General features: G+C 51.1%; 45 protein-coding genes and 3 pseudogenes. 24 read left to right on the forward strand and 24 right to left on the reverse strand.

The window, feature by feature from the left end; genetic code table 11:
- Positions 1–459: methyltransferase domain-containing protein (locus tag RT340_RS03530; protein ID WP_313374121.1), on the reverse strand; the 459-nt coding region annotated here is incomplete at its 3' end.
- A 59-nt stretch (positions 460–518) separates the two neighbouring features.
- The gene (locus tag RT340_RS03535; RefSeq protein ID WP_313374123.1) at positions 519–1,124 is read right to left on the reverse strand and encodes a hypothetical protein; all 606 of its coding nucleotides are present in this window, start codon (positions 1,122–1,124) and stop codon (positions 519–521) included.
- Between the two features lie 246 nt (positions 1,125–1,370).
- On the opposite strand from RT340_RS03535, the gene RT340_RS03540 reads away from it, so the two are divergent.
- The gene (locus RT340_RS03540; RefSeq protein ID WP_283216287.1) at positions 1,371–1,559 is read left to right on the forward strand and encodes a hypothetical protein; all 189 of its coding nucleotides are present in this window, start codon (positions 1,371–1,373) and stop codon (positions 1,557–1,559) included.
- 67 nt (positions 1,560–1,626) lie between these two features.
- Here RT340_RS03540 and RT340_RS03545 read toward each other — a convergent pair whose 3' ends face one another.
- Together RT340_RS03545 and RT340_RS03550 are read right to left on the reverse strand one after the other, a co-directional pair.
- Positions 1,627–2,292, reverse strand: a complete 666-nt coding sequence (locus RT340_RS03545) for a LysR substrate-binding domain-containing protein (RefSeq protein WP_313374126.1) — start codon at positions 2,290–2,292, stop codon at positions 1,627–1,629.
- Positions 2,293–2,325: 33 nt separating this feature from the next.
- Complete coding sequence (locus RT340_RS03550; protein WP_313374128.1) at positions 2,326–2,526, reverse strand: LysR family transcriptional regulator; 201 nt, start codon at positions 2,524–2,526, stop codon at positions 2,326–2,328.
- A gap of 152 nt (positions 2,527–2,678) precedes the next feature.
- Between RT340_RS03550 and RT340_RS03555 the strand changes: the two genes are divergently transcribed.
- The 4 genes and pseudogenes from RT340_RS03555 (at position 2,679) to RT340_RS03570 (ending at position 9,065) form a co-directional block, all read left to right on the forward strand.
- Positions 2,679–3,998, forward strand: coding sequence for an LLM class flavin-dependent oxidoreductase (locus RT340_RS03555; RefSeq protein WP_313374130.1), 1,320 nt, complete (start codon positions 2,679–2,681; stop codon positions 3,996–3,998).
- A gap of 378 nt (positions 3,999–4,376) precedes the next feature.
- Positions 4,377–5,771 (forward strand): SIR2 family protein, encoded by a 1,395-nt coding sequence (locus RT340_RS03560; RefSeq protein WP_313374132.1) that lies wholly within the window; start codon positions 4,377–4,379, stop codon positions 5,769–5,771.
- On the forward strand, positions 5,768–7,843 hold the full coding sequence (locus tag RT340_RS03565) for a helicase HerA domain-containing protein (protein WP_313374134.1): 2,076 nt from the start codon (positions 5,768–5,770) through the stop codon (positions 7,841–7,843). The genes RT340_RS03560 and RT340_RS03565 overlap by 4 nt, the downstream gene beginning before the upstream one ends.
- Positions 7,844–8,059: 216 nt before the next feature.
- Positions 8,060–9,065 (forward strand): annotated as a pseudogene (locus RT340_RS03570) (DUF4917 family protein).
- A gap of 307 nt (positions 9,066–9,372) precedes the next feature.
- Here the strand turns inward: RT340_RS03570 and RT340_RS03575 are convergent.
- The 10 genes and pseudogenes from RT340_RS03575 to RT340_RS03620 form a co-directional block, all read right to left on the reverse strand.
- Positions 9,373–9,920: pseudogene (locus RT340_RS03575) on the reverse strand (GNAT family N-acetyltransferase).
- Between the two features lie 350 nt (positions 9,921–10,270).
- Positions 10,271–11,068, reverse strand: a complete 798-nt coding sequence (locus RT340_RS03580; protein WP_313374136.1) for a hypothetical protein — start codon at positions 11,066–11,068, stop codon at positions 10,271–10,273.
- Entirely contained in the window at positions 11,068–12,345 is a 1,278-nt protein-coding gene (locus RT340_RS03585; RefSeq protein WP_313374138.1) for an AAA family ATPase, read from the reverse strand. Before RT340_RS03585 ends, RT340_RS03580 begins: the two co-directional genes overlap by 1 nt.
- A 793-nt stretch (positions 12,346–13,138) precedes the next feature.
- A complete protein-coding gene (locus tag RT340_RS03590) occupies positions 13,139–14,464 on the reverse strand; it encodes an McrC family protein (RefSeq protein ID WP_313374140.1) in 1,326 nt (441 codons plus the stop codon).
- A complete protein-coding gene (locus tag RT340_RS03595) occupies positions 14,464–17,091 on the reverse strand; it encodes an AAA family ATPase (protein ID WP_313374142.1) in 2,628 nt (875 codons plus the stop codon). The genes RT340_RS03590 and RT340_RS03595 overlap by 1 nt, the downstream gene beginning before the upstream one ends.
- A gap of 482 nt (positions 17,092–17,573) precedes the next feature.
- On the reverse strand, positions 17,574–17,993 hold the full coding sequence (locus RT340_RS03600) for a VOC family protein (protein WP_313374144.1): 420 nt from the start codon (positions 17,991–17,993) through the stop codon (positions 17,574–17,576).
- A 121-nt stretch (positions 17,994–18,114) separates the two neighbouring features.
- Positions 18,115–18,993 (reverse strand): permease, encoded by an 879-nt coding sequence (locus RT340_RS03605; protein WP_313374146.1) that lies wholly within the window; start codon positions 18,991–18,993, stop codon positions 18,115–18,117.
- Between the two features lie 103 nt (positions 18,994–19,096).
- Positions 19,097–19,285, reverse strand: coding sequence for a YjfB family protein (locus RT340_RS03610; protein WP_097118832.1), 189 nt, complete (start codon positions 19,283–19,285; stop codon positions 19,097–19,099).
- Between the two features lie 149 nt (positions 19,286–19,434).
- Positions 19,435–20,385 (reverse strand): aliphatic sulfonate ABC transporter substrate-binding protein, encoded by a 951-nt coding sequence (locus tag RT340_RS03615; RefSeq protein ID WP_313374148.1) that lies wholly within the window; start codon positions 20,383–20,385, stop codon positions 19,435–19,437.
- A 99-nt stretch (positions 20,386–20,484) separates the two neighbouring features.
- Positions 20,485–21,390, reverse strand: coding sequence for a LysR family transcriptional regulator (locus RT340_RS03620; RefSeq protein ID WP_313374189.1), 906 nt, complete (start codon positions 21,388–21,390; stop codon positions 20,485–20,487).
- Positions 21,391–21,533: 143 nt separating this feature from the next.
- Between RT340_RS03620 and RT340_RS03625 the strand changes: the two genes are divergently transcribed.
- Together RT340_RS03625 and RT340_RS03630 are read left to right on the forward strand one after the other, a co-directional pair.
- A complete protein-coding gene (locus RT340_RS03625; protein ID WP_313374150.1) occupies positions 21,534–22,535 on the forward strand; it encodes a zinc-binding alcohol dehydrogenase family protein in 1,002 nt (333 codons plus the stop codon).
- Positions 22,536–22,622: 87 nt separating this feature from the next.
- Complete coding sequence (locus tag RT340_RS03630; RefSeq protein WP_045833255.1) at positions 22,623–23,276, forward strand: oxygen-insensitive NAD(P)H-dependent nitroreductase NfsB; 654 nt, start codon at positions 22,623–22,625, stop codon at positions 23,274–23,276.
- A gap of 64 nt (positions 23,277–23,340) precedes the next feature.
- Here RT340_RS03630 and RT340_RS03635 read toward each other — a convergent pair whose 3' ends face one another.
- The 3 genes from RT340_RS03635 to RT340_RS03645 are packed head-to-tail and all read right to left on the reverse strand — an operon-like array spanning position 23,341 to position 26,176.
- Positions 23,341–24,717, reverse strand: coding sequence for a heavy metal sensor histidine kinase (locus RT340_RS03635; RefSeq protein ID WP_313374153.1), 1,377 nt, complete (start codon positions 24,715–24,717; stop codon positions 23,341–23,343).
- The gene (locus RT340_RS03640) at positions 24,714–25,388 is read right to left on the reverse strand and encodes a heavy metal response regulator transcription factor (protein ID WP_313374155.1); all 675 of its coding nucleotides are present in this window, start codon (positions 25,386–25,388) and stop codon (positions 24,714–24,716) included. The genes RT340_RS03635 and RT340_RS03640 overlap by 4 nt, the downstream gene beginning before the upstream one ends.
- A gap of 26 nt (positions 25,389–25,414) precedes the next feature.
- Positions 25,415–26,176, reverse strand: a complete 762-nt coding sequence (locus tag RT340_RS03645; RefSeq protein ID WP_313374157.1) for an alpha/beta hydrolase — start codon at positions 26,174–26,176, stop codon at positions 25,415–25,417.
- Between the two features lie 251 nt (positions 26,177–26,427).
- On the opposite strand from RT340_RS03645, the gene RT340_RS03650 reads away from it, so the two are divergent.
- Entirely contained in the window at positions 26,428–27,198 is a 771-nt protein-coding gene (locus RT340_RS03650; RefSeq protein ID WP_313374159.1) for a transporter substrate-binding domain-containing protein, read from the forward strand.
- Positions 27,199–27,222: 24 nt separating this feature from the next.
- A complete protein-coding gene (locus tag RT340_RS03655) occupies positions 27,223–28,311 on the forward strand; it encodes a DUF2817 domain-containing protein (protein ID WP_313374161.1) in 1,089 nt (362 codons plus the stop codon).
- On the opposite strand, the gene RT340_RS03660 is transcribed toward RT340_RS03655, so the two are convergent.
- Positions 28,296–29,066 carry a 2OG-Fe(II) oxygenase gene (locus RT340_RS03660; protein ID WP_313374163.1) on the reverse strand — a complete coding sequence of 257 codons (771 nt, stop codon included), beginning with the start codon at positions 29,064–29,066 and terminating at the stop codon, positions 28,296–28,298. The two genes, RT340_RS03655 and RT340_RS03660, sit on opposite strands and share 16 nt — an antisense overlap.
- A gap of 98 nt (positions 29,067–29,164) precedes the next feature.
- Between RT340_RS03660 and RT340_RS03665 the strand changes: the two genes are divergently transcribed.
- The 4 genes from RT340_RS03665 (at position 29,165) to RT340_RS03680 (ending at position 32,781) form a co-directional block, all read left to right on the forward strand.
- Positions 29,165–30,064: a LysR substrate-binding domain-containing protein gene (locus RT340_RS03665; protein ID WP_058960286.1), complete on the forward strand. Its 900-nt coding sequence runs from the start codon at positions 29,165–29,167 to the stop codon at positions 30,062–30,064.
- A 102-nt stretch (positions 30,065–30,166) separates the two neighbouring features.
- Entirely contained in the window at positions 30,167–31,453 is a 1,287-nt protein-coding gene (locus RT340_RS03670; RefSeq protein ID WP_211729733.1) for an SLC13 family permease, read from the forward strand.
- 28 nt (positions 31,454–31,481) lie between these two features.
- Positions 31,482–32,339, forward strand: a complete 858-nt coding sequence (locus tag RT340_RS03675) for an AraC family transcriptional regulator (protein ID WP_160834379.1) — start codon at positions 31,482–31,484, stop codon at positions 32,337–32,339.
- Positions 32,340–32,373: 34 nt separating this feature from the next.
- On the forward strand, positions 32,374–32,781 hold the full coding sequence (locus tag RT340_RS03680; RefSeq protein WP_045833270.1) for a DUF2000 family protein: 408 nt from the start codon (positions 32,374–32,376) through the stop codon (positions 32,779–32,781).
- A 26-nt stretch (positions 32,782–32,807) separates the two neighbouring features.
- Here the strand turns inward: RT340_RS03680 and RT340_RS03685 are convergent, their stop codons facing one another.
- Both RT340_RS03685 and RT340_RS03690 read right to left on the reverse strand, forming a co-directional pair.
- Positions 32,808–34,151, reverse strand: coding sequence for an amidase (locus RT340_RS03685; protein ID WP_211729721.1), 1,344 nt, complete (start codon positions 34,149–34,151; stop codon positions 32,808–32,810).
- Positions 34,152–34,155: 4 nt separating this feature from the next.
- A complete protein-coding gene (locus RT340_RS03690) occupies positions 34,156–34,977 on the reverse strand; it encodes an MBL fold metallo-hydrolase (protein ID WP_211729720.1) in 822 nt (273 codons plus the stop codon).
- Positions 34,978–35,079: 102 nt separating this feature from the next.
- Between RT340_RS03690 and RT340_RS03695 the strand changes: the two genes are divergently transcribed.
- A complete protein-coding gene (locus RT340_RS03695) occupies positions 35,080–36,003 on the forward strand; it encodes a LysR family transcriptional regulator (protein WP_211729719.1) in 924 nt (307 codons plus the stop codon).
- Positions 36,004–36,124: 121 nt separating this feature from the next.
- Here RT340_RS03695 and RT340_RS03700 read toward each other — a convergent pair whose 3' ends face one another.
- Positions 36,125–36,805, reverse strand: coding sequence for an SDR family NAD(P)-dependent oxidoreductase (locus RT340_RS03700; protein WP_313374170.1), 681 nt, complete (start codon positions 36,803–36,805; stop codon positions 36,125–36,127).
- A gap of 132 nt (positions 36,806–36,937) precedes the next feature.
- On the opposite strand from RT340_RS03700, the gene RT340_RS03705 reads away from it, so the two are divergent.
- Positions 36,938–37,849: a LysR family transcriptional regulator gene (locus RT340_RS03705; RefSeq protein WP_313374172.1), complete on the forward strand. Its 912-nt coding sequence runs from the start codon at positions 36,938–36,940 to the stop codon at positions 37,847–37,849.
- Here the strand turns inward: RT340_RS03705 and RT340_RS03710 are convergent.
- Positions 37,833–39,116, reverse strand: a complete 1,284-nt coding sequence (locus RT340_RS03710; protein WP_313374174.1) for a histidine-type phosphatase — start codon at positions 39,114–39,116, stop codon at positions 37,833–37,835. The two genes, RT340_RS03705 and RT340_RS03710, sit on opposite strands and share 17 nt — an antisense overlap.
- 59 nt (positions 39,117–39,175) lie before the next feature.
- Entirely contained in the window at positions 39,176–40,210 is a 1,035-nt protein-coding gene (locus tag RT340_RS03715; protein WP_313374176.1) for a LacI family DNA-binding transcriptional regulator, read from the reverse strand.
- 216 nt (positions 40,211–40,426) lie between these two features.
- Here RT340_RS03715 and RT340_RS03720 point away from each other — a divergent pair, with 216 nt between their 5' ends.
- The 5 genes and pseudogenes from RT340_RS03720 to RT340_RS03740 all read left to right on the forward strand — a co-directional run bounded on the left by RT340_RS03720 (position 40,427) and on the right by RT340_RS03740 (position 46,625).
- Positions 40,427–41,455, forward strand: a complete 1,029-nt coding sequence (locus RT340_RS03720; protein WP_313374178.1) for an ABC transporter substrate-binding protein — start codon at positions 40,427–40,429, stop codon at positions 41,453–41,455.
- 118 nt (positions 41,456–41,573) lie between these two features.
- A pseudogene (locus RT340_RS03725) lies at positions 41,574–43,796 on the forward strand (ABC transporter permease).
- The gene (locus RT340_RS03730) at positions 43,793–44,854 is read left to right on the forward strand and encodes an ABC transporter ATP-binding protein (RefSeq protein ID WP_313374180.1); all 1,062 of its coding nucleotides are present in this window, start codon (positions 43,793–43,795) and stop codon (positions 44,852–44,854) included. The pseudogene RT340_RS03725 and the gene RT340_RS03730 overlap by 4 nt, the downstream one beginning before the upstream one ends.
- Before the next feature lie 14 nt (positions 44,855–44,868).
- Positions 44,869–45,669 (forward strand): inositol monophosphatase family protein, encoded by an 801-nt coding sequence (locus tag RT340_RS03735; protein ID WP_160834387.1) that lies wholly within the window; start codon positions 44,869–44,871, stop codon positions 45,667–45,669.
- Positions 45,670–45,824: 155 nt separating this feature from the next.
- Positions 45,825–46,625 (forward strand): AraC family transcriptional regulator, encoded by an 801-nt coding sequence (locus tag RT340_RS03740; protein WP_211729712.1) that lies wholly within the window; start codon positions 45,825–45,827, stop codon positions 46,623–46,625.
- Here the strand turns inward: RT340_RS03740 and RT340_RS03745 are convergent.
- A complete protein-coding gene (locus RT340_RS03745) occupies positions 46,596–47,234 on the reverse strand; it encodes a LysE family translocator (RefSeq protein WP_211729711.1) in 639 nt (212 codons plus the stop codon). The two genes, RT340_RS03740 and RT340_RS03745, sit on opposite strands and share 30 nt — an antisense overlap.
- A 196-nt stretch (positions 47,235–47,430) precedes the next feature.
- On the opposite strand from RT340_RS03745, the gene RT340_RS03750 reads away from it, so the two are divergent.
- The 4 genes from RT340_RS03750 to RT340_RS03765 form a co-directional block, all read left to right on the forward strand.
- Positions 47,431–48,288: a MurR/RpiR family transcriptional regulator gene (locus tag RT340_RS03750; RefSeq protein WP_313374184.1), complete on the forward strand. Its 858-nt coding sequence runs from the start codon at positions 47,431–47,433 to the stop codon at positions 48,286–48,288.
- A 128-nt stretch (positions 48,289–48,416) separates the two neighbouring features.
- Positions 48,417–49,745, forward strand: coding sequence for an aspartate aminotransferase family protein (locus RT340_RS03755; protein WP_211729710.1), 1,329 nt, complete (start codon positions 48,417–48,419; stop codon positions 49,743–49,745).
- Positions 49,742–50,305 carry a carboxymuconolactone decarboxylase family protein gene (locus RT340_RS03760; RefSeq protein WP_211729709.1) on the forward strand — a complete coding sequence of 188 codons (564 nt, stop codon included), beginning with the start codon at positions 49,742–49,744 and terminating at the stop codon, positions 50,303–50,305. Before RT340_RS03755 ends, RT340_RS03760 begins: the two co-directional genes overlap by 4 nt.
- On the forward strand, positions 50,302–50,947 hold a 646-nt coding region (locus RT340_RS03765; RefSeq protein ID WP_313374187.1), incomplete at its 3' end, for a C45 family peptidase. The genes RT340_RS03760 and RT340_RS03765, both read left to right, overlap by 4 nt.

A 50,947-nucleotide genomic window follows, 5' to 3' on the forward strand; every position in this document is an offset into this window, starting at 1 on the left:
GCCCATTGCTTCGCCGTCGCCGTGCCCGCTGGTGAACATTAATGCCGCGCCAACCTGGGCATGCTGAGCAAAACGTGGAAACATCGTGCGTTGGTTATCGCGCGTCAGGTGGAAGAAGCTGTCCCATGCGATGATGCCGTTAAAAGTCTTCTCAAGTGCCAGCGTGCGCATATCGGCAACATGCCACTGCGCCTGTGGGAACCGTTCACGACAGCGGGTGATCATCGGCTCGGATGCATCTACTCCCGTGACCTTAAATTGCTGCTGTAAAAAGTACTGCGCAATTGGAATACCTGCACCGCAGCCCACATCCAGGATCTCACCGCCAGCAGGAATCAGATCCAGAAAACGCGCCAACCAGTGCTGCTCGATGAAGTGCTTAATGCGGTAGTTATCCCAGACTTCGGCACCTTCCCGATACAGATCAATAATATGTTCAGCTTCTTTCTCGTGATTCATGATTTGGCTTCATGTGAGGTGGAGGGGGGAATCATAATGCTCAGCATTCTCTTGCGAAATCATATCGCTTCCTTATCTGAATTTTTTTCTAGCTCACGCTTAACGGCGCTCAACGTTCTGCGCCGAATCAAACCACTTCCCGCTCTTATCGCCAGCCAATAAGTTGCCATCTTAAAGTGAGAGGCTTTGTCGGGGCAGTGGATGAACGTTTCCGTAATAAGTTCGGACTGGCTGTCATTAATGATATTAACTTGATAGCGCAGCAACAGCTTTGCAGCACCCGGCCGCGCGGGCTGCTGATACTCTTCAGCGTCTGAAATGTTTTCCAGACCAAAGTCGGCGCGCCAAAACTCCCCTCTTAACCCATAGCAAAGTTCAAAATCAGAGGCGTGAAGAAGCGTGAAGGTTTGCAGACCGAATTGATCATCCTGGGATACAGGGGCCTTTCTTTGCAGTTTACGCGGCAACTGTCGTATCGACATCAATGCCCGGATCACCGCATCATGCTCAAGATCGAAGGCCTTGATAAGCGGAATGATCTTTTCCGGGCTGGTGGTTTGGATTAGCGCGCTGTGTTTTTCGTGGAACTGGAAATCAGGCAGGTAGGGCGGAACGTCACTCCAATTAGTCAGCATTTTCTTTGACACAAAACCCAGTGAAATCATCCTTAACCTCGTTTTGGGGTGTTAATGCAGAGCCCGTTGCATGCGGCACATGTTCACTAACATAGACAGGTTGACTGCGAAATTAAAGAATGGAATGCGCACTCGCAAGGGAAGGGGGGCCTGTAGCGGGTCATCCTAAGGATGAAAATGCGCCCGGTGGCGCATTTTTTTTGCGACTAAGGAACCAACCGGAGATATCCTGCACTGAACAAGATTCGCCCACTCAAATTTCGGAGAAGAAAATCGATGAAAAGCGCAACTGCAAAGTCCTATAAAAAAGCGAACGAGATGTTGAAAAGTGGCGAATTCAGGGAGGTTGTTCTGGATTTCAACATCAGTGCCGATGAATTTTTTGAACTTGCGGATCGCTGGGCAGAACGAGGAGCCAAAATCAAAAAAGAAGATGGCTCGTTTGTTATCAGGCTAGCTAAATGATGGTCAGCAAAAGTTAAAAATTGCGATCTACGCAACGTCGGACGAGGCGAAGTCCGCGTGGAGCAGGTCATAAGGCCTCAATAACAACAGACAGGCGCTTCATCACGTGATGAGCTGCCCGGGATAGCTGTCTTGTAGAGTTAATGCACAGCCCCAGAATCAGAGGACGCAGCGGCCTGTTCTTTAGAGGAACAAAATGTAAACGTCCCGCTTTGACATCTTCCATGACGTCGAGCCAGCACAGCACACTCACGCCGGCTCCTCCCGCAATGAGCGCTTTAATCAGGCGGATATCATTGCAGGAGATAGCGGTTTCAGGCAGCTGACGTGCATGGGCATAAATTGATCGGACACGTTCGTGAACGACCAGTGATTTACCTGGAAGAATATGCTTTTCTTCATTCAGGTCAGACAGGGAAAGCGCCACATTATCCTTAAATCTGTGCTGAGGCGGCAGAACAATGCCCATCTCGATCTCTGCGAAGGCGAACACTTCAAGTCCGACAAGGCTTTCCGGGTCGAGAATCAGTCCAAAATCAATTTCGGAATCCCGTACCTGCTGTGTGACTACTGCGCTGCTTTCAACATTTAGCTGGAGATCCAGCCAGCTATGCTCTTGAGCAATTGCAGAAATCTCGTCACAGAGTTGGCCCTCCGTCAAAGCCTGAACCAGCCCGATACTGACCTTACCGCGCCTGAGCCCCTTAATCTCATCAAATCTATGTTTTGTCACGTTAAAGTCACGTTGCCAGCGGAGTAGGTCGGTTTAGAGAAGTTCACCTGCCGTTGTCATACGCATGCCTCCCGGCAGTCGCTCAAACAAAGGTATACCCAGATCTTCTTCCGCCTGGAGGATCTGCCGATTAATGGCTGAAGCGGAAACGTGCAGCCTTTCCGCTGCTTTTCGAAGACTTCCATGGCGCGCAACCTCCATAAAGTAGGCTGCAAAACGGGAAAACGGACTCATGGCGACTCTGTATAGTTTTATGCAACAGGTACGTGCATTTATGCTGATGGATTAGTACACCTTAAATTACCCATACTGTCATGGCAATGCACAGGCTAATCATCCAGGCGATGAGATCGCGCTTTCGCACAGTACTAATAAGAGGTGAGTTTATGACACAAAAGAAGCTTCATTTAGCCTTGTTCCTATTCCCGGGATATCACCTCGGAGCCTGGAGATTGCCGGACGCCATTCCTGAAATAGATCTGGACATCGACCATCTGGTGCACGCAGCACAGCTTGCAGAAGCCGCCAAACTGGATGCCATCTTTTTCGAAGACCAGGCCGCCGTGCGTCGTAGTAATGATATCCTGGCGGGTGACAAATACGGTGCGGCTAACCCCCGTTCAATCCACTTTGACCCTACGATGGTGCTGCCGCTTCTCGCAGCCCATACCTCCAGATTGGGTCTGGCTGCCACAGCCACGACGACGTTTAACGAACCGTTCAACATTGCGCGTCGGTTCTCAACTCTCGATTTTATTAGCAAGGGGAGAGCGGGATGGAATTTAGTCACTTCCTTTAACGAAGATGAAGCGCAAAACTATGGCCTGGATGCCCATGTTGGCCACGCAGACCGTTATGGAAGGGCGGAAGAGTTCGTCGACGTTGTTAACGGCCTCTGGGAATCATGGGATGAGGATGCTATCACGCGGGATAAGCAGAGCGGTGTTTACTTCGATGTTGATAAAATGCATTTTCTTCAGCACCAGGGGACGCATTTTAAGGTTCGTGGTCCACTTCCGATGGGTCGCAGCCCACAAGGCCGACCTGTTATTTTTCAGGCCGGTGCATCAGAGCCCGGCCGTGCGCTGGCGGCACGAACAGCTGATGTGGTATTTACACTGCAATCCACCATTGAAGGCGGGCGCGCATTTCGTGCTGACATTCGTCGGCGCGCTCAGGAATTCGGGCGCTCACCCGATTCAATCAAAATCATGGTGGGGCTTACTCCCATCATTGCCGAAACAGACCAGAAGGCCAAAGAACTGGCCGATCAAATGTTAGCCCTGATTCCAGATGACATTGCCCTAAGTAATCTGAAACCCCTAGCGGGTGGGGTCGATTTTCGCCAGTTTGACCTTAATGATCTTGTACCAGAACTGCCTGAATCAAACGCGGGAAAATCGCACCGGGACGCAATTATGGCCATTTCCCGTGATAAAAATCTCTCCGTCCTTGAAACTGCCCGCTACTTCGCGGAAGGCAGTTATCTAAAAGCCATCGGTTCCCCAGCCACGGTTGCCGATCAGATGCAAGCCTGGCTTGATGCCGATGCCTGTGATGGATTCCTTGCCGTGCCCACTCATTTCCCAACAGGGGTAGAGGCATTAACTGGACTTCTGGTGCCGGAACTGCAACGACGAGGCATCTTTCGTACCGAATATGAAGGAACCCATCTGCGGGACCACCTCGGACTGACTAAATATTGACTGATAACAGAGCGTATAAAGCTAACAGTGCTGACCTGCTCCCCATTTATTCACACTGAATGCTGACAGCAATGTCCACACAGCGAGCACTGGGGACATTGGCTGTTATGGATGTCTGCTCTGTGCCAGAAGCAGACCATTCAACAAAATATTTCTAAGTGAATCAAGCATCCATACCAGCAGTTTAGATTAATCAACAGAGTTACCGGGAAGTCTTAGTAATAGACTATTGTAAAAAGCGTCTGTACGCTGTAGGTTGTTGAAAATAGGTTCGATAAATGGTGATTTCTCAGTTGGTTAGCCGATATCAAATAGATGTCCGCATATTAACTGTTAGCTCCCATTCGTGTGTCACCAAATTATAAGGATGCATATAATTTGTCTCAATATATAAAGTTAGGTGATGACCAATTTCCAATACAGTTGGATCCACATGGTGACAATGGTGCTTTTAAAGTTATAGGTGACTGTGTTTGGGCAAAAGCTGAAGATGAAATTACACCGGATTTTTTACGCTCAAGGATCGAACCTTGGCTAACCGCACTTTTTCAATCAGAGCACCTTAATCTACTTGTCGGCGCAGGTCTTAGCTCTGCTGTACAGGAATCGGCAACAGGGCAAAAGCCACAAGGTATGGGATGGATACAAGATCTAAAAGTTTGTAAATTGGAAATAGATGCTTATGTAGAAAAAACAGCAAAAGCTGCTGGTAGAGATAAAGGTAATATTGAAGACCAAATTCGCTCTATTAATGAATTAATTAAAGGTTTAGAAATCCTCGTTGCGTTAAACCCACTCCCTATAGTGCCACCGCCGCCACCAAATCCGCCATATAGATATTTCCCAACTGAGTTAAACCTGTTAAAAGAAGAGCTTTCAAGGTGTTTGAGGCAGTTTGCAGAATCGGTAAGCAATGGTGAAAAATCAATCCGTGACGCTAGACCTGATAAAAAGATAGAAACATTTAATTATTTAGTTAATTTTTTGATGAGTTTTTCAAGTCGAACTGCGACACGTGATAGGTTGCATATTTTCACAACAAATTATGATCGGATTATTGAAACTGGAGCTGAACTAGCTGGCCTTAGGTTAATTGATCGATTTGTCGGTAGTATCGCGCCAATATTTAGATCATCACGTTTAGAGGTTGATTATCACTACAACCCACCTGGTATACGAGGCGAGCCAAGATATTTAGAAGGGGTTGCTCGTTTTACTAAACTTCACGGTTCATTAGACTGGTTTGCTACCGAAGGAGTAATCAGACGTTTTGGGTTACCATTTGGTGCGACTTCTGTTGAACCATTTTTACAAGCCGAAAGTACTGGTACTGCTAACTACCAGCAGTTGATGATTTATCCAAACTCAGTCAAGGATCGTGAAACTTCAGAATACCCCTATGTAGAGTTGTTCAGAGATTTAGCATCAGCAACATGCCGCCCAAATAGCACCCTTATAACCTATGGTTACAGTTTTGGTGATGAGCATATAAATCGTGTGCTTAAGGATATGCTAACAATACCTTCGACACATATTGTGATTATTGCCTATGGCGATCCACTTGGAAGGATCTTGAGCTTTATAAAAGAAAGCGGACGTCGGGCTCAAATATCTTTATTACTTGGCAATCATTTCGGAGAACTAAAAATATTAGTCGATTACTACCTTCCAAAAGCAGCTATAGATCGCTCGTCAATTCGCATGGCCGAATTGTTAAAGTCTAGAGGTTTATATCCAGCAACGTTCAAAAGTAAATCAGGTGGTGAAGAATGAGCTCACTACCTATCGAACAAGGTGAACAATTAAGGATAGGAACTGTAGACTTTGTTTCACCTAATGAAATTAGAGCCGTACTTGATATCGATTCACCAGATTCCGTTGCCTTAAATGCTGGAACCCCAAGAAACTTCCCAAGAGTAAATAGTTATGTTTTAATCTTTTGTGATAACGGCTATTTGGTTGCACAAATCGAGTGGCTTGCTGTTGAAATTTCGTCCTATCCTAAACAAAGAGATATTCAAGATTTTGGTTTAGTTAACCTACCCTTTCCACAGAAAAAAATTAGCTTAAATCCAGTCGGCACTCTCAAGCGAGTTTCGAAAAAAGGCGTTGATTCATTTAAATTTCAACGGGGTTCAGAATCATTTCCTTCAATTGGTTCTGCCATCTTACTGCCGACGGATTTTCAGCTTAAATCGATAGTAGAATCTGGCAATAATCGTAGAGTTATTATTGGACATAGTCCGCTTGCAAATAATGCTAACGTCGCAGTAGACCCTGATAGATTATTTGGTAGGCATATAGCTGTGCTAGGCAACACTGGCAGTGGTAAATCCTGTTCAGTTGCAGGGCTTATTCAGTGGTCGTTAGAAGCGGCGATGGAGTCAGAAATCAGGCCAAATGCAAGGTTCATTGTGCTTGATCCAAACGGTGAATATACCCGAGCGTTAGGCCCATCTACAAAATTCAAAGGCCGAGTATTTAAAGTTGAAGCGGGGCAAGATGAAAACCAACTACGAGTACCCTCATGGTTTTGGAATAGTGCGGAATGGGCGTCTTTTACGCAAGCAAGCCCTAAAGCACAATTACCTTTGCTGAAGCGTTCATTAAGAGCAATGCGGAACGAAAATTTTAAACTGGAAGTTGATTCAAATATCGAGATAAAACGTTTTTTAGGCAATGTGTTAGTAACACTAAAGCATGATAAAAGCTCAGGTAAACCATTCGGAAACTATGGTCCTGCCATTGGGTTTTGGGAGCTACTTAAAAAGTGGAAGGCAAGCTTAGAGCATTATCGCGACCTTACTAGTGCTACACAATTAAGTGATCCAATAATAAAAATGCAGTTATATATTGATGAGAGAACTAAGAGCGATACCAGAAAAAATGTAACTATGCAAGCCACCGTACCTGAGATTGATGTATTAATTGAATCTGTTGAATTGGTTTTCAAAAGTTTTGGTGGCAATGAAAATGATTTATTTCCCAAAAATGAAGATATTCCAGTTCCTTTTGAAGGATGGAATTTAGTCTCCTATTTGGAAGCCTTGGCTCAGGAAAATGGAAGCGAGCAATATGTTGAATATTTAGTTACCAGAATCCGTACAATGCTTTCAGATACAAGAATGAAACCTATTACCAATGACGCAGAACAAAAAGTTGATTTAGCTAAGTGGTTAGAAAGTTATCTTGGTAAAGATGGCGATGGTAAGCATGATAACTATATTTCAATCATTGATCTGTCTTTAGTTCCAAACGAAATCACCCATCTAGTTACTGCTGTAATTTCAAGAATTATATTTGAATCATTACAACGCTACAGGCGGCTAAATAATAAACCCTTGCCTACAGTCCTTGTGGCTGAAGAAGCGCATACATTCATTAAGCGCTATCGTGATGATTCTGAAAATCAGGATGTCGCTACTGTTTGTTGTCAAGTGTTTGAAAAAATAGCACGCGAAGGAAGAAAGTTCGGCCTTGGTATGATGATTTCGTCCCAGAGGCCTTCGGAGTTATCACCTACTGTTTTATCTCAATGCAATACTTTTCTGCTACATAGGATTAGTAACGATAAAGATCAAGAGCAAGTAAATAAAATGGTACCTGATAATTTACGCGGATTGCTTCGAGAGCTACCATCACTACCTTCTCAGCATGCAATCTTAATGGGCTGGGCGTCCGAGCTTCCTATTCTGGTTAAAATGAAGAATCTAGCAAAAGAACAGCAACCTCATTCAGACGATCCTGATTTCTGGGATGTGTGGACAAGAATAGATGAAAACGGGAACCCAGTTGAGCGAAATACTGATTGGGATGCAGTTGTGAAGGAATGGCAGCAGAGATAACAGCTAACAAGCCTCTCAAATATTGAGCGCTTCTCACTTAGCTCTCTAATTACTGGAGAGTAGAGTGTAATGTCAGGAATTCGTTTAAAGGATACCTGATGACTACTCAGTCTGTCAGCTTTGTGCCACAAAAAGAAGATCTCATCGTGTAAGATTCTTAATTTAATGATAACTAGAATTAAATTTTCAAATCAGACAATTAAATAACATGGAGTGATAGAGCATGTTTTTATAATTTCCAACTGGGCGGAAATATCTCATTATTATCGCGGTGGTTCATTATTATTAGGAAATGGAGCCAGCATGGCAATAGATGATCGCTTCGGTTATTCATCAATTATTGAGCATGAACGTGAGCACGGATTTCTAACTAATGATATTGAACAGTTATTTTATTTTTTTAATACCGCAGACTTCGAACTTGCATTAAGATTGGTGTGGCAAGCACCAAATGTTAACCGCTCGCTAAGAATTCAAGATGAAAGAACACATGCTGCATATGTGCGAGTACGCGAATGTTTGATATAGTCAGTGAGAGATATACATCCTGAGCATCAAAGAATATCAGGGGACTTGCCTTCAATATATCACTTTATCAAGAATTTTAGAACAGTTGTTTCATTAAATTATGATTTAATAATTTATTGGGCAATTATGTATGGCACTGGAATATATGACAATCATTCTCTGAAAGATTGCTTTGTTAGGGGGCAGTTTTATGAAAATTGGAGAAATTTTCGGAATCCACTATATTACGGGGAAGTTACTACGCTTGTCTTTTGTCCTCATGTCAGCTTGATTTTATGCCGCAATAGTGTTTAGACTGAGTTTAAAATAACCAACCATGAGCAGGGTTTACTAGAAACCGTACTGAGAGAGTGGCAATCCGAGCAAGTAGTACCTTTATTCGTCAGTAAAGGAACCTCTCAGCAGAAGATAAATTCAAAATAGCAGCTACTTAAACACTGTGTATAGAGAAGTTCTCACCAGTTTGGATGATTGCCTGGTCATCTATGGTTGGGGATTATGTCCACAAGATGAATATATTTTACAACGTATAGCTTCATCAGGGATCAGAAAGATTGCAGTTTCAGTTTATATGAATGATCAGGCCTACTGTAGCAGGGTTTTTGATATAATCATTAGGATTTTGGGTGTCAATGTTCAAGTGGATTTCTTTAATAGTGAAAGTCCTAATTGTTGGAACAACATTGATCACTAAAAAGATGATGCAGTCTATTCAATATTTAAATGAACCTAATGCTACTGTATATTCATCTTAAAGCTAGTTATCACCTCGGCTCCTAACTCATAGGGAGGCTTAAGTGCCCCTTTGCAAGGCCGATTGTGGCCAGTATTGGGCATAGCTAGGACCCTAGTATATTAATCATCGGATTGTTGGTCATGCTGACACGCTCACCGATGATTAAGACCCCCCAATTTAAGTATTGCCTTCATGAGGGGTGTGAACAACTGCGAACTTCTGTTCCTCGCTCATAGCTGCCGACGATTATCCTTCTACAGGCCGGTTAACAATGGACAAGATTGTTCCACTCCTGCCTCATTATTTCCCATAATTCAGAGTCCAATACACCTTCTATATATCGTTTCTTACCAGTCTGGATAAGCCGCCACCCTGATTTGTAGATATTTTTTTCGAATCGACATTTATGCTTGCCTTGGGAGCACGCTGGATTTCCCGCTGAAAAGTGTTAAACCAGAATTCCGTAACCACCTTGCTGGCTTTTGTCATTATCCTTTACGCTGACATTCAGGCACAAGCCAAAATCCCCGATTGTTGTCCTGTTCGTCTGAAAGACATATAAGACCAATAACGACGGATGGGACCTAGTTTCGCCTGATTGTCCAGAACCAAGCCGTTCCTTTCTCTGATGCAGGCAACGCAATCGTGTTGATATAGCGGCGTGCATCATCGTCTGGGAAAGAACATGGAACCCCTTGTAGCAAGATGACAAACAATTTCCCATTGCGGAAAAATTTGCTGAATTGGATGTGTATCTTTAGCTTGAAATGGTTGAAGATAAAGACGTGCAGTTTCTAGTTGAGGAGCTTTCATAGGTCATCCTTATACGAAAAAATTACCAATTCAGAAATTAATAGCATTTTTCAAAAAACTTAACGAATTTCACAAGTCTTTGTTTATTCCCAGTCTGCACACTAGCTAGCGTTTCAGGGGTACCAAGTTAGATTGGCAGTGAGTAATGTTCGCACTTCGCTCATAGCTAACCATACCACTCTAGTCTGGTCCGTTCCGTGCAAAGAGCGGACGTTAGTCATTTACGCTAAACTAAAGAAAGGATATCAATTTATTTTATAACATTAAAAAACCATTTATTTGGAAATTAATTTCAACATTGGTGTTTGGAGATGAAGATGGAATTGCTCACTGTCATTCATGCAAACCATCTAAATAGTATACAGCTCTGGATAATTGTTAAAAAAATAACCATGAGCTAATTGTTGTCTTGCGAGAACTTTCATTTCATTCCAGACACTTGGATGGTGCTTCTCTGCAATTTCATTTCTTTTATTTTTTAATTGACTAGCGGAACCACCGTTCTTTTTAAGATTATCATAAGCAACCAATGCGTCTTTATAACCAGCATAAGCACTGCGTCTGGCTTTACTTAAGTAATCTCGTTCGTTAAGTCCCAACGTTTTTAGCGTATAAACTGCACGTTTATACTCACTAGTTCCAATCGGAAACCTAGGAACAAATAACCCTGTAGTTAAGTCCAAGGTGATAAAATCAGTTGGATCATCATAGGCTGGATCTATAAACATTGGGTTTCCAGGTGTAGGTGGCACTACTGGTAAATTTCTCAATCTTGTTATATCAAATTGGTTACCTTGTTGATCAAATACAGCAAACTTATCCTTTTTATGAGATCCGTTACAGGGGCCACAGGAGAATAGATAATTTTGCCAGACGAAGGTTTTTTCAGGAAAAAATGCTTTGGGCCAAATATGTTCTACCTCATCAGCCGCGGAATCCTCGCAATAATGACAACGTCTTGCACCACAACAAATTAGATCTAGTGTATCCCGGATTGATTGAAAATGATTCCTATTTTTTGACTCCCAAGAATTTTTTGCTGAATTGACTTTTTCTTCATACGAGGGTTTATTATTAATGACATTTTGTTGATCTTGAAGATACGTTTTTACGGGGCCAAATATACTAATTTGTGTAAGTTTAAGCATTATTTTGTGTCCAAGGTTTCAATCATTGAACCGAAGATAGCCTGAAGCTTAGATCTTTTGTCTCTTTCACTATTATTTAGCTCACCGGAACGAGAGCGGACATTCAGATATGCTAATTCATAAAACATTTCTTGTGCTTTTTCTGAACGCTCTATACCTACGCCAAATGCTCCAGAACTTATGGCTTCTACAATGTCATCATAAAGAAGACGATCAAGTGCTACCCCTGTAATACGTTCGGCGATTCCATTTGTTCCGGGAAGTGAAAGTCTTGTTATCGAGCCAGTAATTGCACCTTGGCAGACAAGGGGGCTATGTGTCGTAACAATAAATTGGATATTAGGGAAATGTTCTGTTAGCCATGGACCTATCAGTCGTTGCCAGCGCGGATGAAGCTGAACATCAATTTCATCTATAATGACAACTCCAGGCACAACTATTTTTTTGTTTTTATCACTAAATATTTTATCTGTACCGGATTTTTGACAAAGCTGACGAATGAGTTCAAGCGTCATACTCAATACTGAGCGAAAACCATCACTGAGGTTATTTATATCAACTAGTGCGCCGTTAATATCTCTAAATATAACACCTTCAGGAGTGACTTCTTGAAGGGTTTCACCGTTAGGAAGGAAGCCTTCTTGGTTAACAAACTCTTTGATTTTACTCAATAAGTCACCTGAAAGAGATTTTTTACCTTTTCTTTGGTCATTTAGTTTATTGTGATCTAAATAAATCAACCAGCTGATGATTTCTGTCAATGCCACATCTTCGCCAAATAGTGATAGGTGACTTGCTAATCTTGGCATTTGGTAAAATGTTTTTTCATGGACCTGATTGCCACCCGTGAAACGTCGATAAGGTCCGAACGAGAATGCACACCATCCACTGCCCCCACCCCATATGTGCCTGTTAGGTGAAGGAGTTATTTCAGTGGAAGTGATACCGTCTTCAGAGATTTTAACTGTTGCTCTTAATTTATCAGAAGTCGTTTTACCTTTCCCAGACCACTGATCAATTTCACTTTGAGTAAAATTAATGCTGATTTTGGCTTCATTGCTGCCCTGCCGAACCCACTGTTTCCAATATAAACGAAGTCCCATCGCTTGCTGTGGGCCCATTATGGCAAGCGCACAGGCTCTGAGAAACGTGGACTTCCCTGAGCCATTGTCTCCCAGTAAGACATGCCAACCTGTAAGCGAATCATTTTCTGTTAATTCCCAAACAAAGTGGTTAAGTGATTTAAGATTCTTAATCTCTACTTTTGTTAACAGCATAACTGTCCTTGAAAGTTTAAGGATGGCATAAAATATTTATGTGCTATTTTGTCATGATTAATGACAATATTCCACTGATATTTTATGTTTGCATTTACTAATGGAAATTCTACTACCTTCCATTTTATATCATTTTAAAAAAAACACATATGTTTATTTTTTGTAGGAATTTAAAAAAATCTCAAAAGATTAATATTTAATTTCCAAAATGTCGGGCATTGTTCAGAATTCGGTTTTGTACAGCACTGTCATGGTCTATTTAAAATAGACCCGCATGAATTCAACTATCTATAACTATAACCTAGGGGATGGGGATGAAATTGCAATATTGATAACTATTTGTGTGCATAATTTATCTAGAGTTAGGCAAGCCATGACAGCAGTCCAACACAACTCTCACAAAATCCCTTCGGTAACAGTCTTTGCTTAGAATCATCTAAATTCCTTTATAAATTTCTAACAGCCATGAAAACTCATTCATTTCTCGAAAAAAATTCAATATCCCACATAGCTATTCTACTATCAATTAATATTAAGTGTTTACGACCCGATTAAATATCCATTACGTATTAACAGATGTTGACTTTAAAGTTTAGATCCACTCCTCGTTCTTAGCAATCCGATGATGCGCTTGGCCACCCGATAGTATTTACCCTATCCGTTAACGAACCATGCAACAGCTATCTGATGTATTCTCTGTAAGCCAAAAAAGATGAGAAAAATGACTGACCAGAAAGAATCTTACTGGAACTGCATGGTTTCCGAACTGACCATGATTGATTCTCCCGTTTCCCTATATTTCTATGCAGCTTCCAGTCATCAATTCTTGCCTAGAGAAGTTAGGAAAATATTCTTGCCAGCTGCCCGGAACCAATTGCTGGCTATCCAGACAAAAGGGGACAGCCCAGACCCTCAATGCATTCGAGTAGTAAAAGGGGGGTAATGATTGATTAAAAGATGAATGTTTGGGATAAATCAACATCATGTGTCCCTGCCCATGTTGATACTTATGCCCATATGCAAACATTTGATAAAGATCGGATTGGGCGATGTTATATTTTTTATCTGTCTGCCAAGCTGACTGATCAATAAGCTTCCATTTCGTATCCAGAATCTGAGCACCATTCGACGTGCTCAGCAAAAGATCTGGTTTAAGCCGGAACATGGCTTGTGGTTTATCACTATTGCCTACCGTGTGCTCAAGCAGATGTTGAGAACTGGCTTGTGATACAAGTTGGCTTCCTTTACGAATATGCGATCTGAGTGAGACCTCAACATATTTTTCGAACAGCTGTTCCATCGGGAACAGGAGCGATACACCGTTATGATTGCCTTGCTGAAAATTCGGGTTCATTTTCTCAAGGATTAACTCACACCAGGGGCGTACGTCATTGTAGACCAGCATCAGCTTGCTATTGTTCCAATGACTTAGTTCGCGATGTGGCTTTGTCTGTAAAGGAATTTCAGCCATACGATGTGAGAGCTCATTCGCCAGTCGCCAGTTTTCACTGTTCTTGCAAGTTGCCAACACATAGTTTAGTGCAGTTTTCAGCAGGCGATTTTCCAGACGGTCCGGAGAATAAACATCATGGCTGATATGGAACAGGTGCTGATGTGCCGGAGATTGCAGTTGCTGGCGCTGGATTTGTAATTGTCCGCGTATAAAGTGACTTTCTTCATCTACACGGCGGTAGTCAAAACGCAACCCTCTGGTAACCAACATCTGCAACTCAGACAGGAACTGGCTAAAAATCCATTCGTGTAAAGGAACATTCATCCGCATAAGTTCAGCTGGACCAGCTACCCGTGGTCGAATATTTAAAATGGCCATGAGCATGCGCTGTAAGACCTTCCGTGTTTGCTGAGGATTATCATACCCAAGGTTTGCCTTGGGTAAAATTTCTATCCCTTCGCCATCCGGACTTTGCAAGTATCCGACATAACTGCCTAATTTCAGTGCGCGATAACCACCAGACAATAACAATGGTTCCTCACCTTTCCAGTTTAAGCTCAGTTCCTGCAACCATTCTAATGTTGCTGATTTTATTACTGCACAGTCCAGAGATGATGTTGCACGTTTATCCGTGGTCAAGCGGGCGTACTCACGTACTTGTATCATCAGCTGGCAACTCCACCTTTGGGCATAATCCCTTGATATGATGCGGCCTTCAAGAAAGCACTTCGATTAATCCGGTATCTGCGATCGTTTAATTGGCTTGTAATGGACTCGGGGAACAAACCTTCAATGGCGCGTTCGATATTACCTGTCTGGATAAATCTGTTTTCAGGTGCTTTCTCGCTATCGTTCAGTACCCAACCTATGCGTTCCCAGTCTGCAAAAAAATACTCTTGCAACAGGGGAATGATGCGTTTCTCAAAAACATCAGCAGTCAGTTTACGTTTTTCATCCTCAGATTTAGCATTCATCAGCGGCCAGAAGTACGCGTGCCCTAAGGTATGATCACGATCGAGTAAGACTTCTATGCGTTGATTCATTACTGTCAGCAATTCGCCGACATCAACGCCAAATACTGAGATGCCAGAAAGTAAATCGGGCTGTGGCATGAGTTCTACAAACTCAAAGCGACGGCGTAACGCCAGATCAAGTTGGGCTAATGACTTATCTGCCGTATTCATGGTGCCAATGACATACAGGTTGTCAGGTACAGCGAACAATTCTTTGGAATAAGGCAGGACGACTGTGCGTTCATCAGCTCCCCCCTGCCGCTTGTCTGGTTCCAGCAACGTAATCAACTCCCCGAAGATACGGGAAATATTGCCGCGGTTCACCTCATCAATAATCAGAATGTAATTCTGGCGCTCTCTGGCGTTGCTTGCTTCATGAAATGAGGGAGGCAGGGAAATACGTTGTTTATCTAACTCAGCAATCAAAGCATGCCAACTGATCCGATAGAGTGGATACAATGTCTGCTGAACCATTTTTGTACTGCCATTAAGTGCAAGGATGTTCAGTTCAATATCCTTTAACACCCAATTTACCTTGCGCACATGCGCATACTCACCCGACTCTTCAGAGTCTTCATCAAATGAATAGTCTGAGGTGACAACTCCAACTGCCTGAACGGTTTCAGCGTTTTTCAGGCACAACAGAACATCCCCAACCTTTACATCTTGCGAAAAGGCGTTAAGGGCATTGTGGTTGGGATTACTCAATGAGTCCCAGTAATCCTGCTGTTCCTGTGTCTTTTGCTCAAAGGTCTGAGTTAAATCACCAGCTTCATTCCAGCCAATACGTGCTTCACCTGCATTGATGTAGCGATCACGCATTTCTTTTTCATGGGCGCGACCAATAGAGATTTTCCAAATATCTGGTGCTTGAGAGAGTCCGATCTCTTTTGCTGCAACTGCCTTAGCAGCACGATCGGCAATTTCTTTGAAAACACCTCTCTCGATCTTGTATTTTATGCCCTGATTTTCCTCTGCTACCTCAGCGCGGATCCCCTCAATAAAATCCTCATAAGAAAAACTTTGATGGAAGGTGGTAAACGCGATGCGTTTGTCAGCACACAACGTTTCGTATTTGTTTTTGATTTCCTGTCGAAGCTGCTCAGCACTAAGATTCTGACTTTTCAGATCGCTATACCAAGAGGGTTCTGCCAACAAAACTGCTCGTTCCAGCGTAGAGTAGGTTTTACCAGTTCCGGGCGGTCCAAAAAGAATCTGATTAAGTGATGTGTGATTTTTTACTGATTTCTCTTTATTTTCCATAGCAGGTAGGTCCTTCGCTGGTAGGGGGGCATACCAATCACACAGTGTAATTAATTGCTCAAGAGTGCTAATCTCAACAGCCCACGCTGCATTTCCCTTAGCAAGGGTTGGCGCGTGTGTTGTCAGGTGGTGGTTGCGGCTCTTGCCTATCTCATAGGCGACGACTTGGGAAAGGTTCGGGTGGGTAGGTTGCTCATCAACAAATATTTTAATTTTCTTCTTTTTCTCGGGGTTCTGACCTGGATCAAATGCCAGCGACCTCTTTGCATCCGTTTCATAAGCAATCAGATCTGTAGTTGACGATCGTATATGAGGGAAACGAGTACTTAAATATTCGTTTGCAACAACCGAAGAGAATGCACTGCTCTGATTTTCATACCAGGCTTCATACGATATTTCAGAATATGATTTTGACTGCGTACTGTCCAGCCATGACAACAACTCCTGGTAGGATTGCCAGTTCTCTTTAGGCAGTTCACGCCCTTTTTTCTTGAGCCAGTGCTTCGTCTGAGCATCTACAGGGAAATATTCCTCCGGTGATAAATAAAACAAACACTCAGTGAGTTTGGCGAAACCGGTATGAGGGATATTCAGAATTTTGTCGAAGAGTTCACCATTGATTTGTCCCCCATGCAATTGATGAAATAGTGCCCAAAGACTGGGCACCATGTCGGCAGAACGTTCTCTCTCATAAGGAAAGAGCCAGACTTTGAGTGGCTGTGCATTTGGAACACCGTTGAAATCGATTGGTGCGGAGATTGGTAAACCAGCTCTTTCCAGCAGAGCGGCAAAGAGCTCAGTACGTTTGACCACGCCATACTTCATAAAAGTTGCAAAGAAAGTGAAAGGGTCTATCACTTTCAGCGGTTCTCTGCTTCCATCCGAAAGTTCGTCTTCCAGACCTTTATCAACGCCTATTTCTCGTAGAATTTTGACCAATTCTTGCTGTTTATTCTCGTAATCAGCAATCCAGTTGCGAACGTTTTTAAATACAGGGATCCAGCTATACTCAGACACCGACTTTCTCCTCGATGAAGACTCTCCATTTGGTAGTTTGATGCTGTTGCATTATGGCTGTTTTATTGGTCAGACGTTTGTTCGCAACAGCTGTAGCTCTATCTCATGTGAGTAACGTACTTTGTTAATGTTTTCCTAGCGGGTTGGGTCGTTCTTAGAAGCCTTTTGAAAATCAATTTATTGGTTAACGCAAAGTGTTTTTCCATTGTTGCACATCAGCCAAAGGGGTGGGGAACATTCTTCCTGTGCAAATACCCAAACATCTTAGCAAAATGATTTAGTCTGCTACATGTCCTCCAAAAGCTCGTCAGCATTACTCAGCTAGCGTTGTCGACGCAGTCCCAAAAGAACTGACCTCCACGTTGATCAAGACACTACGAAGTAAGTAATGCCTTGCGAACTTCCGCTGTTCGCTCTAAAGCGGCCCCTAACCTCAGGAAACCATCACTCAAAAATCCCGCACCCAACATCCACAATCACCCTCACTCAACAAACTGGCTAAAACGTAAAAGATAGCCATCCGGATCCTGAACAAGAAACTCTCTCTGACAAGCCGTGGTTTCTCCAATCTGATATGTGTTTTCACGCAAATCCCGATACAGCGGCACGCCATATTTCCTCACCCGTGCCAGCACACACGCAATATCATCTACCTCAATCTGGAAATTCACGCCGCGCCCGAGCGGTTTGACGAGTTCTGCGGTATTCCAGCCTTCGGCGTGAAACTGCTCAAGCATCAGCTGTGCTTCGCCGAGGTTGATGTAAGCAAATTTGGGGTCGCTTCGTCTGACCATAATCTGAAATCCCAATACATTAGTGTAAAAATGCAGTGAGGCAGTGAAGTCCGTCACGGTCAGTTCGGGCACCATCCGGTTCCAGTAGGGCTCATGCTGAACGGTCATTGCTTATGTCCTTTTAAATAGCACGACCTAAAGTTGATGCCGCGCAACCTGTTCGCTCATGCCGCGATAAAAGATAAATGAGTGTATTAAGAGCATCACGTTAACCCATTCAAACATCTCTTCAACCCCATATCCCCATCGCTCTGCCACCCAAAACAGCACCCGAATAAAGCGCTATCGCCACGATACTGATACAAGTCCCACATGAAATCGCCCGCGCTGAATTTCCAGTGCCCAGGTAATGCGTCTCCAGGACGATAATATTGGCTGCCGGGGGAAGCAGGCAGAGGAGATACAGCGTTGCCGGATTTTGTGTAATAAGAGGTGCGTTGAACTGATTGGCTATCAGCAGCAGCAACGAAACCAGCACAGCGAAAACTATTGAGCGAGTGATAAACGGACGCAGTTCGAGTCGAAAATCGCGCATCGATATTGTCGTCTTTGAAAGCCAAATGCCCAACACGGCCATGCCAAGAAAACTCATCATAAATTTGGCAATTTGATACAGGCTATCAAAGTGAATAGCCACCGAATCACTCAGCGGAATCAATGCTGCGCCGATCATCAGAGCGATGACGGGCGGGGTGCGCATCAACGTGATTGGATTAAAACTCTCGCCGGAGAGCATGCCTGCGCCCAGCGAGTTTCCGACAATTGAGCTGCCGACATAGGCGGCAATGATAATGGTCGCAGCATCATTGCCGAATAGCACGCTGGCGACGGGCAGACCCAGCCAGCCGATATTAAGATAGCTGAAACAGAGGTTTTTTATTGGGTCAGCAAAAACATAGCGACCTGCCAGCAACAGCACCATCATGCATATCGCAGTGGCGATAATAATGGTGCTCATGCTATGAAAGCGGGTCGATATATTAAAGATGATCACGATGGGAATAGCGATGCGCGTCAATATCCATGACGCAGCCGTTTTGCAATCCCAGGCGGTTTTACCCAGCAACCATCCGGCAAACAGATAAATAAGCGGAAAGAAAATCGTCACGAAACGTCCCTGATTAGCGTGTCGACCACTCCCTGAAGGAGGGAGTGGTTAAAAATACACGCTAACAGAGGTCGTTCAGTGAGTGCAACGATGCAACGCGAGTTTATGCGGTGGTATTGATGTTGCGGCCAACAGCGGGATTCGCCGGCAGTTGCGGAATCGAATCAAGAATTCCTGCTGCCATTGACTGCTGATTATCCAGGGTCTTTTTCAGTACCAGGGTGCTCACTTTACTGCTGAGGTCCATATTATCCAGACCGATAGCCAGTGAAGTAATCTGTGATACATCCATCTTGCTCTCCTTTAAAACGACTAATGGGGGGCGGAAACGGCTTTGAGAAAGCCTGATACGTCTATCGGCATCTAAGGGCAAAGCTTCACTGCTATCTTCGGAGATCCCCGATGCCAACTTGCTGATTCGTCCATTCCCTGGCTGCGCGATTATTTCGTCTGCGGCTGCCAGGTGCCCACATCCTGCGCATCAATCGCTTTCGGCAGCAGCTTGGCCTGATAAAACGCGTCCGCAATCTTTTGCTGCTCAGCCAAATCGCTCTTGTTCACTGGCTCGATCTGATAGCTGCGTTGCTGGTTCGCTTGTTCCACCGTGGCGAGCGGCAAATTACCCCACAGCGGAGAGAGAATCTTGGCTGCATCCGTTGGATGTGCTTTCAGCCATTGAGCTTCCTGGTCCAGCGTCTTATACACAATGCCCAGCACCTCAGGATGCTTCTGCGCATAAGGCGTCGACACCAGATAGTAGCGCTGATAACTGGCGAGACCTTTGCCGCTCACCAGCACGCGCGTGTGCTGCTCGACTTTCGAACTGGTGACAAAGGGTTCACATGTTACCCACGCATCGACGCTGCCGTGTTCCAGCGCGGCACGCCCATCAGCAGGCGTCAGCCATGCAGGCGTGACATCACTGAATTTCAGTCCCGCCTTCTGTAACGCGGCGATCAGCAGATAATGGCTGCCTGCGGCTTTAGTGACGGCAATCTTTTTACCTTTTAAATCCTGCAGCGATTTGATGCTGGAGTTGGCGGACACCAGAATGGCCTGAGCTTCAGGCGAGGGGGTTTCGCGCGCGTAATACGTGAGGTCCGCGCCAGCCGCTTGGGCGAACACCGGCACGGTATCGGCGACGTCAGCAGAGAGGTCAACGTTGTTGAGATTCAGTGCTTCCAGCAGCGGTAATCCGCTGGTGAACTCGTGCCATGTCACCTTAATGCCGCGATCGGCGAGCGCCTTATCCAGATCGCCACGCTGCTTTATCAACGTCAGCAAGGTGGAGGATTTTTGATAGCCGATGCGAAGTGTCTCTTCGGCATTGGCGCTGGCAAGCAGTGAGGAGAAAAGCAGTGAAGCAAGTATTGTCTTTGTAATGTTGCGCATGTGAGTCCCTGAAGGTGTTATCAATTTTTAAAAATGATAAAGCCGCTCACGAGGCAATCAAAACCGCAAGTTTGCATAAGCTCTGCACAATTACAGCTATCACAGTTGCGCGGTAATCGCCCGCAGATGCTGCCGTAACACACTATGCAGCGCCCGAATCGCGGGAGAGAACTGCTTACGATGCGGGCAGATTAAATGCAGGGGTGTGCTCTCGCCGGGGATCTCAGGCAGCACCCGTTCCAGGCGGTGCTGTTGAATGTCTTCACAGACATCAATCCAGGATTTATACGCGATGCCCATGCCATTGATAGCCCAACGGCGCGCTACTTCGGCGTCATCACAGAGTAAGCGACTTTTCACCGTGATTTGGCGGCGCATACCTTCCTGCGGGAACGTCCACTTGTCATAGACATGGCCGCCCATCACAAACGGCAGGCAGTGATGTTGCGCTAAATCTTCCAGTTGTTGCGGGCGTCCGTGTTGGTCGAGATAGGCTGGCGACGCCACCATGATGCGGCGATTGTCCTCGGCGAGCGGTAATGCCACGTAACTGCTGTCTTCCAGTTTGCCGTAGCGAATGGCGATATCTACCGGATCACGAAACACATCACTGATTTGATCGGATAACGATAAACGAACCGATAAGGCAGGGTGTTCACAGCAGAAGTCGGTGATCAGTGGCAAGAGGATATTGCGACCAATATCGGAAGGCATCGCGATTTTAAGTTCGCCGCTCAGTGCGTCTTCGTGACTTTGCAGGCTATCGGCACCTGCGTGCATCAGAGCCAGCATCTCCTGCGCGTACGGCAGATACTTTTCACCCTCGGCGGTCAAGCGCAGGCTACGTGTGGATCGCGCAAACAGGCGACGATCCAGTTCTCGCTCCAGTCGCTGAATCGCGGCGCTCACTTGCCCGGGCAGCAAATTTACTTCACGGGCCGCGCGCGAAAAGCTGCCCAGTACGGCTGAACGCACAAACAGCGTGACATCTTCCAGTCGGATCATTTTCTTACTCATCGTCAAAACAGGCAGGGATTTTCACTCTAAGAGTGAAAGTGTTGCTGTGCAATCGGCATTTTTCCTCAGCGTGCAGGCCGCTATGCTGAATCCAACTTACCTAACACCCTGATGAATTGAGGAACGGCTTGATGAAAGCGATTGTTTATAGCCAAAACGGTTTACCGATTTCCGATGAAAATGCGTTGTACGAGCTGGATGTTGCCCAACCGCAGCCAGGTGCGCGCGATTTGCTGGTAAAGATCCACGCGATTGCCGTGAACCCGGTGGATACCAAAGTGCGTAACGGTGCGCCCACCGATAAACCGCGCATTCTCGGTTGGGATGCGGTCGGCGTGGTGGAAGCGGTGGGTGAGGAGGTCACGCTGTTCCAGCCGGGCGATGAGGTGTTTTACGCCGGAGATATCACCCGCGCGGGCAGTTATGCCGAATATGGGTTGGTGGATGAACGCATTGCCGGACATAAACCCCGCACCCTGAATGATGCCGATGCCGCTGCATTGCCGCTAACATCACTCACCGCATGGGAACTGCTGTTTGATCGTCTGGAAGTAAAGGCGGATGACAATGCTGCACTGTTGATTATCGGAGCAGGCGGCGGTGTGGGATCGATCCTGACGCAGCTGGCGCGCAAGCTGACTAACCTCACGGTGATTGGTACCGCATCGCGGCCCGAAACCGCGGATTGGGTGCGCTCACTGGGCGCGCATCATGTGGTGAATCACCAGCAGCCGCTGGGCGAACAACTGGCGGCCATTGGTCACCCGCAGGTGCGCTATGTGGCTTCATTGACGCACACCGACAGCTATTACACCCAGCTGGTGGATGTGCTGGCCCCGCAAGGCAAACTGGCGCTGATCGATGATCCTGAAACGCTGGACGTGGTGCCTCTGAAGCGCAAAGCCATCTCGCTGCACTGGGAGCTGATGTTCACCCGCTCACTGTTCCAGACCCGCGATATGCAGCGTCAGCACGATATTTTAGAGCGCGTAAGCCAGCTGATTGATGACCAGACGCTGCAAACCACGGCAGGCGAACATCACGGCACTATTAATGCGGCCAATCTGCGTAAAGCCCATGCGCTGATCGAAAGCGGTCGCGCCCGCGGCAAGATCGTGCTCAGCGGCTTTTAACCCTTTGAAACACAATTCGTTAACCGCTGCGTCAACGCGGCGGTTAAGGTAACGGCACTTTTAAAATAATCGATTCAGGAGATTGCCATGACACTTAATGACGCAGTGGCTCGTCGCCACACTGTAAAAGCCTTCGCCAGTGGTAAAAGTTTGCCGCAGGAAGAGATCGAAACGCTGCTGAACGTGCTGCGTAACAGCCCGTCATCCGTCAACTCTCAGCCGTGGCATTTTGTGGTGGCTTCCACGCCAGAAGGTCGTGAGCAGATCGCGCAATCCACTACCGGCGCCTTTGTTTATAACGGCCCGAAAGTACTGAATGCTTCCCATGTGATCGCGCTGTGCATGCGCACCGATCTGGATGACGCGCATCTGCAAAATGTGCTGGCGCAGGAAGAGCAGGATGGGCGTTTTGCCAAACCAGAAGGTAAAGCCGGTCAGGATAAGAGCCGTCGTGGCTATGTCGATATGCACCGTTACGAGCAGCGTGATATCCCGCAGTGGATGGAGAAACAGGTTTACCTGGCGCTCGGTGGTCTGCTGCTAGGTGCCGCGATGTTAGGGATTGATGCGACGCCGATGGAAGGTTTTGATCAGCGAGCGCTGGATCAGGCGTTAGGCCTGCGTGAGAAAGGCTTTACCAGCGTGGTACTGGTATCGTTGGGCTATCGCAGCGACGAAGATTTCAATGCGGCATTGCCAAAATCACGTTTGCCGCGTGAAGAGATTTTCACCTTTATTTAAGCGGTTGCGGCGCAATTTTTTGCGTGGTTTTAACCCCGCGCGATGAATCGCGCCGCGACACGTTTCATCGCGGAAACAGCAAACTAAACCGGTTCACCCCGTTCTCACTGCTCACCACACAGCTACCGTGATGCAAACGCATGATGCGTACAATCGACAACCCCAGCCCGCTGCTGCTTTGATGGCGTGATGCATCGGCGCGCCAGAAGCGATCAAACATTCTTGCCTGCTGCTCGACACTGAGTGGCGCACCGTCATTCTCCACCACCAATTCGATCCCCTGATCGCGCACCGCACTTAACACCCGAATGGTTGATTCGCGATCGCCATAGCGCAAGGCATTTGCCATCAGATTCGCCAGTGCGCGTTGCAGCAGCTGCGGATCGGCGCGTAACTCTCCCTGCAGGCGCATCTCCAACTGCATGGCGTGCTCTTCGGCCATGCCATCAAAATAGTCCTGTAATTTCTCGCCGAGCTGTGCCAAATCGATTATCTGCCAATCCATTGCCTGACTGGCGTCTTCCGCTTTGGCGAGGAAAAGCATGTTATCGATCATTTTCGCCAATCTCTCCAGTTCCTCGTAGTTGGAGCCCAGCAGTGCCTGGTAATCACCCACGCTGCGCGGCTGGCTCAGCGCCACCTCGGTCTGACCGATCAAGGTGCCAATCGGCGTGCGCAGGTCGTGCGCCATATCGGCGGAAACCTGGCTGAGCTGTTGATAGCCCATTTCCAGACGACTGAGCATCTGGTTGAAGGCAGCGACCAGCGGTTGTAGCTCTGTCGGAGCATCGCTGAACTGGATACGGTGCGATAAACGCCGCACGTCTATGGCATCAGTTTCCGCTGCCAGCCGACGCAATGGCGATAAGCCGCGTCGCACCAGCCAGAGACTGAGTGCCGCGACCAGCAGCGCAGCCAGTGCGGTCGATACAATGATCTGATCGCAATAGCTGTTGAGAGTTTGGGTACGATCGCTCATCAGGCGGCCGGTGATGATCTCAATTTGCCCATTACCATCGCGCGTCGGCGCTAATGCAGCGGCGGAAATAAAAGGCGTGCCGTCCTCTGCCTGCTGGTGATGCACTGAGGTCAGACTGAGTGGCTGATCTGCGGGCACGGGCGTGATGTCGGGCATCGGCCGTGCGCCGGGATTGACCACAATCAGCGGCGGTTGACCTGGAAAGCGCAGCACTAACAAGGATTCTGTATTGCCCAGCATATTGGCAAACAGGCGCGGTTTTTGCTGAATCAGCGTAATGGCGTCTTCATCGCGTAGCAGCGTACGAATCTGATCAATGCGCGTCAGTAAAGCCGCGTCATCACGCACGCCAATCTGCTTCGCCAGGGACTGATACAGCGCAAAGCCGCTCAGGGCAAAAATCACAATCACTGCGGTGCTGAGCAGTAGTGATAAGCGAGTGGCAAGCGAGAGTTTTTTCATGTTTCAGCTTCGCAGCGATATCCGACGCCGTGCACGGTATGAATCAGCGGCTGGGCAAAGGGACCATCGATCTTCTGACGCAGGCGCTTCACCGCCACATCCACCACGTTGGTATCGCTATCAAAATTCATGTCCCATACGCGGGAGGCGATCACCGTGCGCGTAAGCACCTCACCGGGATGCAGCATAAACAGATGCAGCAGGTTGAACTCTTTGTTGGTGAGGTCGATGCGTTGCCCCGCGCGCTCCACCCGACGTTTAAGAATATCGAGTTGCAGGTCGGCCAGGGTCAGCATATCAGGAAGTTTTTGCTGACCGCCGCGCCGCAGTTGCGTGCGGACGCGTGCCAGTAGTTCGGCAAACGAGAAGGGCTTCACCAGGTAATCATCCGCGCCCAGTTCCAATCCTTTGATGCGATCTTCCAACGTGCCTTTAGCCGTGAGGAAAATCACCGGCGTCTGGATCTGTTTATCCAGCGCGGCCATGACTTCCCAGCCGCTCATGCCGGGCATCATCACATCAAGTAAGATCAGATCGTAATGGTGCTCCTGCGCATAGAACAAACCATCTTGCCCATTCTCGGCCACATCCACGATGAATCCCGCTTCCATCAATCCTTTGCGCATGTAATTGCGCGCTTTGGCTTCATCTTCAATCACCAAAATTTTCATGCGCATCTCCGAGCGGGATAAGTGGGTTAGGGCTGCGCCTGCTGAGCGGCCTGTTCAATCAGTTTCGCCACATCATCAGGATGAGATTCATACACCGAATGGCTGGCGCCCGCGACTTCAACCGTGTGGCTATGCGCGCGATTGGCGTACATCCGCTCCAGATCAGGGTTAATGATTTTGTCAGCTTTCGCCACCATGTACCAGCTAGGCTTGGTCTTCCATGCCGGGTCCGGAATGTTGGCGGTGAACACAGCGGCGTTGGTTGGCATCTGCGCATGCGCTTCAAAATCCGCCTGTGCAGCCGGTAAGTCGGCGGCGAAATCGCTGTGGTAATTTTCTGGCGCGATGGTCAGGTAGCCATCAGTCGATTTGGCAAACGGATGCGCGCTGTTGGGGAATTTTTTACCGTTGATGGCTTCGGTTTCGCCGTTATCCAGCGCGTGCGCGGCGATATACACCAGACCCACCACCTTGCTGTCATTTCCGGCTTCGGTGATGATCGCGCCACCATAACTGTGGCCGACCAGAATCACCGGTCCATTCTGCTGATCGATGATGCGGCGTGTCGCCGTGACATCTTCCGGGAAACCGGTCAGCGGCTCCTGCACCAGCGTCACTTTATAGCCATCGTGCGTCAGGCGGTCATACACCGGACGCCAGCCTGCGCCACCCACAAAAGCACCGTGTACTAACACAATATTCTTAACCGGCTGCGCTTTGGCTTGCGCCGCGCCGCCTACCATCGCCAATAAAATGCCCGCTGCTAACGTCAGTTTTTTCAGTTTCATGTTTGTGCTCCAGATAAGGAAGGTTCGGGCACAGGATATGAAAGCGGCGCTGACAGCAGGGTGAGCGAGTTATGACAAAAGAATGACAGGGGGTATTAAGTAATTTTTAATGGGGTGTGAAATTCCTCTAACCTATTAATCAATATAAGAATTCACTCTACATAAATCCATTATTTTAATGGTGGTAATGTTTCCGTCATGTTATTAAATCTCCATGCCGTTGTGAATTTACCTGCCTGCTGGAGATAACAATGAAAAAGAGTTTGTCCTTCGCGTTACTGCTTTCACTGGGCGCTTTCAGCACCTTATCGTTTGCTGAGCAGACGTTGCGTTTTGGTGTTGATCCCACTTTCCCACCGTTTGAATCTAAGGCCAGTGATGGCTCACTTAAAGGATTTGATATCGATTTGGGCAACGCCATTTGTGCGCAGGCAAAAGTCAAATGCCAGTGGGTGCAGATCGGCTTTGATGGCAGTATTCCGGCACTGCAGGCTAAAAAGTTTGATGCGATTCTGTCGGCGATGTCGATGACGGAGAAACGCCGTGAGCAGGTGGATTTCAGCAACATGCTGTATATCACGCCGAGTGCGTTGCTGACGCCAAAAAGCAGCACCCTGACCGAAGATATCAGCACGCTGCGCGGTAAGAACATCGGCGTGGCGCAGGGCACCATTCAGGAAACCTACGCCAAAGCAAAATGGGCGGCACAGGGTGTCAATGTGGTTTCCTATCCTAACCAGATGGAGATCTATCCCGATCTGGTCGCGGGGCGACTGAATGGCACTCTGGCGAATGCGGTGTCAGCGGATCAGGGTTTCCTGAATACGCCGGAAGGCAAAGATTACGTCATCAAAGCGACGCTGGTGGATAAAGAGCTGCTGGGCAACGGTGTGGGAATTGGCCTGCGTAAGGGCGATACCGTGCATCTGAAACTGATCAATGATGCGCTGGCCGAACTGCACAACAATGGCACTTACGATCAGCTGGCGAAAAAATACTTCAAGTTTAAGGTTTATCCGTAAGCGCCCTTATTTACAGGAAACAGCATGTCAGATTTGCCGCATTACTCGTCCCAACGTGCCCGTTTTGTTGCGGCAGTCGAGCGCCAACACGGCGCTTTGACTTCATACCCGCATCCGCTGCCGGGCCCACAAGGTGAAACGCTTTATACCGATGTCGCCGTCATTGGCGACCCCGGTGCCAGCAAGTTGATGATGATCATCTCGGGCACGCATGGGGTGGAGGGCTACTACGGATCGGACAGCCAGATTGAGTGGCTCAATCGCTTCAGTCTGACTGCTTTGCCCGATGACACCGCGATTGTGCTGCTGCACCTGTTGAATCCCTGGGGAGCAGCCCATTTGCGGCGCGTCAACGAAGACAACATCGATCTTAATCGCAATTTTATCGATTTTACTCAGCCAGCCCCCGCCAATCCGGAATACCCGTCATGGCACGGGATTTACCACGGCGATCGGACACAAGCTGATGAGCTGTTAGTTAAAACCCTTAACGGCGCAGGCTGGCTGGCGGTAAAACGGGTGGTGGAAGCCGGGCAATACCAATTCGCTGACGGTTTCTTCTACGGTGGAAAGCAACCGAGCTGGTCTTATCGCACCATGCAAACCATCATCGCCGACCATTTATCGCAGGCAAAAACCATCCTGAGCTTCGATCTGCATACGGGAGCCGGAGCATGGGGGCATCCAATGTTGCTCTCGATTGCTGAGCAGCAGGTCGCTGCACATCAGTGGGGAAAATCACTGTATAGCGAGTGGTTAACGTTACTGTTTACCGGCGCAGGTCGTGACAGTGTCACCGGAGTGACCGCAACCGCAACGGGTTATCTGTCACAGTTCCTGCTGGAATCACTGCCGCAGACGCATATCTTGCCACTGGTGGTGGAGTGCGGAACCTATCCCGGCGAAGAGATGCATCGTCGCGTGCGTGACGATCATTGGTTGCATCTGCAAGGTGAACCGGCTAGTGAATCAGGGCGCGCCTTAAAGCGTGAGCTGGTGGAAGGTTTCTGGCCAGCAGACCGCGACTGGCGCGATCTGGTGGCTTTTCGGACCCAGCAGATTTTTGTACGCGGCTGGCAGGGTTTGTTAAACGCCGATCACAACCGACCATAAAAAGTCATGCGCGCCGTTTCCGACAGGGCGATGCCAGGCTGTGTGTTGTACGCCAGGACTGCCAGCATGCGTGTGATGTCGCCTTCGGTTGGCGTCACACGATGCATTGAGTTGCGACCACGGAACAGCACTAAGTCACCCGCTTCAATCGCCAGCGCATCGACCGGCTGGCGCTGATCCAGCACCGCGGCAACGCCTTCGAAATTCATCTCTCCCGCATCGGCATCGCGCAAATCCTTCACATACTGGAATATGCCGCCGGCGCGGGGTTTCTGTACCAGCAGGGTGATGGCGAAGGAGGAGTTATCGAAGTGCCAGCCGAGTTCCTGACCATCGGGCGCGTAATGCAGATTGATGGACGAGAGCGGATCGGCATAAGGATAGAGCGCGGTTTCGCCCAGCACGTCGCACAGGAAATTTTTAAACAGTTCGTCGTTATACAGCTGGCGCAGCGGCGATTCGGCGGCAATCACGTCGTCGGTAATACAGCCTTTGGTACTGATCACATCACGATTGCGCGGATGGTCAGCGTCATACGCCTCGTCTTTTTTCATCAGATAGACGTTATGCTTGCTGAGGGTGTGATAGGCCAGATGGCGCTGAGCGTTTCCTTCGGCGATGATGCTTTGCAGCGCGTCGGGTTGTAAAAACTGACGCAGGACCAGCGCGCCATGCTGGTTGAGCTGTTCACGGCATTCACGTCGCCAGTCGGCGTCGGCCAGTGGATGCAAATCGAAACGAATCAATGCAGACATAGCAACAGTTCTCATTGTGACAGGTGTGTTATCACAGTAACTCACTGATATGTTAGTGCGTAACGATATAAATTTAATGCCCTGCTAAGGAAACTTTAATGCCCGCACAGTCACCACGTTTACCGAAAATCAGCGTAATCCAGTCATTTAAGGTGGCGGCGGAGTTAGGTAGTCTGGCAAAAGCCGCCGCGCAACTGGCGCTGACGCCTGCGGCGGTGAGTCAGCAGATCCGGCAGCTAGAGGAACAGTTGGGCAGTGCGCTGTTTGTGCGTACGCAAAGTGGCGTGATGCTGACTGAAACCGGCAAAGAGTATTTGCGCTATGTGACGGAAGCCTTTGATATTTTGCATCTTGGGCAGCAAAACCTGCGTCATGTGGCGGCGATGCCCAAGCTCACGCTCTATTCACTGCCCGCACTGGCCTCGAAGTGGTTGCTGCCTAATATTGCGCAGTGGCGCGTTCACTGTCCCGACATTGATTTATCGCTACACGGCACCCATGCGCAGGTGGATTTTAATGCCACACCAGCTGACTTTGTCATTTGCTTTGGTGAGGATCGCTATCCCCAGCTTGATAAGCAGCGTCTGTTTTTGGATGAGGTGGTGCCCGTGGTGAGCCCCAGGCTGTTGCAGCAGTTTCCATTAGAAAACGTGTTGCAACAGGCTCCATTGATCCATCTTGATTGGGGCAACGAAGGGCGCTTTCTGCCGGACTGGCGAAGTTGGTATCTGGCCAAAGGGATGGCGGAACCCGCATCACAGCCCGCGTTAAGTTTTAATCTCACCTCATTGGCGATCGATGCTGCGGTGGCAGGCGCGGGTTTGTTATTAGGGCAGAAAAGGCTTATCGCTGCAGAGCTGGCACGAGGCGATTTAGTTATGGTTGATGCGTTAAGCCTGCCATTAAGTAAACCCTATTTTCTTGCCTGGCCGCAGCGTTCGCGCAGCCAGCCGGGCAGTGAAGCGTTAATAAACTGGCTCGGACAGCTGGCAATTTAACAAACTGTTAACTGACTCAGCATTGCAAATCGTGGATTGCACTATGCTTATTCGCTTTGTGCGACGGATCGTAGACAGGGAGTTCAGTCAGTGACTTTAGATATGCATTTCTGGCTTACCACGTTGGTCATAGCCATCACCATTTTGCTGTGGGCAAGTGCACGCCTGCCGGAATATCTCACCGCGCTGCTGTTTTTTGCCGCCGCCACGCTGCTTAACATCGCCCCGACCAGCACCATCTTCAGCGGATTTGCCTCTTCAGCCTTCTGGCTGGTATTGAGCGGTTTTGTGCTCGGTGCGGCGATCCGCAAAGTCGGGCTTGCACAGCGCTGGGCTAACTATCTGGTGGTGCCGTTCAGTCAGAGCTGGCCGCGCATGGTCGTTGGCACCCTGGTGCTGACCTATCTGCTGGCATTGGTGATGCCTTCCAATATGGGGCGCATCGCACTGCTAATGCCTGTTGTGCTGGCGCTAGGTGAGCGGGCCGGAATTAAAGCCGGGAGCCGTGGCAACATTGGTCTGGCGCTGGCGGTGGGTTTTGGCACATTCCAGCTCTCCGCCAGCATCTTGCCGGCTAATGTGCCCAATCTGGTGCTTAGCGGAGCTGCGGAAAACGCCTATCATATCCATCTCCAGTGGCTGCCCTGGTGGCTGCTTCATATGCCGGTGGTGGGGATTGGCAAGGGAATGATACTCGCAGCCGCTATTCTGTTCCTGTTCCGCGCGCAACCTCAGCCCGTGCGCCATCGCGATCAACTTGAGCCGCTCAGCCGCAGCGAATGGCGGTTGATGGGCCTGTTGGCTATCACTCTATTGCTGTGGATGACCGATAGCCTGCACGGCTTGCCCGCCGCATGGATTGGTCTGGCGGCGGCGTGTATTTGCCTGCTGCCGCGCATCGGCTTTCTCTCAAGTGATGATTTCGCCAGCGGGGTTAATTTCCGCACCTGTATCTATATTGCCGGTATTCTCGGCGTGGCCACAGTGATAGTGGATTCAGGGCTGGGTCGTCTCATCGCTGATCTGCTGCTTAGCGTGTTGCCACTGCAGGATCACGCTTCGTTTGGTAATTTCGCGGTGCTTAACTCGCTGGTCTCGCTGCTCAACTTTGTGCTGACTGCCAACGGCGTGCCAGCGATGGTGACGCCGATCGCGCAAGAGCTGGCAACCGCATCCGGCTTTTCTCTGATGAGCGTCGTCATGATGCAGGTGTTTGCCTACGCGACGCCGCTGTTGCCTTATCAGGCTTCGCCAGTGGTGGTGGCGATGGGGCTGGGTAATGTGCCTGCCAAAGCGGGCCTGCAACTGTGCGTGCTGGTGTTTATCTTCAGCGTGCTGTTGCTGTTACCACTGGATTATCTCTGGTTCAGGCTGCTAGGCTATGCCTGACTTTCCCTCACTGCCTGAGCACGCCGTTATGTCAGCCAATAATGATTGGGTCGATTTTCGTCGCGATGACGAAACCGGTATCGAAAGCGTCAACGCGCATTTTCGCGGACACGCCTACGATCCGCACGATCACGACGAATTATTGGTGGGCGTGACGCAGCAGGGCTTACAACGTTTCAACTGCCATCGTGCATTGCACACCAGCACACCGGGCCGCGCCATTTTGATTGAGCCGGGCGCGGTGCATGACGGCCACGCCCCTAACGAAGAGGGTTTCACCTACACCATGCTCTATCTGCCGCAGCGTTGGGTGGCAGAGATGATGCAGCGACGCGGTCTGGGGGATGTCTCCAATATTGAAGGGGCGTTTCGCCACACGCTAAATGATGATGCGCTGCTGGCCAGTGCCATCCAGCAGGCGTGGTTTTCAGTGCATCACAGTGAAGGGCGACTGGCGCGCGACCAAAGCCTCGATCATCTGATGACGATGCTTTCCCGCCATCTTGAAATCAAACCCAATGCGCAATCAGGTGCAGCGATGCAGCACATGCAGCTATTACGCGACTATCTGCACGATTTTATGGCGCAGGATATAGGGCTGGATGAGTTGTCACGGCTGGCGGGCATTGATCGCTTTAAGCTGACGCGTCAGTTTAAGCAGGCGTTTGGTCAGTCACCGCATGCCTACCTGGTACGGCTGAGGTTGCGCAGCGCACGTGTGCTGCTGGCGCAGGGCATTGAGCCGGTGCAGGTTGCCGCTCAGGTTGGTTTTGCCGATCAGAGCCATTTAGGGCGTTGGTTCCAACGCGCCTACCGCATGACACCGGCCTCCTATCAACGACAGTGCACAAACGTTCTATATCCCACCCCCGCGACTCTTAGATGATACTGTTTTAGACCCCATCGGAGAGTAGTGACAGATGTTTGATACCAAAATCGCCCTGATTGTTCGTGATGATTTAGCCACCTGGCAGCGCCTGAATGTGGTGGCCTTTCTCGCCACCGGCATTGCTTCTGCCGCGCCTGACATGATGGGCGAACCTTACGTGGATGCGAAGGGGCGTCAATACGGCAATATGGCAGGCCAGCCGATGCTGGTGTTTGCGGGTGATGTTACGGGATTACAACGGGCTCATCGCCAGGGTTTGGAACGGGAGTTGACGGTGATCCCGTATGTGGAAGCGATGTTCGCCACCGGACATGATGCCGCCAACCGCGAGGTATTCATGGCTGAAGATGCCGACAACCTGAACCTGGTCGGCATCGCGATTCGTGGGCCAAAGAAAGCAGTGGATAAGGCGATTAAAGGGCTGTCACTGCACGGATAAACGCGGTCGCCCCTGCGGCGACGCTTTCATTTATTCAGCGATATGCGCAGCTCGATGGCTTCAGCTGCGCGCAGCAACAAGTCTTCCCGGCCACGCAGCGCCAGCAATTCGACGCCAATCGGCAACCCGTCGTCGCTCAGGCCAGCGGGAATAGAGATAGCAGGCGCGCCAGTCACTGCGGAAACCAGCGCATTGCTGCCTTCCTGCATCTCGCCGTGTTTGACTGGCGCACGGCGCACCACCGGGTAGGCCAGCAGGTTAATGTTGTGCTGGTCGAACATCGCCACCAACTGCTGGTAAAGATCATGTTGGCGCTGCTGCACCCGTGCATAACCTTCGCTGGCCGTGCCAGGATGTACCGCGCGGGTCTTAAACACGGTTTCGAGCTGAGGATGATACAGCCCGGATGCAGCGATATCCGGCAGGGTATAGAACTGCGCCTGCGGCTTATCGGCTAAATACTTCGCCAGCGCTTCAGAAAATTCATAACCGATGATATTGGCATCAGCCGCTAACGTCTCTAATTCTGGCCAGCACAGTGTCGCGGGTGCGAACCCGGCCACGGCAGCCTGCACCGCCTGGTTAATCTCATCTTCATCAGCGGCAAATCCTTCCTGCCAGATGCCGACCCGTAATGCTTCTCCCTCCGTAGCAAACGTCTTGCCGCTGAGCACTTCGCAGGCGATGCGCAGATCGGCCGCGCTGCGCACCAGCGGGCCGGGGATATCCTGCGTCGGTGACAGCGGCACAATTCCAGATGTGCTAAGTGCACCTCGCGTCATGCGTAAGCCAAACAGACCATTAAACGCGGCGGGAATACGCACCGAACCTGCTGTGTCACTGCCAATGGCGAGCGGCACATAACCGGCGGCAACGGCAACTGCTGAGCCGCTGCTCGATCCGCCCGGTGAACGTCCTTCCCGCCAGGCATTGTGGGTGAAGCCCGTCAGCGAGGAGGCGCCGGTAATACCCGCCGCCAGTTCATGCATCGCGGTTTTACCGATAATAACCGCGCCCTGGTGGCGCAGTGTGGTGACCAGCGGGGCATCGGTTTGGGCGATGACGTCACGCAACATCACCGAACCCGCGCTGGTGGGCCAGCCTTGTACTTCAATATTGTCTTTAATCAGCACCGGGATGCCGTCCAGCTGACCCAACGCCTCACCGCGTTGACGGCGTGTATCACTCCGTTCTGCTGCCGCACGCGCTTTATACGCAAACAGCCAGGTGATGGCGTTGTAGCGCGGCTGGTCTGCCTCACTTATGCGCTGCAGTGCGAAGTCGGTCAGCTGGCGCGCGGTAACATCACCGCGTTGCAGTGCCAGGGATAAGTCGCTCAGCGACGCGGTGAGATAATCAGCGTATTGCATCCGGTCAATCCTCAAGTGGAGTCCATTGCCCATCAGGCGCAACACGGCCCAAAGAGCTGCTGTGAAAATGGGAACTGAACCAGATTGCCTGATGTTGCTGGCACCAGTCTATAACGCGTTGTCGCGATGCCATGGCGAGCGGAAGATCTTCACAGAACAGCGAGTTCCAGTGCGGGTGTTGAAACTGCACCGGATGGTGCATCACATCACCCGGGAAAATCGCATATTCACCCTGGCTTTCCAGCACAATCGAGGCGTGATCGATGCTGTGACCCGGCGTGGAAATATAGCGCAGCACGCCGGCGAACAGAGGAGATTCCTGCACATTGATGGTCTGCAGCTGGTCGCGTTCGATCAGCGGCAGGATACTGTCGCGATACAGTTCCTGACTGGCGGGATCGTCCTGACAGTGCTGCAATTCCGCCGCCGAGCAGACATAACGCGCGTTGGGGAACAACGGCTGCCACTTACCGTCCACCCAGTGCGTATTCCAGCCAACATGATCGGTATGGATGTGCGTCATCAATACCAGCGTGACTTCAGCAGGATCAACGCCCGCCCGTGCCAGATTTTCGACATAAGGCGTATTCAGCTGATGGAATAATGGTTTGTTATCCCGATTGCGCCCATTGCCGGTTGCGGTATCAATCAGAATAGTGTGTTCAGCGGTACGCACCACCCAGCTGTGTATCGACACTTCAGCCGGCTGTTCGGCAAAGGCGTCACTCATCTCAGAACGATGTGCCTTAAACAACCCCCCAAACGGAAAAGCGGCGCGCTGCTCAGTGATTTTTTCAACCCGGCACTCGCCCACCTGAATCTTCATGCTGTGCTCCACTTGATAGAGGACGCGTTCAGCAGCGTCCGTGACAGTAAGTTGAAAGTCACTATACTAAGGCGGAAAACATTATTTAAATCGATTAAAATCATGAACAACATCAATGAAAATGATTTCTCTCGTATCGACCTCAATCTGCTGGTGGTGTTGATGGTGATGTACGAGGTACGCAGCGTCACGCAGGCCGCCAATCGCCTTTACCTCGGCCAGCCAGCGGTGAGTGCCGCTTTGAAAAGGTTGCGTGAAATGTTCGATGATGCGCTGTTTATTCGCACGTCATACGGCATGACACCGACGCCGCGTGCCGAGCAATTAGTGCAGCAGTTCGCACCGCTGATGCAGGGGTTGCATCGGGTGATCTTCACGCCCGATGCATTTGATCCACAGCGTGATAACCGCCGTTTTCGCATTGGCATCAGCGATTGGCTGGAACAGTGGTTGATGCCTGATTTGTTATCGGAACTTGCCACTGCCGCGCCCGGTGTGGATATTCATGTCGTCGCTGCCGATCCCTGGCAGGCGATTCCGTTAATGGAGCAGCAGCAGGCGGATATGGTAATCACCGTTGGGAATGAAGTTAGTCGTGACTTAACCCGCGAGAAAATCGGCCCGGCGGGTTTTCGCACTGTGTGGAGCCGCCAGCAAATTGCACTGGAACGCCTTACGCTGGCTCAGTTTGTCGGTCATCAGCATGCGCTGGTGTCTTATCGCGGTGCCAGCGAAAGTGCCCTTGACCATGCTCTGCAGCGCCTGGGTAAATCCAGACGTGTACGCTATGTCACGCCGCACTTTTCCAGCTTACCGCTGCTACTCCAGCAGATGCCGCTGTTCGCCACGGTGCCGCAAGGGCTGGCTCCTGCATGGTGCCAACGCTATGGCTTGAATGCTGCGCCGGTGCCGGTTGAGATGCCGGACTACGAACTGTCTTTGCTATGGCATAACGCCCAGCAAGACGATCCGGCAAACCGCTGGCTGCGGGAGACTTTGTGCAGTCTGCTGCAGCGGAAGATTTAGTCTGGCGTTCAGAATTCAGGCTTCAGGCTCAGACTTCAGGCTGAGACTTCAGGCTTAGGCTCAGACCTCAGACTTCAGACTTCAGGCTCCGGGCTGCAGCGTCCTGCTCATCCCTTTGACTTCACCACGGCACGACGCGGCCGAGGTAATCGAGATAATGCAGCCCGGTGCGGCCCGCATACGCCTCCATGGTGTTGAGCAGATTGGGGATGCTTTCATCGATGGTCAGGCGAGCTTCCGGCCCGCCCATATCGGTCTGCACCCAGCCTGGCGCCATTAACAGCAAGGTGCGCGCATCCTGATGGCGTGCGGCAAAGCTGCGCATAAACATATTCAGCGCTGCTTTGCTGCCACGATACACCTCGTAGTTGCCGTTAGTATTGTTGGTGAGACTGCCCTGACCGGAAGACATCACTGCAATCGTGCCACTGGCGCTGACCCGATCTTTAAAAGTTTCGATCACACGCAACGGGCTGAGCGCATTGGTGACCATGACACGGGTGAACTCCTCGGTTGAAACGTCGGCAATGGTTTCCCGATCGTCATTTTTTACTCCGGCATTGACAAACAGCATGTCAAACTCCGTGTCCGCCAGACGTTGATGCAGGGCGCTAACCTGCTCGGGGTCCGTAATATCCACCGTTTCTACCGTCAGCTGTTGCGGATAGCGCGCAGCCAGCTGCGAAAATTTATCGGTAGAATGGGCTCGCCCGGTCGCCACAACCTGATAGCCTCGCAGTAGCATGGTTTCTGCCAGTGCGAATCCCAACCCGCGTGACGCGCCAATCAATAATGTTTTCATCCTGTGTTCCTCAGTGGAGTCGATGAGAAAAGTCTAGCGCGGAGTGAGGGGAGGCGGAACACGCAGCTTGTGCAGTGATAACCTGCACTGAACGCCTTGTTATGTCGCCCGACATCCAGCAGGATATTGACCATGAACACCACCGATCTGAATTTACTCACGGCGCTCGACGCGCTGCTCACTACCGGCAGCGTGGTGGGTGCCGCTCGCAAACTCAACCTAAGCGAGTCAGCGATGAGCCGCACGCTGGGCCGACTACGCAATGTGACGGGCGATGCGTTATTAGTGCGAGCCGGACGGCAGATGGTGCTGACCCCTTATGCAGAAGCGATACGGGAACGGACGCAGCGTACGTTGCGGGAAGCACATGCAGTGCTCAGCCCGGATGCTGAAACGCTGGATTTAGCACAGCTGAATCGCTGTTTTAGGCTGCGCACCAACGAAGGCTTTGTCGAAGCGTTTGGCAGTGCGTTGATTGCTGCTGTGACCGCGCAGGCACCGAAGGTCGAGTTGGTCTTTGTGGCAAAGCCGGAGAAAAGTGATCGTGAATTGCGTGATGGCAGCATTGATATAGAGATTGGCGTGCTCGGCAATATGGGGCCAGAAATCCGCTTGCAGGCGCTGTTTCGCGATCGTTTTGTCGGCGTGGTACGCGCGGGCCATCCTTTGACACAGCAGATGGACATCACCCAATTAGCCCGATTTGGCCACATTGTGGCGTCTCGTCGCGCAGAACGGGGTGGACCGATCCATGACGCCATCGAGCAAGCCGGATTGCAGCGCAAGGTTGTTGCTGTTGTGCCGGCTTTCTCTGCCGCTGTGGCGCTGGTGGTCGATTCGGATTGGGTGGCGCTGGTGCCCCGTTCGCTGGTTGCACATCACCCATTGATCGCTCACAGCCAGGCGTTAGCGATGGTTGAGTTGCCCTTTGCCACGCCGGAAATGACAGTGTCACAAATGTGGCATCCTCGACTGGAGAATGATGCCGCGCATCGCTGGTTGCGCGGCGTGGTGAAACAGGTTTGCGTTATGGCGCGTAACTGATCGGCGTAATGGCGGTAGGATCAAGTTGCTGACCGAATTTTGCTAACGTGGATGCCATCGGGCACAGCGTACCCACCTCGGTGACCCGACAGTCAGGCGTTCGCCACTCTTCTCGCAGCAGCGGATGCGCTTGATCGACAGACTGTAGATGACGAAGGTCGTCGAGGCTTTGTGCCTGGAAGTAAACATGCAGCCAGCGCTTGCCGCTCTGCTTATCGCGCCAGCGTTCAAACACCAGGCTACTGCCGGGGGGAATGTTGCCGCGCGTGTAGCCCGGCAAAGTCCAGGTGAAGCCCATCAACGTGCGCACCATCGCGATGTTAGTGTCATGTGCGACAAACAGCAGCCAGCGTGCATCCGGCACGGCATCTGAAACGGGGCTGACACCCTGTTCAACACCCTGAATCATTTCATTCAGCAGAATAGAGCCACGCTTTTTCGCCGTGTACAGCACGTCGTTACTGAGGTCGTAATTAGCGGTTAACAGCGGTAATACAGCGGTTATCTGTGTGGAGTGGGTGATATTGCCCCAGGCCAGTTGATCTGCCGGCAGGTTCTCACTCCAGCCCAGACGCAACGTCTCCACCATGCTGGCAAGAACACTCAATCCCTGCACATAGGTCTTGCCGCTCTTGCTCTGCTTGATCTGCCACGGTTTGTCAAAGACCGAGCAATCGCTACCTGGCTGACAGACAGCACTTTTTAATGCCTGAACGGCAGGTTGTAGCGCCTGCTGACGTGCGACCAGATTCCCCGTCGTAGCGGTCACGGCGGCAAGTTGTTGTGCGGGATCGGTATCGGTAGCCGGAAACGCTTCGGTCTGGAACAGGGGATCATCCTCACCCGCCACGTGATGCACCGTAACGCCACAGCCTGGAAATGCACCATCCACCAGTGCCTGGGCAGTGGCGCGGGTGCGTTGCAACGGGCTGGCGCGAACATACACCTCTTGTGCCTGTGGGCAGCCTGACGTCAATAAACCCAACTGACGATAGTGATCGCCTTCCCAGCGCCCCTTGTTCACCACGGCAGCGTAGCCATGCCCGGTCAACTCGCCATCGTGTGTGGTCCAGATGGTCCACGGGCGCTGAGTCGCCGCTTCAATCTCCTTACGGTTGCCAGACGTGGGTGGGCGAATACCATGTCGGCTTAGTTCCACGACCTTTTCCAGCTGATACTGCGCTTCAGCGTGTGCCGGTAGGGCGCTAAACCAGGACGCACTGGCTATCAACAGGCTGGCGGCAAAGTGATTTCTACGAAGGTTCATCGTGATCCTTATACGAAATAGGGCGTTTATGCAGAACCGGGTGGGATAAAACGCTGTGTTTAGGCACCGCGCACGGATCCACGCCACACCACATCGGCCTGGTACAGCAAGCTGTCATGCTGTTGCTCGGTTTGCGGAGTAAAGCCGGTCTCATCGGCCTCGGTTTGCATCAGCCAGTTCACAGCATCGCGTGCAAATTGCTCAACCGGCTGGGCAAAGGTGGTGAGATGGTAAGAAGACCAACCCGCTTGCGCGATGTTGTCATAGCCAATCAGGCACAGGTCCTCGGGCACGCGCAGGGCAAAGCGGTGGCGTGCTTCATCCATAAATCCGCAGGCAACCAGATCGGTCACGCAAAACACGGCGTCGGGGCGGTGATGCTGAGTCAGCAATCGGTGCGCCAGAATTTGTCCGCTTTCGTAAGAGGTCGAGCCAAATCGTTCGATGGTGACTTCCATCCCCACGCGCTGCGCTTCGGCAACAAACGCTGCTTCGCGCTTCATCAGGCTGGGTGTGCCCGCCAGAGAGTTAGCAAAGGCGAGGTGGCGACAGCCAGCACGCTGAAACGCCATCACCGCCGTGGCCGCCGCACGTTGTGCATCCAGGTTGATGCTCAGCGAGCCGGGCAGCGCTTCATCGCGGTTTATCAAAATGATGCGCTGTCCATGCTGATAGCACTGGCGGGTAATGGTGCGATCCGGCATGCCGGAAAGGATGATCGAGGCATCCGCACGAAAGTTGATCGCCTGCTGTAATGCGGCTGACACGCTGTTGTCGGAACGATCAGTATTGATCAACATGGCAATTTTTCCCGCTTCCTGCAGAAACTGCGTCAACCAGCGAACCAGGCTGGCGCGATAGGGGGTAGCGATCTCGGAGACAACTAAACACACAATCCCACTGCGATTACGCACCAGGCCGCGCGCCAGATGATTAACGTGATAACCCAACTCCTGTGCGGCTTTCATGACACGTGCTCGCATGGCAGAGGATACGCTGGCACCCGGTGTAAACACGCGTGATACCGCTGAGCGTGATACGCCAGCGCGTTCTGCCACATCCTGCGCACTGACCACGGTTTTCTCACTCTGCATGCTCAACTCCTGTGCAAACATCGATTGAAAAAGAGTCTGCCTCAAATTGCAAAGCTGTGCAAACCGTTCAGAATCTAATTTGTTGCATTTTTGTGACACAACCAATCAATTGCATCGCAAGCCATTTGACAGCTGTTTTTTTGTTCATTACTACTTTGCACAGATGTGCAAAAAAGGTGCCAGTGAAGCACCACCCTACAATCAAAGGAGAACACCATGCGAGCCACCTCAATCGCCGTCGCACTATCCCTCTCTTGTACTGTACTGCCTTTCGCTGCCTCTGCGGCGGGCAACCTCAACATGGTTTGTTCCGCTGACGTGGTGGTGTGTGAACACATGACACGTATCTTCAGCCAGAGCCATCCAGATATCAAAGTCAGTATGGTGCGTTTGTCGGCGGGGGAAGCGTATGCGCGTTTACGCAGTGAAGCGCGTAATCCGCGTACCGATATCTGGTGGGCCGGTACCGGCGATCCGCATATGCAGGCGGCCGATGAGGGGTTAACGCAAGTGTACAAATCTCCACTGCTTGACCAGCAGCAGGATTGGGCACAAAAACAGGCTGAAAACTCGGGCTATCGCACGGTGGGAATTTACGCTGGCGCACTGGGCTGGGGCTATAACACCAAACTACTCGCCGATAAAAAGCTGAAAGAACCCCTCTGCTGGAAGGATTTGCTGGATCCCGGTTTTAAGGGGGAAATTCAAATCGCCAACCCGAACTCCTCCGGCACCGCCTACAACACACTGGCCACCCTGGTGCAAATTATGGGAGAGGAGCAGGCCTTCGATTACCTGAAAAAACTCAATGCCAACGTCTCGCAATATACCAAGTCCGGCTCCGCGCCAGTGAAAGCTGCCGCGCGAGGCGAAACCACGGTTGGTATCGTGTTCATGCATGATGCTGTTGCGATGCAGGTGGATGGCTTCCCGATCAAAACCGTCGCGCCCTGTGAAGGCACGGGTTATGAGATTGGCTCAATGTCGATAGTGAAAGGGGCGCGCAACCTGGCCAATGCCAAGGTCTGGTACGACTGGGCGCTCAGTGCGGAGGCGCAGTCGCATATGAAGGAAGCGAAGTCCTTCCAGCTACCGTCAAATCGCAACGCGGAAATCTCGGAATACGCCCCGCGCTTCGAAAACATCAAACTGATCGATTACGACTTCAAAACCTATGGCGACTCCGCCAAGCGCAAAGCGCTGCTCAGCCGCTGGGATAAAGAGATTGGTGCCAGCGCACAGTGATGGCCTGACTGCGTGAACCCGCGCCACATCCTGCGAGATCCTATCCTTGCCGTGGCGCCTTTCAACACATCATTCCACTGCGAGCCGGAGAGGCAGACTCTCCCTCTTGAGGAGTTTTATGCATGCAAATAATCGTCGGCTTACCGGCGCACTGTTGATCGGCCTGGCATCTCTACTCTTGCTGCCGTGGTATAGCCTGGAAGCCGGCTTTTTTGATGGCGGCTGGTTGTTCAATTTGTGGCGCGATCCTGCTAATGCGCCCGCCTTGTGGCAGGTCAGCTCACATCCGTGGCTGGCGATTGCACTGACCTTGTTCGCGCTCTGTGCCGCGTGTGGATTACTTCCCTCTGGCGCGCGCAGCCGCCTGATGCTGTTATTTAGCGCACTGGGCGTCATTTTTCTGGTGATTGAAGGACATGCCATCGGCTACAGCGGCTGGAGCTGGTTATGGCTGGAAAACCGCTTCGGGGCACTGGAGCAGGGCCAACCGGCGATGGGCGCGGGTGCACTGCTGTTGATGACTACCTTTTTGCTGCTGTTTTCGTTTGCGCTGACCGAGCGAGGCGTGTTGAAAGGCGATGCCTTTGTGGTGGCGTCCCTGGTATTACTGACCGCGCTGGTCAGTATTTTTGTGCTTTATCCGGTGCTGAGCATGTTTGTGGTCTCGGTGCAGGACGTTGATGGCAGTTTTAAACCCGACGGACTGATCAGCAATATTCAGGATCCTTCAATCTGGAGTCTGGCCTGTTTGAAAGGAGGCACCTGCGGTACGGCCTGGCGCACGCTGTGGCTGGCGCTGATGACGGCTTCTGGTTCTACGTTCTTGGGGCTGGCCTTTGCGCTGGCCGCCACGCGCACGCCGCTGCCCTGTAAAAAAGCGCTGCGTATGCTGACCATTTTGCCGATTATCACGCCGCCGTTTGTGATTGGTCTGGCGCTGATTCTGCTGTTTGGCCGTTCAGGCGTGGTCACGGAATATCTGGCGGCGCTGTTTGGCATCGAACCTGGACGATGGCTGTATGGTTTAACCGGCATCTGGATTGCGCAGGTGCTGTCATTCACGCCTATCGCGTTTCTGGTGCTAATTGGTGTGGTCGAGGGGGTAAGCCCTTCACTGGAAGAAGCCTCACAAACGCTGCGCGCCAACCGCTGGCGCACCTTCAGCCGCATTTCCCTTCCTTTAATGGCGCCCGGTCTGGCCAACGCTTTCCTGATCAGCTTTATCGAAAGCATGGCTGATTTTGGTAACCCGATGGTGCTGGGTGGCAGTCAAGGTGTGCTCTCCACCGAAATCTTCTTCTCGGTAGTCGGCGCGCAGAATGATCCCAGTCGGGCAGCGGTGCTGGCGATGATTTTACTCAGCTTCACCCTGGCGGCGTTCGTACTGCAGCGTTGGTGGTTGGGCGGCAAAAATTTCGCCACCGTCACTGGTAAGGGCGACGGCGGCAAACATGGTCAACTGCCCAGACTATTACGCTATGGCGTGTATGGCATGGTGATCCCGTGGGGGCTGTTCACGTTGGTGATTTACGGCATGATCGTCGTCGGTGGGTTTGTGCAGTCATGGGGGCTAAATGACGCCCTCACTGTCGAGCATTATGTGCGAGCTTTCCGTGTCAGCAGCAGTGACGGGCATTTGCTGTAGACCGGCTTGGCGTGGAACTCGTTCTGGACCACGCTTGAGATAGCGCTGATTGCCGCGCCGCTCACCGCGATTGTCGGCTTGCTCACCGCCTGGCTGATTGTGCGACAGAAGTTTGCCGGCCGTCAGACGTTTGAATTCTTGTTGATGCTGAGTTTCGCTATTCCGGGCACGGTGATTGGTGTGAGTTATGTGATGGCGTACAACTTGCCGCCGCTGGAGATCACCGGTACGGCTCTCATCCTGATTGCCTGCTTTGTGTTTCGTAATATGCCGGTGGGGGTGCGCGGGGGCATTGCGGCCATGAGCCAACTGGATAAAAGCCTTGATGAAGCCTCATTGACGCTGGGTGCCAACAGTTTCCGCACGCTGCGCAAAGTGGTGCTGCCGTTGCTCAAACCGGCGATCAGCGCCGCGTTAGTGTATGCCTTCGTTCGCGCTATTACTTCCATTAGCGCCGTCATCTTCCTCGTCAGTGCGCAATACAATATGGCGACCTCCTACATTGTCGGGCTGGTCGAAAACGGTGAGTACGGCGTGGCGATTGCTTACTCCACCGTATTGATTGTGGTGATGTTACTGATCATTGGCGTGTTTCAGTGGCTGGTGGGTGAGCGAAAACTGCGTCGTGTTGCCCGCCCCGCGGATATCGCTGTGCCGTCGACTTCAACTTCGTTAACTCAGGAGAGAACCGTATGACCAGTATCAATGCGGGTTCCGTGGTATTTGAGCATGTCACTAAACGTTTTGCGGGCTTCAACGCCTTACCAGATCTGTCACTGACGGTGGAACCTGGCACGCTGGTTACGCTGCTGGGCCCCTCTGGTTGCGGCAAGACCACCACGCTGCGCTTGCTGGCGGGGCTGGAACATCCCACCTCCGGGCGCATTCTGATTGGCGGTAAAGACGTAACACATTTGCCTGCCAACGAGCGCGATGTGGCAATGGTGTTTCAATCTTACGCGCTGTTTCCCCATATGAGCGCGCTCGACAACATCATGTATGGGCTTCAGTCCTCGGGAATGAACAAGCGGGAAGCGCAAGACCGGGCGCGCGAAGGATTGAAACTGGTGGGACTGGAAAACCAGGGCCAGCGATTGCCGTCTGAGCTTTCGGGCGGTCAGCAACAGCGTATTGCAGTGGCGCGTGCGTTGGTGCTGGAACCGCAGGTGCTTCTGCTGGATGAACCCTTATCCAATCTTGATGAACGTCTGCGTCGCCGTGTGCGCACCGATATTCGCGAGCTACAACAAAGGCTTGGCTTTACCGCAGTCTATGTCACGCACGATCAGGAAGAAGCGCTGGCGGTGTCTGATAAAATTATTGTCATGAAAGAGGGTGATATTGCCCAGCAAGGCGCACCAGAAAGCCTTTACCACGCCCCGAATTCGGTGTTCATCGCTGATTTTATGGGGGAAGCCAACATTCTGCCGTGCGAAGTCGAGCAAGTGGAGGGCAACGATGCGCTGGTGCGGCTGGGAAATCTGCGTTATCGCGTGCGCGGTAACGGCGTGCCAACCGGCTCGGCCCAATTGTCGGTGCGTCCGCAGTTTATTACGTTGCACAGCGATAGGCAGGGAGCCTTGCAAGGCGAAGTGACCCACAGCACATGGCTGGGTGATCACATCGAATATGAAGTGGCCACGCCGCTCGGTTCCTTGTTTATCGTTGATGCGCAGATGGAGCAGCGTCTGCCGCTGGCTTCTGCCGTGGCGATTGATTTTAAACCTCAGGGATTAGCCCTGATTGCCGGATAATTTAAGGACAGATAATGAGTGACACCGTGAATGACGCGCTGCTGGCACGTTTGATTTTGGCAGAGAAAGTGGCACGCGCAGGGGGCGAGAAGGCGCTGGAGTATTTCCATCATCGCGACACGCTGGTGGTCGAGACCAAGTATGATCTTCAGGATGTGGTGTCGCGCGCTGACCGCGAAGTCGAGCAGATGATCGATCAGCAGATTCGCGCCCAGTTTGCCGACGACGGTTTCCTGGGGGAAGAGTACGGATTGCAGGAAGGCACATCGGGATACACCTGGGTAGTTGATCCGATTGATGGCACCAGCCCGTTTTTGAACGGCATGCCAAACTGGTGCGTCTCCGTCGCGGTACTGCATGACGGTGTGCCAGTGATCGGGGTGATCTATGCGCCAACCTATCAGGAGTGCTATGTGGCGGCGTTGGGGCAAGGCGCGACGTTAAATGGCCGTCGTTTGCAGGTTGATCCAACCCGCACGCTACAAAACCATGTCACTGGCTTTGGCGCTAACAGTCACGTTAGCCCTGTTGAAGTTGGCAATATTCTGGCCTCATTGCTGGAGGCCGGGGGCAACTTTATCCGTATCGGCTCTGGCGCATTGATGCTGGCGTGGGTGGCGGCTGGGCGCGTAGTGGGCTATTACGAACCCTATATGCACGCATGGGATTGTCTGGCGGGCTACTGCCTGGTGAAAGAGGCGGGCGGCTGGTATCACCCGTTCAATACCGAAGGCGAACGTTTGCTGAAAGGCGCTCAGGTGCTGGCGGTGGCGCCTGGCGCGGAAGCAGATTTGAAACGGATTGCGGGAATTTAAGCCTTATCCTCGTTGCCGGAAGCCGTTGCAGCAGCGGCTCCCGGCAAACGCTTTAATGGTCACTAAAGCTAATCGGCCCGCTATAACTCAGCAGCATTGCAATTCGACCCTGGCGATGCTGTTATAACCCATCACCATATTTACCGGGTAATCGCGTGTCGCTCTCCTCATCAGAATGGTTTAGCCGTAATGGCATTGAATGTTCGCGCGTGAACGCCACTGGCAGCCGCTTTCCACGTCATCTGCATAATGAATATGTAATTTGCGCTAACCTCAGCGGGCGCGAAGAGATTTGGCTCGATGGCAAAGTCTCTGACGTGTTTGCCGGGCAGGTGACGATTTATAATCCCAGCGCGATTCAGTCCTCCTTATTCAGCAATGATCCGGTGAGTTTTATCAGCATCCACTTGCCGCAGGTGATCTTATCCGAAATGTTTGACACCACCGCTGCGCCCGCTTTGCGCGAAGGGGTGTTCCATGACGCGCTGTTGTTTCAGGCGATCACTGAATTCGACCAGGCCGCGCGCACAGGAGATGAGTTACTGCTGGAACAACAGCTGCTGTGGCTGTGTGGTGAACTGCTCGACGATAAAGAGAGTGCCGAACAGGGGGAAGTGCAGATTATCGAGCAGGTGAAGCAGTTTCTTGGTGAACACTTGCACGAGAAACCGCAACTGGATGTGCTGGCGCAACGTGCCGGGCTAAGTAAGTATCATCTGGTGCGTCGTTTCACCCAGCTCACCGGGCTGCCACCGTTGCAATACCATATGCAATTGCGGCTACAGCAGGCGCGGGAACTGTTGCGCCGTCGGGTACATCCGCAGGAAGCCGCGCTGCAACTGGGTTTTTACGATCAAAGCCACTTCATTAACGCCTTTCGCAAAGTAATGGGTACCACACCACACCATTACGCCCAGCAAATTGCCTCAGCCCAATACAAACTCCCGATAGCCTGACACCATCACATAGGCGGCGAAGTAGCAGAAGATCAGCGCCGAGGCGAGGTAGGAGTATTTTAACAGGCGCTGCCCCAACAGCTTACCGCCCATGCTGCCCACCAGGCATAACACACAGGTCCAGACCACTCCCGCGATAAAGAACCCACCGAGGAAAGAAGAGGTGGCATTGACGCTGCCGTGCCCCATGCGAGCAATCAGTGCACCGCCCACGCTGGCAAACCATAAAATCGCCGTGGGAGATGACATCGCCAGCACCACGCCCCTACTGAACTCTCGCAGTAACGAACGATAAGGCTGTTGCTCCGCTGGGGGTAACGCCGCATCTTTACGCAGTGCAGCGATCAACATTTTACCTGCGAACCACAGTAGTAATAATCCACCGCCAATCCACAACACCCAGCGTACCGCAGTAAACTGCAACACCACCGCCATGCCAGCCAGCGCCAGCACCGCATAAATCAGGTCGCCAATGCAGGTGCCAATCCCTAACCAAAAACCGTGAAAATAGCCACGCTGCATCGCGAGGGTAATCATGGCGATATTGGCCAGCCCAATATCAAGGCACAGCGATAAACTCAGCAGAAAACCATTTGAAAACTGCAGCATAGCAACAAGCCTGTCCTTATTTTTTTCTGTGGGCGGCATTAAACCACGGCACGAATCACACTGTATTGGAAAGAATTGCGCCACCGCGCCCGGAGCACCACGGCATTCGCTCCAGGATGAATCGTCTCTGCGTCTGGTTTTCTCGCCGTCGCAATTATGTTTATATGCATCCATCTGCCATCAACGACCAAACGCCATGAATCTTCGGGAAAAAATTGTCGGCCAGTTCAGTGAGCTGTCACCAGAACTGCAGCGCGCGGCTGAGTTCTCTCTGCAAAATACCAATCAGCTGGTGGTGCAATCGATGCGCGCGTTTGCCGTTGAAGCCGGTGTGAAACCTGCCACGCTGCTGCGGCTGGCGCAGCGTTTGGGCTACAACGGCTGGGGCGAACTGAAAGATGCCTTCATTGATGACATTGGCCTGCGCAATGATACATACGTATCCAAGGCCGAAAAACTGATCGCCAAAGGAACACAGCCGCAGCTGTATGATGAGGTGTTTAGCGCGCATCAGGCCAATCTGGCCTTTACGCAAAACGAAAATCAGGCGGAAATGGAACAAGCTGTGACCCTGCTCGATGCGGCTGATAACGTCTATATCTGCGGCTTTCGCGCCAGTTTTCCCATTGCCTGGTCACTGTTTTATGTTTACCGACTCTTCAATCGTCAGGTCTCGTTGATTGATGGCCTCGCCAGTAATATCGAGGTGTTTACTCGTGAACTCACCGCCCAGGATTGTGTACTGCTGACCAGCTTTGCGCCTTATTCACGCGAGTCACTGGATGTGCTGCACGCCGCGCAGCAGTCAGGCGCAAAGATCATCGCGATTACCGATTCACCAGTTTCCCCGCTGGCGCAGGCCGCCGACTGCACCCTGTTATTCTCTATCTACAGTCCGTCGTTCTTCCCCTCAGTGGTCTCTGGCATGGGGCTGGCAGAGTGCTTACTGGCAATGCTGGTGGCGCGCCATGGCCGTGATGCTGTGCATAAAATCGAAAATGCCGAACGCTATCTCATTGAATCTGGAGCTTATGTGGTGCCTGGCAAATCCTGAGGAATGATTCATTTGTATCCGTCATAAGAAAATGGAATGCATGTGAATCATTATTGCATTGACGTGATCCAAATGATTCCTGCAAGATGCGCTTAATCACCGTAGCGTATTCAGGAGCAGTACCCAGTATGAGCCACATTATTCACCGCAGTTTGCGCAGCACGCCCGCCGTGGCTGCTCGCGCCGAAGGGGCGTACATCTTCGATAAACAAGGAAAGCAGTATCTCGACGCCTGCGGTGGTGCTGCCGTTTCCTGCTTAGGCCACGCACATCCTGATGTGTTAGCCGCGATGCATCGTCAAATCGACCAACTGGCCTATGCTCACACCAGCTTTTTTACCAGCAACACCGTTGAGCAACTCGCTGAACAGTTGACGCGCACGGCGCCTGGCGATCTCAACTACGCCTATTTCGTTTCCGGTGGTTCGGAAGCCGTGGAAACCGCGCTGAAATTAGCGCGTCAATATTTCGTTGAAATCGGGCAGGCGTCACGTACCAAATTCATCGCGCGCAAGCAGAGCTATCACGGCAACACGCTGGGTGCATTGGCCGTCGGCGGCAATGAGTGGCGCCGTCGCCAGTTTGCCCCATTACTGATCGACGTGATTCGCGTGTCAGCCTGTAATGAATACCGCGATCTTCGTGCTGATGAAACGCAGCAGCAATACACCACGCGTCTGCTTAATGAACTGGAACAAGCAATTGTTGATGCCGGTCCGGAAACCATTATTGGTTTCTGCGCTGAAACGGTAGTGGGTGCCACCACCGGCGCGACTCCGCCGACGCCAGGTTATCTGAAAGGCGTGCGCGCACTGTGCGATAAATACGGCATCTTGTATATCGCCGATGAGGTGATGTGCGGTATGGGACGCACCGGGACGTTGCACGCGTTTGAACAAGATGATGTGGTGCCGGATCTGGTCACTATCGCCAAAGGGTTGGGTGGCGGTTATCAGCCGATTGGTGCCGTGCTGGCCAGCGAAAAGATCGTCTCCGCACTCCAGTCGGGCAGTGGTCTGTTCCAGCACGGTCATACTTATATTTGCCACGCTACGGCGGCTTCAGCGGCACTGGCCGTCCAGCAGGTGATTGAACGCGATAACCTGCTCGATGCGGTGAAGCAGCAGGGCGCGTATCTGCAAAATGCTTTGCGTGAAGTGCTGGGCGCATTGCCGCATGTGGGCGACACGCGTGGGCGCGGCTTATTTGCCGGTGTGGAACTGGTGCGCGAAAAAAAGAGCAAAACCCCGTTCGATCCTGCACTGAAACTACATGCTGGCATTAAAGCCAACTGTATGGCTCGTGGCCTGATGGTGTATCCGATGGGCGGCACCATTGACGGGCAGTATGGCGACCACATCCTGATTGCTCCGCCATTTATTATTACGCCGAGCCAGCTCGATTTTGTGGTGGATACGCTGGCAACCGTGATACGTGAGGAGACCGGTAAATTATGATTAATCGTTTGCCGCCGCTGGCGGAGCACGAGTGGGACGACCAGCAACGTCCACTGGCAGAAGAGATCATTAATGGGCCGCGCGGTGCATTGCTTCCGCCGTTTGAGCCTTTACTGCGCAGCCCGGAATTGATGGCGCACGCGCAGCGCATGGGAGAGTACCTGCGCTATCGCAGCGCGCTCGGTCAGCGCTTATCGGAACTGGCGATTCTCATGACGGCGCGTCACTGGTCGCAGCCGGTGGAGTGGGCGATTCATGCGCCCATCGCCCGGGAAAAGGGCATATCCGGCGCTGCCGTGCAGGCCATTAATGAGAAGCGCCTGCCCGATGACTTAAAGCCGGATGAGTGGGTGATTTACCACTTTTGCCAGCAACTGCATCAACAGCAAAAAGTCACTGACACCTCCTGGCAACAAGCCATCGATTTATGGGGCGAAAAGGGCGTGGTGGATCTGATTGGCATTAACGGTTATTACAGCTTCCTCTCGATGATCATGAACGGCGCACAGACGCCTGCTCCAGATTCTTCAGACATTCTTTTGCAAAGTGCATCAATATGAAAAAAATCGCAATCCATGGTTCCGCCTTCGAAATTGGTCAGCAACTGGGTGAATTTGGCCGTGAAGCCTGGCATCAAAAGCTGACGCTCACCGCACTCTGGCAGACAGTGACAGCCATGAAAGACGCCGACCAAACGGTGGCCATGCGCGCGTTGGTCCAGGCGCACTATCCGCTGATCTGGCAGGAGCTGGAAGGGCTGGCCGCAGGATTACAGGCGCCGATTGAGGAGGTTTTTGCCTGGAACTGCCGTGGCGATTTAGTACGTTCAACCTCGGATGGATGTACCACCGTGGCGGGACAGCGTGCTGATGGCGTGTTAACTATCGCGCACAATGAAGATGGTTTTCCTCAATTACGCGATGACTGTGCCATCGTCAGCATCCGTCCGGATAGTGGGATGGCGTTCGCCAGCTTTGCTTATCCGGGGTCGATTTGCGGTCATACCGTTGCCGTAAACGAGAAGGGCGTGGTGAATACGGTGAATAATATTCGTGCACTGCATCGTCCGGAAGGAGTGCCGCGTCAAATCCTGGCCCGCGCCGCGTTGAATGCGGCCACGCTGGATGAGGCCATCGCAATCCTGACCACACCACCGCGCGCCGGATCGTTCCACCATACGCTCGGACAGATGGGCGATAGCC

Origin of the sequence: Pantoea sp. CTOTU50773, from assembly GCF_032082325.1 — a bacterium.
GTDB classification, from domain to species: Bacteria; Pseudomonadota; Gammaproteobacteria; order Enterobacterales; family Enterobacteriaceae; genus Pantoea; species Pantoea communis.

What these genes read in the sequence shown, in the direction of transcription:
- RT340_RS03535 (WP_313374123.1), bottom strand. Translation starts at nt 1,124, where the DNA reads ATGATTTCACTGGGTTTTGTGTCAAAGAAAATGCTGACTAATTGGAGT.
- RT340_RS03540 (WP_283216287.1), top strand. Translation starts at nt 1,371, where the DNA reads ATGAAAAGCGCAACTGCAAAGTCCTATAAAAAAGCGAACGAGATGTTG.
- RT340_RS03550 (WP_313374128.1), bottom strand. Translation starts at nt 2,526, where the DNA reads ATGAGTCCGTTTTCCCGTTTTGCAGCCTACTTTATGGAGGTTGCGCGC.
- RT340_RS03555 (WP_313374130.1), top strand. Translation starts at nt 2,679, where the DNA reads ATGACACAAAAGAAGCTTCATTTAGCCTTGTTCCTATTCCCGGGATAT.
- RT340_RS03565 (WP_313374134.1), top strand. Translation starts at nt 5,768, where the DNA reads ATGAGCTCACTACCTATCGAACAAGGTGAACAATTAAGGATAGGAACT.
- RT340_RS03580 (WP_313374136.1), bottom strand. Translation starts at nt 11,068, where the DNA reads ATGCTTAAACTTACACAAATTAGTATATTTGGCCCCGTAAAAACGTAT.
- RT340_RS03585 (WP_313374138.1), bottom strand. Translation starts at nt 12,345, where the DNA reads ATGCTGTTAACAAAAGTAGAGATTAAGAATCTTAAATCACTTAACCAC.
- RT340_RS03590 (WP_313374140.1), bottom strand. Translation starts at nt 14,464, where the DNA reads ATGATACAAGTACGTGAGTACGCCCGCTTGACCACGGATAAACGTGCA.
- RT340_RS03600 (WP_313374144.1), bottom strand. Translation starts at nt 17,993, where the DNA reads ATGACCGTTCAGCATGAGCCCTACTGGAACCGGATGGTGCCCGAACTG.
- RT340_RS03610 (WP_097118832.1), bottom strand. Translation starts at nt 19,285, where the DNA reads ATGGATGTATCACAGATTACTTCACTGGCTATCGGTCTGGATAATATG.
- RT340_RS03615 (WP_313374148.1), bottom strand. Translation starts at nt 20,385, where the DNA reads ATGCGCAACATTACAAAGACAATACTTGCTTCACTGCTTTTCTCCTCA.
- RT340_RS03620 (WP_313374189.1), bottom strand. Translation starts at nt 21,390, where the DNA reads ATGATCCGACTGGAAGATGTCACGCTGTTTGTGCGTTCAGCCGTACTG.
- RT340_RS03625 (WP_313374150.1), top strand. Translation starts at nt 21,534, where the DNA reads ATGAAAGCGATTGTTTATAGCCAAAACGGTTTACCGATTTCCGATGAA.
- RT340_RS03630 (WP_045833255.1), top strand. Translation starts at nt 22,623, where the DNA reads ATGACACTTAATGACGCAGTGGCTCGTCGCCACACTGTAAAAGCCTTC.
- RT340_RS03635 (WP_313374153.1), bottom strand. Translation starts at nt 24,717, where the DNA reads ATGAAAAAACTCTCGCTTGCCACTCGCTTATCACTACTGCTCAGCACC.
- RT340_RS03640 (WP_313374155.1), bottom strand. Translation starts at nt 25,388, where the DNA reads ATGAAAATTTTGGTGATTGAAGATGAAGCCAAAGCGCGCAATTACATG.
- RT340_RS03645 (WP_313374157.1), bottom strand. Translation starts at nt 26,176, where the DNA reads ATGAAACTGAAAAAACTGACGTTAGCAGCGGGCATTTTATTGGCGATG.
- RT340_RS03650 (WP_313374159.1), top strand. Translation starts at nt 26,428, where the DNA reads ATGAAAAAGAGTTTGTCCTTCGCGTTACTGCTTTCACTGGGCGCTTTC.
- RT340_RS03655 (WP_313374161.1), top strand. Translation starts at nt 27,223, where the DNA reads ATGTCAGATTTGCCGCATTACTCGTCCCAACGTGCCCGTTTTGTTGCG.
- RT340_RS03660 (WP_313374163.1), bottom strand. Translation starts at nt 29,066, where the DNA reads ATGTCTGCATTGATTCGTTTCGATTTGCATCCACTGGCCGACGCCGAC.
- RT340_RS03665 (WP_058960286.1), top strand. Translation starts at nt 29,165, where the DNA reads ATGCCCGCACAGTCACCACGTTTACCGAAAATCAGCGTAATCCAGTCA.
- RT340_RS03670 (WP_211729733.1), top strand. Translation starts at nt 30,167, where the DNA reads ATGCATTTCTGGCTTACCACGTTGGTCATAGCCATCACCATTTTGCTG.
- RT340_RS03675 (WP_160834379.1), top strand. Translation starts at nt 31,482, where the DNA reads ATGTCAGCCAATAATGATTGGGTCGATTTTCGTCGCGATGACGAAACC.
- RT340_RS03680 (WP_045833270.1), top strand. Translation starts at nt 32,374, where the DNA reads ATGTTTGATACCAAAATCGCCCTGATTGTTCGTGATGATTTAGCCACC.
- RT340_RS03685 (WP_211729721.1), bottom strand. Translation starts at nt 34,151, where the DNA reads ATGCAATACGCTGATTATCTCACCGCGTCGCTGAGCGACTTATCCCTG.
- RT340_RS03690 (WP_211729720.1), bottom strand. Translation starts at nt 34,977, where the DNA reads ATGAAGATTCAGGTGGGCGAGTGCCGGGTTGAAAAAATCACTGAGCAG.
- RT340_RS03695 (WP_211729719.1), top strand. Translation starts at nt 35,080, where the DNA reads ATGAACAACATCAATGAAAATGATTTCTCTCGTATCGACCTCAATCTG.
- RT340_RS03700 (WP_313374170.1), bottom strand. Translation starts at nt 36,805, where the DNA reads ATGAAAACATTATTGATTGGCGCGTCACGCGGGTTGGGATTCGCACTG.
- RT340_RS03705 (WP_313374172.1), top strand. Translation starts at nt 36,938, where the DNA reads ATGAACACCACCGATCTGAATTTACTCACGGCGCTCGACGCGCTGCTC.
- RT340_RS03710 (WP_313374174.1), bottom strand. Translation starts at nt 39,116, where the DNA reads ATGAACCTTCGTAGAAATCACTTTGCCGCCAGCCTGTTGATAGCCAGT.
- RT340_RS03715 (WP_313374176.1), bottom strand. Translation starts at nt 40,210, where the DNA reads ATGCAGAGTGAGAAAACCGTGGTCAGTGCGCAGGATGTGGCAGAACGC.
- RT340_RS03720 (WP_313374178.1), top strand. Translation starts at nt 40,427, where the DNA reads ATGCGAGCCACCTCAATCGCCGTCGCACTATCCCTCTCTTGTACTGTA.
- RT340_RS03730 (WP_313374180.1), top strand. Translation starts at nt 43,793, where the DNA reads ATGACCAGTATCAATGCGGGTTCCGTGGTATTTGAGCATGTCACTAAA.
- RT340_RS03735 (WP_160834387.1), top strand. Translation starts at nt 44,869, where the DNA reads ATGAGTGACACCGTGAATGACGCGCTGCTGGCACGTTTGATTTTGGCA.
- RT340_RS03745 (WP_211729711.1), bottom strand. Translation starts at nt 47,234, where the DNA reads ATGCTGCAGTTTTCAAATGGTTTTCTGCTGAGTTTATCGCTGTGCCTT.
- RT340_RS03750 (WP_313374184.1), top strand. Translation starts at nt 47,431, where the DNA reads ATGAATCTTCGGGAAAAAATTGTCGGCCAGTTCAGTGAGCTGTCACCA.
- RT340_RS03755 (WP_211729710.1), top strand. Translation starts at nt 48,417, where the DNA reads ATGAGCCACATTATTCACCGCAGTTTGCGCAGCACGCCCGCCGTGGCT.
- RT340_RS03760 (WP_211729709.1), top strand. Translation starts at nt 49,742, where the DNA reads ATGATTAATCGTTTGCCGCCGCTGGCGGAGCACGAGTGGGACGACCAG.